Origin of the sequence: Streptomyces sp. NPDC001530 (genome assembly GCF_042894545.1) — a bacterium.
GTDB lineage: Bacteria > Actinomycetota > Actinomycetes > Streptomycetales > Streptomycetaceae > Streptomyces.
Window position 1 is genome coordinate 1 of record NZ_JBIAVS010000036.1, and the last position, 56806, is coordinate 56806.

Consider the following 56806-nt stretch of genomic DNA (forward strand, 5'->3'; position numbering starts at 1 on the left):
ACCACGCCACGAGCCCGGGAAGACCGTGAAACGAGTCGAAACCCTCACCGAGCATGTCCGCTTGAAACAACAGCGAGGTTAAACATCAAGCTGAGGCATCCGCTTCACCCAGATGCGTGATGACGTAATTGCGGATCGCGTCCCGCAGCCGGTCGGCGTCCCACACTGATCCGTTGAGCAGCCACTGCATCCGGTCCGCGGTCACATGCCCGGCACGCTCCGACAGTGTCCAGCCGTTCTTCTTCGGCAGCTCCGCCAGCAGCCCCTCGATGAACTGCGCGAACACCACCCGAGGCTCGGGCCGGTTGAACAAAGAACCCCAACGAACCGGTCAACGCGGACAGTTCGGCATCCCACTCGGCTATCTGCTCAGCCGTCACACCCAGCATCATGCCCGGTCAACGACACCACACAGGCTCCGTCACAAGATCTCCGGCTGTAGTACGTGGGCCTCGGCTGACGTAGGCGGCGGTTCCGGCGGCGGTGAGTACCGCTGCGACCACGGCCGCGGGTCGGCTGCCGGAGGCCTGTGTCTGCCAGGTCAGTGCCTCCCCCGCGGTGCCCATGCCCAGGAACGCCGCCGCGCCGAGCGTCCACCCGAGAGGCAGGAACCACGACCGAGCGGTGCCGACCGTGGCCGTCCCCAGGGCGGTCAGGCCCAGCAGGCCGGCCGCGTCGCGGACGACACATCCGAACGGCCCGAACCGCGTGCCGGTGAGCAGTGTGGCCAGCAGCAGCATGAGTACGCATCCCAGGGCCGTGGCCAGGTGGGACATCCGCAGCCATCCCCACGGCCTCGCCGCCGTGCGGTCCAGGGTGTCGTCGGGGCCTCCGAGCGTGGTGGTGGCGACGGCTACCAGGAGCAGGACCGTCAGGGCGAGTACGGTGCTGCTCACCTCGCCCTTAACGCTGAAGGCCGTCGCCAGCAGCCACGCGATGGCAGTGCCCGCGACGGCCGCGCCGAGCGCCGCCGGCACCTGGCGCGAGCGGACGTAGAGCGTCAGTCCTGTCATCGGGCGCCTCGGCTCAGGAGGTCGGTGGTGTCCTGGCACTTCTGGGCGGCCTGATAGACGGCGATAACCCGGGCTTCGGCCTCGGCTCGCGACAGTGCCTGCAGTCCCTTCCAGAGCTTGACGGCGTCCGGGTCATCGAATTCGAGGCCATCGGGACCGGCGGTCGGCTCCCGGTCGAGCAGCCAGTAGGCCGCAGCGGTGGCGACTGTGAAGTTCCGGTTGTCTCCGCAGCTGAGAGGGCCGGTGAACACTCCGGTGAGCATCGTCGGTTCGAGCCATCTCGGGTGGGCGAGGTGACCGTGCTTGTCGACCGTGATCCTCATCAGCGCGGTGTCGGCCCGCGACCTCGGTGACGTAGGAGGAGAGAACGTGGAGGTGTCCTCATGTGCCTCGACGATTGATGTTTTCGTCAGGAGTTCCAATGCGTGCCGGGCCTTGGGGGTTACCTCGGGCAGCAACCCTTCGTGCGCCCGGCTGACGCAGACCCGCGGCGTGTCGTCGGTGCACACCAGTTCCTGGGCGACCGGGTCGAGCGTCCCTTGGTCGTAGGCATCGCCGGTCGGCACCACCAGGGCCGTGGCCGTGGCCCCGATGGCCAGCGGCAGCAGCGCGGCGAACGCGAACTTACGGTTTTGGACGGCGAAGAGCACGACGCCGGCCACCGCAACCGCGGCCATCCAGAGTGCCTGGGCGGCGCTGACTTCGCCGTCGACGGTGTCGTAGTCGCTGAACATGCTCATCCCCATGGCCGGGGAGAACGCCGCCGTGAATCCGCCGTCCGGCAGGGCGTGGGGCGCGAGGATCAGTAGCGCGAAGCCGATCACGGCCAGCGCGGGTGCGGTGGCGAGCGCCGGCACCAGGCGTCCGACGGCCAACCCGAGCCAGACCGAGGCGATCATCGCGACCGGCCCGACGGCCACGACGACAAACGCGGCCGGCGGCAGGTAGCGCGCCGTGTCGGCGATCCGTGGTGCCGCCGCGAGGAGCGTGACCAGGTAGGCGACGAGCACCGCCAGGGCCGTCGTGGCCAGGATCGGCACCATGCGCTGCGGTCTCGGGCGGGGCACGGCGGCGAGCAGTTCGGCGACGTTCGCCCGGTGCTCGCGATAGGACTGCCAGGCGCCGGCGGCCATCGCAAGGGGCGAGAGAACCGCGAGGTATTCGCGCTGCGTCATGGCCAGCGCCATCCACCCCGTGAACCATCGCCCCGCGGTGGCGTGGAGGACGATCGTGCCGGCGACGGCGATCAGGAGCGCGGCGCCGAGGGCGGCCGAGCGCCGGAGCTCGATGCCGAGGATGCGGTTCATGCGTTGCTCCGGTGCTGGCGCAGGAGTGCGGAGTAGCCGCGCTCCGCCGGGCTGTCGCCCGCGTCGCCCTGCCCACCGCGGGCGATCAGGTCGTCGGGGGTGCCCTGGAAGAGGAGTCGTCCTTCGTTCATGAGGATGACGTCGGTGCAGGCAGCGACGACGTCCTCGACGAGGTGGGTGGAGACCAGCACACAGCTGTCGGCGCCGAGGTCACGCAGCAGGTCGCGGAAGTCGAGACGTTGTTCGGGGTCGAGTCCGACGGTGGGCTCGTCGAGCAGCAGCAGTTCGGGGTCGTTCACGATGGCCTGGGCGATGCCGGCCCGGCGCAGCATGCCGCCGGACAGCGTCTTCATCTTGGCGTCGGCCTTGGTGGTGAGACCTACCCGATCGATCGCGCGTTGTACGGCGTCGGGTATCGCGGTTTTGGGCATTTCCTTGAGCCAGGCCATGTACGCGACGAACTCGCGGACGGTGAACCGCGGGTAGAAGCCGAACTGCTGCGGCAGATACCCCAGTTTGCGACGCACCTCGCGCAGGTCGGCACGGCCGTCCACCTGCGCGCCGAGCAGCGTCAATGAGCCGCTGGCGGGCTTGACGACGGTGGACAGCGCGCGCATCAGCGTGGTCTTGCCGGCGCCGTTCGGGCCGAGCACACCGAGCACGCCAGCAGTCAGCGTCAAGTCGAGTCCGTCGACGGCCAGGTGCCGGCCGGCCCGGACACGCAGTTCTTTTGCGTGGACGAGCCAGGGATGAAGGGTGGGAGCCGTTTCGGCAGCACGCACCGCTCGCATGGGTCTCTCCTGTTGATCCTGTTGATGGGGGGTCAGTTGCCACTGGTCAGGCGACGGAAGTGCGTGGCGGCGAGCGGTGTGATCGCGGCAAGGGCCACGGTGGCCACCACCCAGTCGGCGGTGCTGCCCGGCTGCAGTACCGGGGACAGGGACTGGGCCGCCACACTCGGCAGCAGGACTGCCGCGGACCAGACCACCGCGAGTCCGATCGCCGCGCGCCGTACGCCGATGAGGGCGCCGAGCACGAGGGTGGCCCCCGTGAACGCCAGGCACGGCAGCAGGGTGAGGGCCAGCGAGGTTCCGGTGCTCACACCCGCCACCAGCAATGCCGGAAGCACGACGACGAGCACCGCGAGCGTCCGCCGCAGCACCATGGCCAGGCCGGCTGCCGGTGTGGTGGCGATCAGTTCCCAGGCGGGGTCGATCCGCCGGCTCCAGGCCACCGCGACGCCGGGCAGCGGAGCCACCGGGGCCAGCAGCAGCACGAGCGACGGCAGGCTCGGCTCGGCGGAGTCCAGGAGTACGCCACAGCCCAGCACCGCGACGGTCACCGCGAGCCAGGGCAGCAGCGTCCACGCGAGCCAGCGTCGGTGCACGGCCGCTGCTGGTGTGCGTTGCCGGGTCGGCGACGGGCTCGCTTCGATCGCCTGGCCGAGCGAGACGGCGACACGGTCGAGCAGATCCGTCGTGGCAGGGGTGGCCTTGGCGGCCAGTGACTCACGGCAGTTGGCGCACGCGTCGAGATGGACCTCGATCGACCAGAGCGCGGCGTCGTCGAGTCCGTGCCCGCCGTCCGCGTAGCGGGCCAGGATCGTGGTGGTGGGATGAGTCATGAGAGCGCCTTCCGCAACGCGATCCGAGCCCGCCGCGCGCGGGTTTTCACCGTGCCCTCCGGCATACCGAGCAGCACCGCTGTCTGACGGACCGACAGGTCGTCGAGCACCATCGCCTGCAGCACCTGCCGCAACTCCGGTGGCAGCCGCAGCAGCGCCTGTTCGAAGTTCTGGTCGACGCGGTTCGCCATCACCTCGTCCTCGGCGGCCGGCGCGGTCGTATCGAGCAGGGCAACGGTCGGCACCCGCTCCTGCCGGGCGCGTCGGCGGAACGCGTCGACGAGACGGTTCGCGGCGATCGCCCAGAGCCAGCCGACCGCACTGCCCTCGGTCACGGAGCCCGCATAGCTGCCGGCCGCACGCCAGACCGCCAGGTAGGTCTCCTGGAGCACGTCGGCGACGACGTCGTCGTCGGCGCAGCGGCGGCGGAGCCGCACCGCCAACCAGGGCGAAGTACGCCGATACAACTCGTCGAACGCTGCCCGGTCACCACCGGCGACGCGACGCACGAGTTCTGCCTCGTCGAGGTCTGCCATGCCTTTCACGATCAGGGAGACGAAACGACCGTCCATTCAGGTTCTCGGACGCTTCGGCGGCTACCGAAAGCAACAGCGCCTTACGCCGAGCGCGAGGTCGTCCAAATCGCCGACCGGCCCGAATCGCACCGTGGGCAGCTGCCCTGGATCGCCTCGCGTACGCGGGCCCCGCGCTCGCTGGCGTCGTTACGGTGAAGGAGACGGCATCAAGCTTTGTGCGCATTGTGTGTGGGGGGGAACTTCACGGTGAATGGACGGACTCGACGAGACGTGTGAACTCGACGCGCAATGTGAGTCCCTGCTGAGAGCACGACGCCGTCACGGCACTACAACGCGACCCTGTGATCAGTGGTTCAACCCCTGAGCACGACCCGTGAACTGATCTGGTTTCACCGGCTGCGGGCTGGCAGATTCCACCCGTACACACACCGTCAGGCAGTACCGGACCCACTCAGCGGGTTACGAACCGCTCTCTGGCTGTGCCCTGCCTGCCGGGGGTTGGGACCGGAGCGCCGGCTTGGCCGAGAAGGTGCAGGGCTGCCTGGGAGCCCGAACCGGCCTCGGCTGTCGCCACGACGACGCGCTGCCCCGGCTCCTGAGGGATTGTCAGAGTCTGCAGGTTGAGGTGCATCTGGCCGACGAGAGGATGACGCATGCGATAGGCCGCGATCTCCCAGTTCCTGACCCGGTTCTCGGACCAGAGGGCGGCGAATTCCGTGCTCTTCATGGCCAGTTCGCCGATCAGCGTGGCCAGCGCCGGATCGTCCGGATACTGACCGACGGCAAGTCGCAGCTTCCCTACTACCGTCCTGGCCTTCTTCCGCCAGTCCACGAACAGGTCCCGGGTGTGGGCGTCCAGGAAGACCATCCGCGCCATGTTCGGGCGCCGGTCCGGCTGATCGGGTATGCGCCGGTCCAGATGCCCGGCGAACAAGGAGTGTCCCGTACGGTTCCACGCCAGCACGTCGCTGCGGCGCCCCAGCACGATCGCGGGTGCGTCACCGAACGCTTCGAGCAACTGCGTGGTCGTCTCACCCGCGTGCTCGGGCGCCGGCCTGCGGCGCTTGCCGCTGCGACGCGTGGCGCGAGCCAGATCGTGCAGGTGAGTTCGCTCCACCTCGTCCAGACCGAGGGCCCGGGCAAGAGCGTCCAGCACCTCCGGTGAAGCGTTGAGCGACACCCCCTGCTCCAGCCGGGTGTAATAGGAAAGGCCGATCCCCGCCAACTGGGCCAGTTCATCCCGTCGCAGCCCCGGCACGCGCCGCCGTTCCCCGAAATCCGGCAGCCCCACGTCAGCCGGCCGCAACTGCGCCCGGCGCGTCTGCAGGAACTCGCCAAGACCCGATCTCTTGTTCATGCGGCCGAGTATGGACGCCCCGGCGCCGCGCAGCCTGCCCCTCCCAGGGCTACCCGGGCCACGGTCACGGACCCGCTTCGCCGGGAGACGACCTGCCCCGGTATGCGGTGTCGAACGGCGCGGCGCCGTGGTAGACGAGCACCAGGGTCGGGTGATCGTCCAGAGGGTGCCCTGCCAGGTCTTCTCCGCCTGCCTGTGCAGGGTTGTGTCGGGACGCGAGGTGTCGGGGTGTCGTAGGCCAGGCGCGGGTATCGGCCGGCGTCTGATGTTCCGGCCACGCGTCGGTGGATTCGCCGGTCGTCGGCCGTGGTTGGGGGGCATACGGGTAGGGCGGGTAGGGCGGCGCTCCTCTGGGGTGTCGGCCTTCCCGCGCCACGGCCGGTTCCCCGTCCTGCACTGCGGCCGGTTCCCCACTGCCGCTCGTCACCACGACCGTGACGCCGACGATGATCAGCAGGAGTCCGGGCACGGTCGCGAGGTCGATGCCCTGCCCCAGCAGCCACCAGGCGGCGAGTGCTGCCACGGGGGTCTCCAGCAGGAGGACGACACTCAACGTCGTCGCCGAAATCCTGCCAAGGGCGAAATTCAGCGAGCCCAGCCCCAGGAGCTGGGGGAGGATGAGCAGCCCGAGCAGCGACAGTTGGGTGGATCTGTCGAAGCCGGTGAGCGGGGTGTGGGTCAGCAGGCAGACGGCGAGGAGTTCCAGAGCGCAGACGAGCGCACAGACCGCTGAATACAGCGGTGTGCTCACATCTGTGCGCGCCTTTTGGCTCAGGGCGGTGTACCCGGCCTGAGCCACGGCCCCGGCGAGCGCGAGCAGATCGCCCAGTAGTGCCGTACCGCCCGACCGTAAGTCCAGACCGCCGGCCGCGGCCGCGCCCACGATGGAGACCGCGAGACCGGCCCATGTCCGGCGAGATGCCCGGACGCCCTGCCCTGCGGCGATGAGGGCCTGCCAGACGGGCTGAGTGGCGACGAGCGCTGTGGACATGGCCACCGAGGTCAACCGGGTGCTCGTCATGAAGGCCGCGAAATGGAGGGACAGCGAGGTGGCCGCGAGGAAGCCGAAGACCATGGGTCGCCACTGCTCCCGGCGCAGAATGCCGCGCTCACCGCGGAGCACGCGCGTGAACTCACCACGGCGCAACACCAGGAGGAACGGCCCGAGTGTGGCGAAGCCCAAGGCATTGCGCCAGAAGGCCATGGCGAGCGGCGCGGCCGAGGCTGAGGCTGTGAGAGGAGCGGTGGCCGATATGGAGACAACGGTGACGACCATCGCCGCGACGGACAGCGGATCGATTCTGGACTTCACGCGGAGCTGCCGCCGTCCACGGTGGGCCGGGCCGTGGCAGGTGCCGAGAGCGTCGGCTCGTCACGCCGAAGTCCCGGCACTCGCCGCCCGGCTCCCCACACCCGCAACCCATCATCTTCCGGATGCGGTCGCAAACGGCATGTTTGCGAGAACTCCCCCAGCTTCGGGTTTCTGATCATGCAGGGGAGTATCCATACGCCGTCGCTGTCCAGCCTGCCCCTGCGGGGGGCAGGCTGGACGCAGCCCACAGAGGCACACTCGGACCCGCGAAGCAGATAGGTGGCCAGGTCCTTCGCGGCGATGTAACCCTGGTTGCTCATCTCCATCCTGAAGATGTCGTCGACCGTGGCCTTGCGGTACTTCGGCTCAAGGACGGAGGCCGGCTTCCCGGTGTCCTCACGGATGTGCCGTACGTCGACACCGTGCTGCTGCGCCTCGGCCCGGTACCCCTCCATGAGCTCGTTCGCGCGCAGCCGCCCGGTCTCCCCCGGAGTGTGCCGGGGCATCGCCACCAGTTCTCGCTTCGAGTTGGGGATCCGCCGGCTCAGCGCCTGGAGGCCCGCCTTCGCGTTGTCGCTCAGCTCCTCGCCGAACCAGATGAACTGAACCCTCTCCGGCTCCTTGGCCGGATCTCGATCGGGCATGTGCGTTCCCTTCCTGCCCGGCGACCGAGCGCCGCCGGCTGTCACGCACAACGGACCACGCACGCCCGGAGGTTCAGCACCCCACTGAACCAGCGGCCGCTTCGCACCGTGGTGGTGGCGACCACCACAACCGAGCGGACGGAGTACCGAAATGACCATCCTTGCGCCGGATCCGGCGGAACAGGGCACCCGGAGCCGACGGAAGAGCAGCCGCAGGGGCCCGCCTTCGTCCTCCACCCGGACGACCCCGAGTACGACGACGCCCTGAACCGGCTGGCCCTGTGGGTGCGCCACCTGTTGCTGCCGGTGTACGGCAGGGAGGTCACCTCCGCGGCACCCTGGCGCCCGAGTTGGTGGAAACACCCGGAGGCGGTGGCGCAGCCGTACGGGCTGTGGACGGCGTGGCAGGAGCTGACCGGCCCCACGTCCGGATCGACCGGGCCGGCCACCTGACACCGCGACCACCTCAGCCACGTCATGGCCTCACTGCGGGACCCCTCGGGCCCGTTCGCGGGCTGCAAGGCCGGCACCCACCGGGCCAAGGAGGCGCCGGGGATGGACCCGTACCGGGGCTGATCACCGGCTCCCGAAATCACCCGGAGCGAGTGAACCGTTCGGGCACGCGGCCCGTTGCGGTTCGACGAGACACAGCCCCTCACCGCATGTCGGGAAGGACATCATGACGGCCGACACCACGGGCAGGAAATGGGCCCGGGCACCGCAGAGCGCGGCCCGGGTTCCTCAGGAGGCCCAGACGCCGCAGGAGGCCCCGCTGCCACCGCCTCCGCCATCCCCCGCACCGCGGTTCATCCTCTACTTGGACGGGCGCGAGTACGCGCAGACGATGCGGCAGCTGACCCTGTGGACGCACCATGTGCTGCTACCGGTCTACGGCCGGGAGGTCACCTCCGCGGCCCCCTGGTGCCCCCTGTGGTGGGAGCACCCGGAAGCGGTCGCCCAGGTCCACGGTCTGTGGCTTGCCTGGGGGGAGTTGACCGGCCCCGGCTCCGAGCCGAGCGGGCCCGCCGGCTGGCACCGTGACTACCTGGGCCCTGTGATGCTCTCCCTCCGCGACCCGGCAGGCCCGTTCGCCGGATGCAAGCCGGGCAACCACCGCCCGAAGGAGAGTCCTCCCGTCGACATCGTCGACCCGTTCGCCCCGCCGCCCGGCCCCCCGCCCCCTCCACCGCCCGCCGCGGCCTGAACGTCCGGCGGCTCACCATCCCACCACCACCCCCTCAGTGAGGACAATCCATGAGTACACCTCAGGAATACGGCGCCGCATCGCAGGTGCGCAGCATGGCGTTCGAATCGGTCACGGACCCGAACGACACCAGGCCTCGCCTTATTGCCGCTGTCTACGTCAACAACCAGCTGCACGCAACGTCAGATCCCTTCTACCCCGGCGTCCAGGCGGGCCCGAACAGCAGGTACACGCTCCCGAACGGCGGCCAGGAAATGCGGATGTCCCGGAACGACATGGAGGTGCGCGCTCTCGACTGGTCCTACAACCTGGCGCAGGAGCTGCGTCGGGAGGGGAAACAGGTGTGGTCGTACCAGACGGACCTCATTCTGCCTTTCGGGACATGCAACGGCTGCAAGGTGCGGCAGGGCATGCACGCGACGGACATCTCCGAGATCTTCCCGGGCACCTATGACGCGCGCGACCAGAAATGGAAGATCGCAGTCAAGCCGAACTACGACCAGCAGTACGACCATCCCGCGACCGCTGGCAGGTCGGACCGGAGGACGGGGGAGGTCCTGACGACGTACGGCTACGAGGAAGGAGTCGAGCTGAAATCAAACGCGTACACGCAGGACCACTACCCCGGCGTCCGTGACACCTACTGGCAGTACAGCCACACTCCGGACGGCCCGATTGGTACGGTCAACCCCCAGGACAACACCATGAACGCGTACACAGGCCCCATCGTGTCGGACCGGAACTCGCCGGACTACTCCTCTCCCAGCAACAGCACCGGAGGGACCCCGCCGAAGTCGAACACCCCGCCGAACGGCGATCCGGGAGGCGACAACACTCAGGGCGACAACACTCAGTCCGAAGGACACGAGCCCTATTACGACAAGGACGCGGGCACGTACGTCGTCGAACACAACGGGCAGACGCTGTATCACAACCCCCGGACAGGTGAATGGGAGAGCGGCCAGCAAGGAAGTTCCACGTCCGCCTCCCAGTCCCAGAAGTCCTTCGCCAGTGCGGTGAAGTCCACCCAGCCCGCACAGCAGGAGTCCTCCGGCAGGACGTCCGGCCAGCGCTCCTCCAGGCACGGCAGCAGCAAGGACTCGCAGTCGCACGGCAGCAGCTCCAGGAGGAAGAGCAAGCGGTAGCAGTGACAAGGAAGAGCCAGGGCACGGCGCGGACTGCCGCACCGGGCAAGTACGACCGTCCGCTCAGCGTCTCCGGCGTGCCGGGGACGCGGGGCGGGCGAGGGGGACGGGGCGGGCCGGGGGCGTCATCGGGGACACCGGAGGGGACTCGGGGCGGGCGAGAGGGACGGGCCGGGCCGGGGGCGTCATCGGGGACACCGGAGGGGACTCGGACTGGGAGTCGCCACTGCCGTCGAGGCCCTGACGAGTAGTCGTATGCGGCGGCGTAGGGCTGTTCTGCCTCGTGAAGTCGCGGGCCGACCGGAGTGCGTCCTGACCGGGAGGCGCCGGCCGAGGCACGGAGAAGGAGGTCGCGCGGCTCGCCTCCGTCAGGGGATGTTCTGGGGACGGCAGGACCGGCGAGGGTGCGCGTCGGTCGCGGCCGTCTTCGGCAGGTGGTGGCGGTACCACCGCTTCCCGGGTCCAGCGCTCTCGCGCGGTGGGCTGGTTCTCCGGGGCGAACCTGGTGAGAAGCGTCTCGAGCATCGGCAACCGGTTGTTCTCATACGCCCTTTGGAGCCGAGGGCTCTCGGTGATCTGCTCCAACATGTAGTGCGTGAGCTTCTCGACCTCTTCCCGCGTGAGCTCGCTTGTCTTCTGTTGGGCCGGCGATGCCGAGGATGCCGAAGACTCGGGACTCCCCGCGGGGGGTGCACCGTTGGCGGCCGTGAACGGGTGGCCGTAGTCCCCCTGGGATGGCTCCGCACGGCCTGCACCGCCCCCGCCGCCCCCACCACCAGCAGCACCGCCCGCGGGGCCCGCGGTGCCCCCGCCGTTCCGCGACAGCAGTCGCCACAGTCGCGCCATGAGCTCCGACAGGGATCGCCGGGTCGAACTCGCCCGGAGGTCGTCGTCGATCAGCTCACGTGCCAGGCCCTTCAGCTTCACGTCCTCCTGGGAGAGAGGGCGCTCCTTGATCAGCCGCTGCCGCTGTGGTTGTCGGGCACGCGGGGTGGTGTCGGCCATGGCGAATCTCTCCCGTCGTATCCCCCTCGGGCCGGATCCCCGGGACCGGGCCCACTGGCACGAGGCATGACGGGCAGCCACAGCGAACGGTTCAATGGTTCCGTCGACTGAACCATCCACCGCGCCCATCCGTCGTGCCCGCGCAGGCGACAACTGATCGCCGAACCCCGAACCCCCGCAAGCCCGATGGAGAGGCACGCTCTATGCGCACCATGCGCAGACGCACATCATTTCTGCTGGCTCTGTTACTGGTCATAGCCGGTGTGACAGGCACCGCCGTGGCGATCCAGGTCCACCGCTCCGACAGCGCGGGCATCAACGGAACGCCGGCCGCCGACGTCGGCACCGCCGAGCACACCGTCACTTTCCAGAACAGGACGGACAGCCGTATCTGGATCGGCAGCACGGTCAACGCGGACGGCTCGGCCTCGCTCACCGGGATGCCGACGCTGGACCCCGGCCAGTCCGCCACCATCACCATTCCCGAGCGCGAGGGCGCCGGGCACTGGCGCGGCAAGTTCTTCGCCCGCCAGGGGTGCAGCGGTGACGACGGCAGTACGTTCCACTGTGCCGTGGGCGACTGCGGTCCGTACGCCGACCACTGCTCGCTCGGCGAACAGCCCACCGGACTCGCCGAGTTCAACTTCGACCCGGCCGACAACCTGGCGCCCTGGTACGACGTCAGCTACGTCAACGCCGTCTCGGCGCCCGTCACCATCACCCCGAACGATGTGGCGGTGCCCGAGAGCGGCGAGTGCGCGGCGGCGGGCTGCGCCGAGGATCTGCTGTCCGCCTGCCCGGCGGACAACCTGGTCAAGGACCAGGGCACGGGCCAGTCGCTGGTGTGCGTCAATCCCAACCGGGACGCGAAGACCCCCTACAGCGACATGATCAACCAGACGTGCCCCACCGCGTACGCCTGGTCCAAGCAGGACGCCGAGCCGGGCAACAAGGTCATGTACCAGTGCACCAAGTGCAGCGGCCTGACCGTCGCGTTCGGCACCGGCAGCGCCGCCGCAGCGACGGACCCTGCCACGACGACCACGACCGGCACAGTCACCCCGGCCTCGACCCGCAAGGGCATCAGCCTCAACCCCGTCGACGGAGCCTCCCAGGCGCTGGCCGAGTCCGGTGCGTCCTGGTACTTCAACTGGGCCTCGTCCACCGGTCCGGTCGCCAAGCCGGACGGTGTCGAGTTCGTCCCGATGATCTGGGGTCCCGGCTCGGTGACCGACGCCGAACTCGGCCAGGCCGCCCAGCAGGGCACGGAGTTGCTCAGCTTCAACGAGCCCGACTCGGGCACCCAGTCCAACATGACCCCCGAACAGGCTCTTGATCTGTGGCCCCGGCTCCAGGCGACCGGCCTGCGCCTGGGGGCCCCGGCGGTCTCCACGGGCGCCGACGTCGCCGGGGGCTGGCTGGACCGTTTCATGACGGGAACCGCCGAGCGCGGCCTGAAGGTCGACTTCATCCCCCTGCACTGGTACGGCGCCGACTTCGGCCCCGACGCCGCGAATCAGCTGCGCGGCTATCTCCAAGCCGTCCACGACCGCTACCACAAGCCGATCTGGCTGACCGAGTACGGCCTCATCGACTTCTCCCAGGGCACCCCCCGCTATCCCAGCCAGCAGGAGGAGACCGACTTCATCAAGTCGTCGACGACGATGCTGAACGGCCTGGACTTCGTGGAGCGTTACGCGTGGTTCACGCTGTCCACCCAGACCAGCCCGACCGGCCTCTACGACGGCACGACCGCGAACGCCGCCGGCCAGGCCTATCGAGACGTGGGCTGACGACCCGGCGGTCCCGGTCGGCCCGAATGCTGAACCGTTCTCACCCGCCGTCCGTTGTGCGGGTACGACCTCGCCGTGCCCCACCCCCCTGGGGCGCGGCGAGGTCCTGATCCGACCAGGGCCACACGGCTGGAAGACGTAGGGAAGGAATGGTCATGAGCCGGGGTGAAGAGACGGACGAGCCGATCACCGGGGACGAGCACCTCGTACCTGGGGAGCCGGTGGATCTCAGCAGGCCGGAACCCGCCGGGAACGCGCCCGAGCCGTCCCCGTTCCTCGCGGTGGTCATCTCGGGCGACGGCTCCGCCGCCATCGATGGCGTACCCGTGCCGACGGCGGAGGGAGAGGCGGTCGACGCCGCGGTCCTCGACACGCTGCACGGATACGCACGCGACCGGAACGCCACCGTGACGGCGGCCATCTCCGATCCCGCTTCGGGTTACGTGGCCTTCGTCGAAGTCGCCCCCGACGGTTCGAGCACGCTTTTGGAGCAGCACGGGGAGCAGCCGCCCGAGCAGGGCGAACCCGCAGTACCCACAGGGCCGTACGGACACGAGACGGGAACCGGGCCTTCCGGCGTCGACGACGACGTCGACGAGGGCCTCCACGACGACCCCGAAGACGAACTCGAAGTCGAAGTCGAAGTCGATGAAGCGGCGTACGCCCTGCCGCAGCCCTCAGGCTCCCCGTCCCCGCCCCCCGCCTTCAGTTCGACCCGGGCCTCGGCCTCGCCCGCGAACCCGAGCCGGAGCCCGATCCCGCGCCCGGAGATCGGCCGCCGGGGCGAACTGCGCCAGTCGGACGCCGAGTTCGAGGAACCCGGGCTGCTCCACCGGCCCCTCGTGGTCGGCCCGGCCGCACTCGGCGTGGCCGCTCTCGTCATCGTTCCGCTGGTGATGCTGGGCAGCGGCGGGTCGGGCGGAGGAGGGGACGAGACGCAGGCCGCCCGTGCGACCAGCGAGGCGAGCAAGAGCCCTTCGGCCGAGGAGCCTGCACCGACCGTGTCCGTGACCCCCAGCATGATGCCGTCACCGCCCAGCGCGACGCCCACGAAGCCGAAGGACACACAGGGCTCAAAAGGCTCAAAGGGCTCGAAGGGCGGCGGAAGTGTCACCGTCACCGTGACCGCGAGGCCGCCGCGGACCACCGTGACCGCGAAGCCCCCGCAGGACACCGCCGCCACCGCCGTGAGGCGCCTCGCCAGGAGCGACCCGGGCGGGCGGCACATCTGCTACCGCGTGTACCTGTCCGGACAGGGCTGGCAGAAGCCCGTGTGCGACGGCACGCTGGCCGGTACGACCGGCCAGAACAAGCCGATCAAGTCCATCAACATCGCGGTGACCGGCAGCGGCGGCTCGGCCGCCAACGCCTTCGTCCACGACGCCAAGTCGACCAGCGGCCAGGGCAGGTGGGAACCGCAGTGGACAGCCATCGTCGGGAACGGCAAGAACAACTACATCGGCAGCACCAGCAAGTCCGCCCCGTACATGACGGGCTTCGCCATCAACATCGGGAGCGGCCAGGTCTGCGAGATCGCCAAGGTCCACGGCTACGCCTGGGGCGGCCAGGGCTGCGCGGACGCGCGCCCCGACTTCGTCTTCGGCGGCACCCTCGAAAACACGCGCTGGCTCGAAGCGGTCAAGTTCACGGTGTGACCCGTGCGGCCGGTCCCGCTGGCTCGGCATCACCCGGATGGCGCCAACGGCCCCGGGCGAGCCGGTGGCGACGCCCGCACGGAGCGCGGGTACCGGTGTGCGGGGTGCGGATGCGACTCGTCGTCCCGGCGCTGAACGCCCTGTTCGACCGCGCACCTGCGCCCGAAGCCGAGGCTGCAAACGACTGACGGGCACTTCTGAGATCCGGGACTGGTACAGGCGTGCTGGGTGGGGGCATGGAGGCTTCGGCCCCTAAGCCGAAGTCCATGCCGTGCATACGCGCTCAGGCCCTGGGGCTGATGTTGCTCCAACCGCGTTCGAGGATGTCGAAGGCACGGGTGACCGTCTCGTAGCCGTCGGTACGTCCGCGGGCGGTGCGGGGCGCTTCCAGGACGAAGTGGGCCAGTGCCGCGCAGTCAGGATCGTCGGCAGGAACTCCGGTTGCCTCGGCGATGGCGTGCGTGAGCGCGGTTTCGTGGCGCAGCCACATGCGCTGGGCGTAGTCGCGCAGTGCCGGGGTGCTCTCCACGAGTTCGACGAAGGCGGCGAAGTTCGCGTCGGCGCCCCCGGCGTCGACCCGGTGGCGCAGGGCGTGCTCGCGCAGGGCCGCGAGGACGGACTGGCCTTGGGGCCTCTCGCGCACGGCGGCCAGCAGCCGGGCTTCCTGGTCGGTGTCCTCGTCGAAGACGAGTGCCTCTTTCACGGGGAAGTGCTTGAACAGGGTGGTGGTGGACACGTCCGCCGCGTCGGCGATGTCCCGGATACCGACCTGGTCGTAGCCGCGTTCGAGGAAGAGGCGCAGGGCGGCATCGGCCAGGGCCTGCCTGGTGGCGGCCTTCTTGCGTTCGCGGCGCCCCCGCGGTGCGTGATCCGCAATCGTCTCGCTCATGCCTCAACCCTACCCCTTGGTTGCACAACTTCAAAAGTTGTCTTGTTGCACTTTTAGGGTCGACTGTGCTCTTCTGGAACCGTCGGCCGCGGGGCACTGCCCGGCCGCAGCCTTCTTTTTCTCCTGCCTGCCGAGCACTCCCATGGACGGAGCACCACCATGAACGCCTCCACCGCACCCCGCATCGCGATCATCGGCGCCGGCCCCGGCGGCCTGACCTGCGCCCGCATCCTCCAGCGGTACGGCATCACCGCCACCGTCTACGACCTCGACGCCTCCCCCACCGCCCGCAACCAGGGCGGCACCCTCGACATGCACCCCGACTCCGGCCAGAACGCCCTGCGTGAAGCCGGACTGCTGGAAGACTTCCTGGCACTCGCCCGCCCCGAAGGTCAGCAGATGCGCCTGGTGAGCCGTGACGGACGCGTCCTGTTCGACGCCGTCCCGCCCGAGGCCGACACCAAGGACGGCAACCCGGAAATCGACCGCGGCCAGCTGCGCGACCTCCTGCTGGACTCTCTCAAGCCCGACACTGTGCGCTGGAGCCACAAGCTCACCCGCGCCGAACCCCTCACCGGCGGCGTCCACCGCCTGCACTTCGCCGACGGCACCACCACCGAGCACGACCTCGTCATCGGAGCCGACGGCGCGTGGTCGCAGGTTCGCCGCCTGCTCTCCGACGCAATACCCGTCTACACCGGTGTCACCTTCGTCGAAACCGGTCTCGACAACGCCGACACCCGCCACCCCACACTCGCCGCGCTCACCGGCGACGGCACCATGATGGCCCTCGACAACAACCAGGGCTTCGTCGCCCAGCGCAACAGCCACCAGCACATCCGCATTTACATCGGCATGCGCACCGACGAACACTGGCACCAGAAGGCCGGCCTCAACCTGACCCACACCGCCGCGGTACGCGAAGCACTGCTCAAGGAGTTCACCGGCTGGCACCCCGACCTGCTCGGCTTCATCGCCGACACCGACACCGGGTACATCAACCGGCCGCTCTACGCCCTGCCCGTCCCCCACACGTGGCAGCACACCGCCGGCCTCACCCTCCTTGGCGACGCCGCCCACCTCATGTCGCCGTTCTCCGGCATGGGCGCCAACCTCGCCATGCTCGACGGCGCCGACCTCGCCCGCGCCCTCATCGACAACCCCGCCGTCGACGACGCCACCCGCGCCTACGAGAACCTCCTGCTGCCCCGCTCCATCGAAGCAGCCGAAGGCGCCGCCGAGGGAATCGACAGCGCCTTCGCGCCCGACAGCGCCGCCCAGACCCTCGCCCACCTGACCCAAAACCACTGACACCAAACGACACGCGTTCGTCTAATCCGGACGCGGGCCCGCCCCTCCCGCGACCGTGCGCAACAGCGGGCGGCTCGCCGCGCTCGCGCCGGCCAGGCCCGCGAAGCCCAGCGCCAGGCAGCCGGCGAGAAGCATGGCGCTGCGGCCGTCGAACTGCGGGGCACCGCCGGCAAGTGTCAGCGGCGCGGCGCAGAACAGCCCCGTGAGCACCGCGCCGACCGCGAGCACCGCAGCGGGCAGCACCGACTCCGTACGCCTGGCCGCGTCCAGGATCCGCAGCGGGGTGCCCGCGAGATGCAGCAGGCCGTACGTGCGGCGGCGGTCCAGGACGGACGAGGCGGCCGTGATGCCCGTAGAGGCGATGGCGATGGCGAAGCTCACGCCGAGCACGGCCAGCGTCACGTGGTGGAAGTCGCGGTTGAACTGGCGCGACTGCCAGTCCGCGTCCGGGCCGGTGATCGGGTACTGGCCGGGCACGAGGCCGGTGAGCACACCGCGCGCCGTGTCCAGGCGGCCCGGGTCCGCGACGGTCGCGGTGACCTGACGCTCGCCCCCTCCGCCCACACCGGTGGCGACCCAGTCGTCGTCCGCGCCGACGGTGGCGTCGATGCCCGCGCGCTCCAGGCGTACGGCCGCCTCATGCCGTACGGCGGCGACGCGTTCCTTCGGCACGGACAGCGCGAGCCGGTCCGCGCTGCCCCAGGGCGAGTCGCCGCCGAGGCTGAACAGCGCGAAGAAACCGGCCACGAACGCCGCCAGCGTCAGCGCCGACACCGCACGCCACACGGACTTGGGGTCGTCGAGCAGCCGGCGCCCCGCCAGCAGCGTCGCCGGACGCCGCGCATGCTGGGCGACGAGGCCGCCGAGCACGCCGACCACCCACGGGCCGATGACGCTCAGTGCGGCGAAGACGGCGGCGCAGCAGTACACCACCGCGTTGATGTCCATCGACCTGCCCTTGGACAGCTGCCAGTAGCCGAGCAGTACGACGACGAACAACAGCGCGCGCACGGCCTTCAGACGGGGAGTGCGGGAGCGGCGGACGACCCCGAGCGGGCCCACGACCACCTGCCGCAGCCCCGCCAGTGCGCTGCCCGCCACCATCAGCACCACGCCGGCGAGCACGGCGAGCAGCACGGGCGCGCCGACCCACAGGTCGGAGACATACCAACTACCACCTGCCACAGGCACCTTGGCCGCGAGCGGCAGCAGCACCGCATATCCCAGCGTGCCCGCGACGGCCCCCGCCGTGCCGGTCAGCGTCGCCTCGGCCACCGCGATCCCCGCAATCCGGCCCGGCGCGGCGCCCAGCAGCCGCAGCGTGGCCAGCCGCGTGTCGCGCCGCGAGACGGACAGCCGGGCCGAGGAGGCGCCGAGCACGAGCAGCGGCACGATCAGCAGTACCGTGGCGATCTTCATCAGGTCCTGGTACTGCGAACCGAGGCCGTCCGCCGTCCGCTTCCCCGCGAAGTCCGCGACGGGCGTGGGCGTGACGATGTCCCCCGGACGGCGCGGGTCGCTGCCGCGCTTCACCGTCATCGCCGGGTCATCGGCGCGGTGCCCGACGATGGCCACCTTCTCGCCCGGCCTGACCAGCGCGGTGCGGCCGAGCGTGCCGGTGGTGTCCTTGCCGGGTAGCCTGCCGAGCGCGGGCGACGTCCATACCTCGCCCGGCTCAGGGAAGTGCGGCATGCCGGGAGGCGCGGGTGCCTCGCCGCTCATGCCCGGCAACGCGGCGACATCGACGACGGTCACGGGCTCGCCGCCGACGAAGGTGGTGCCCACCGCCTCGACGGCCACCGCGCGCGAGAGCCCGGCCTTGGCGGGGGTGCGCCAGTCGGCGTGCGCGGCGCGTTCGCCGAAGCCGAGGTTGGCGCCGACGCACAGGAGCAGCAGTGTCGTGCAGATCGCCGAGGCGGCGACGGACAGTCCGGCACCGAGCCGGCCGTGCCTGCCGCCGCCCCGCAGCAGCCGCCAGGTCAGCGTCCAGGTGGTGCGGTCCAGCGCCCTCATCGTTCTCATCGCGCGACTCCGGTACCTTCGCCGGTCCAGGCCCCGGCCCCTGCGGATGCCGAGCCGACCGGTGCTGAGTCTTCGGGTGCTGAGCCGGACGCATCCGTCTCGCGTACGGTCCGCCCGTCCCGCACGTGCACCGTGCGGTCGCACCAGTGGGCCACCGACTGATCGTGGGTGACCACGACCAACGCCGTGTTCTGCAGCCTGGTGACCTTCGTCAGCAGCCGGATCACCTCCTGCCCCGTGGCCTGGTCGAGCGCGCCCGTCGGCTCGTCGGCGAAGACGACCTGAGCGCCCCCGACCAGCGCACGTGCGAGCGCTACTCGTTGTGCCTGTCCGCCGGACAACTGGCCGGGGCGGCTGTCCTCCTTGCCCTCCAGGCCCAGCGGCGCGAACCACTGGCGCGCGCGCCGCTCCGCCTCGCGGCGCGCGACACCGCCGAGCATCAGCGGGAGCGCCACGTTCTCCACCGCCGGCAGTTCGGGCAGCAACTGGCCGAACTGGAAGACGAAGCCGAAGCGGGTACGGCGCAGCTCACTGCGGTCCGGTTCGCGCAACTGGTCGATGCGCTCGCCGTCCAGCAGCACTTGGCCGCTGTCCGGGCGCTCGATGTTCGCGAGACAGTGCAGCAACGTCGACTTGCCGGACCCGGAGGGGCCCATCACGGCCAGCGACTCACCTGGCCGCACGGCGACGTCCACGCCGTCGAGCGCCCGGGTGGATCCGAAGGACTTGGACAGTCCGATGCCGCTCAGCACGGGCGGCGGCCAGGAGGTGTTGTTGTTCATGTGCTCCAACATCCGCCCCTGGCACGGACCTTCGCCTCGGCCGACCGACCGGTTCACAGCCGCCGCGTCGTCCTTTCGGCCGAGGCCGCACGGCGAGGGCCGCCCCTACGCTGCGGTACGTGAGAGATGCGAGAGACACAGCCGATCATCCGCGGAATCCCCGGCTGCCCCGCCGCACGGCCCTCACCGCTCTGGGGGTGATCATGGCGCTGTTGTGGGTGGTCGACGTGTCCGGCGTCGCCGCCGCCTCCGAACTCGAAGGCGGCGGCGTATGGGGGAGGCTGGCCCCGGGCCTCGTGGCGGGCGTCGCACTGCTGTTGCCTGACGGACGTCTTGCGCCGGCCTGGGGCGCGGGTGCCGCGGTGCTCGTCTCCTGGACGGTGACGCTGGTCTTCTTCACGTCCGTGACGCCGCCGTTCGCCGGCTGGGGCATGCTGGAGACGCTGTGCCTGTTGCTCCTGCTGGTACGCACCGCGAGGGACGTATCGCAACCTTGGCTGGCCGCCACGCTGGGCACGGCGCTCGGCTCCGCCGTGATCTCGGCACCGATGCGGCTGGATGTGAGCGGCAACATCTACTTCTCCTTCCTCCTGATCTTCCTCACGGGCGGCGCGGTCGGCCTGGGCTCGTATCTGCGCAGCCTCGACCACCGCAGAAGTCGCGCTGTCGCCGACACGCGCCAGAGCGAACGTCTGGAACTCGCCCGCGAATTGCACGACTTCGTCGCCCACCACGTCACGGGCATCGTCGTCCAGGCCCAGGCAGCCCGTACGATCCGCGAGATCGCGCCCGAGCAGGTGGACCCGCTGCTGCACGGCATCGAGCAGGCCGGGGCCGAGACCCTGCAGTCGATGCGCAAGCTGGTGCGCGTGCTGCGCGACGACACCACACGGGCGGTGCGGCCGGGGGAGCTGTACGCCGAACTGGGCGAGCTGGTCGCCACGTTCTCCGAACGTGACGTCCCCGCCACCCTCCAGGTCGCGGCCGAAGCCCGGCAGACGAGGCCCGCCCCGGAGGTGGAGACCTCCGTACGGAACGTCGTGCGCGAGGCGCTGACGAACGTACGCCGCCACGCGCCGGGATCACCGTCCGTCTCCGTACGGGTCGCCCTGTCGGACCATGACGCCAAGGACGCGGCTGCCCGGCGGCTTCGGGTCGAGGTGCACAACGCACCACCACCGCAGCAGGCGGCGCCGAACGACAAACCTCTCGGCGGGCGCGGCGGCCTCGGCCTGATCGGGCTGACCGAACGCGCCGAGGCGGTCGGCGGCACGCTGCACGCGAGCCGGGCCGAGGACGGCGGCTGGAGGCTGACGGCGGAATTCCCGGTACGCGGCGCTGTGACAGGATCACCCGCATGACCAACGCCAGCGGATCAAGCGCCAGCGGATCGGCGGTCCGGGTCCTGATCGCCGACGACCAGGAGATGGTGCGCACGGGCTTCCGGCTGATTCTCCAGACACAGCCCGGTATCGAGGTCGTGGGCGAGGCGGCCGACGGCGCGGAGTGCGTGGAGATGGCCAGAAAACTGCGCCCCGACGTGTGCCTCGTCGACATCAGGATGCCGAAACTCGACGGGCTGGATGTGACCCGACTGCTCGCGGGGCCGAAGGTCGTCGACCCGCTGCGCGTCGTGGTCGTGACCACCTTCGACCAGGACGACTACCTCTACGGGGCGCTGAACGGCGGCGCCTGCGGGTTCCTGCTGAAGGACGCGGGCCCAGGACTGCTGGTGGAGGCCGTACGCGCGGCGGCGCGCGGCGACGCGCTGATCTCCCCTGCCGTGACCGTACGGCTCTTGGCGCGGATCGGCGAGCAGCGCCCCGCTTCTCGAGGCGAGGTGTCCTCCGGTCCGCTGACGGAACGGGAGTTGGATGTGGCCCGGCTGGTCGCCGACGGGCGGACCAACCAGGAGATCTGCGCCGACCTTGTCGTCTCGCTCTCGACCGTCAAGTCCCATCTGACCAACATTCAGGCCAAGTTGGGGTTGCGGAACCGCGTGGAGATCGCCGCCTGGGCATGGCGCTGCGGCGTGGTCGGCGACCACTGACCCCGTCGCCGCACCACGCCGCCCGGCGAGCGGTGGGCTGCTGCTCGCCCTTCCCCGCCGCCCGCCCCGTCCGGTCTCCGATTCGTCCTCGCCCTACTTCGACAGGCCATAGTCGAAGCTCACCCGGTCGCCGTTCACTCCGGTCACGGAGATCAGCATCGTCTTCTTCTCGCCCTTGAAGACGGCGGTGCACGCCACGGTGTCGTCCATCTTCGCGTGCAGCCCGCTCGGGCAGCTCACGGACTGCGGGCCGTCCTGGACGAAGGGGATCCCGTAGTTCTCCTTGGCCAGCTTCTCGACCTCCGTACGGGAAACCGTGTGATCAGCTCCGCCCACGGTCGCGACCGACGAGTTGTCGAACACGTTCCACGCCGTCACCACACCCCCCGCCAACACGGCAGCCACGGCCAGGGCAATGACAATGCGCTTCATGAGGTACTCCTCCGGTTCCCGCGACGGCCGATCCCTACCGGCCGTTCTCCGCAGAGCTTCCTCCCCCGCCCGCCCCCGCCGCCTCGGCACAACGGCCGGTTGTGACCCCCGAGCCCCGGCCGAAAGAACGACGACCATTCGCACGTATGCACCCACGCACCCCTATCCACCTGGACGGCCTGGAGGAGGCAGGGGCGCTGACCGAGGCGGCCGTGCGGGCGGCCGAGGAGTCCGCGCAACCGCGGTGGGCAGCTGTGGCCCGACGCGTGATGGCCAAGGTGGCGGCCCTGACGGCGATCACGACCGGTTCGCGGCCCTGATCGACCAGACTGAGGCCCCGCTGAGAGCCACGAGAGCCGGGACGCTGCTGGGTGATACCACGGCCGTGCTGTACGCCGGCTGCGACCGGCCTGCAGCATGTGGCCCCGTCGGCAGCGGCGACGAGGACGAGCCCGACTGTGTGCCGGACTCGCCGCCCGCCTGGGCGCGAACGGTCGACATCGGATCGGCTCCCGGTGCCCGATGAGCTCTCTCACCGAGCGGGAGCCTCCGTCATGAAACGGGCCTGGGCGGCCCGGAGAACCTCAGACCGTGGCCTTGAGCGTCACTTCGATGTTCCCCCGGGTGGCGTTGGAGTACGGGCACACCTCGTGCGTGGTCTTCACCAGCTGATCGGCGGTGGACTGCTCCAGGCCGGGCAGGTACGCCGTCAGCGTGACAGCCAGGGTGAATCCGCCGTTGTCCAGAGCGAGCAGGCTCACCGCGGACCGGACCGTCGACTCGCCCAGCTTGAGTTTCTGCTGACCCGCGATCAGCCGAAGTCCGTTGTGGAAGCACGCGGCGTACCCGGCGGCGAACAGCTGCTCGGGGTTCGTCTTGTCGCCGCCGGGGCCGCCCATCTCCTTCGGGACCGCGAGCACCTCGTCGAGTACGCCGTCGAGGGAACGGACCTCCCCGTTTCGGCCGTCACCGGTCGAGAGGGCCTCAGTGGTGTAGAGCGCAGACATGTTGTGTCCTTTTCGTTTCGTATTCGTAGGTGCCACAGTTCGTGGGCAGGCAAGGGTTCGGAAATGACGAGTGGAATGACGAGTAGTCAGCACGGTGGAGTGGGGGCCGCCGCAGAAATCACCCGACGTCGACGGGGCGCAGGGTGAATCCGTCGTTGGGCCGGCCCATCAGCAGGGCGGCCAGCCCACCGCTGAGGGCATACGTCGAGCCTCGGGGGCCGGCTGTGACGGCGCTGGTGACCGGGTCGGCGACGCTGTCGGTAACGGTCACGGTGGCAGCCTTCCAGTGGTCGCAGGGGCGCACCCGTTGCACTACGGCGGCCTTTCCGGTGAGCAGGCCGCTGCTGACCGCGGCGATCGAGCCGTCCGGCAGGACCCGGATACCCGCGGTGAGAGCGGAGAGCCGGGCGGAAAGCCGTACCGCACTGGCCTGTTCGGGGTGGCGGGTCGGCACACGCACCAGGCTGCCGTCGGCCTTGGCGACGATCAGGAAGTCCCCTGGCATCCACGCCACGGCGGTCATGCCCACGCCGGTCAGGAAGTCCGGGATGTCCACCGTGCCGGCCAGGAGATCGTCGTTCAGAAGGACGGAGGCCCGCCCGTAGCGGTCGATCCGGAACACCGTCGGGGTCAGCTGGTCGACGGCGTATGCCGTTCCGTCCGGAGCCACCGTCACGTCGGCCAGCAGGTGCTGCTTGCCGTCGCCCGCGACCTTGTTGAGATCGGCATACCACTGCCGGCGCCCACTGGTCGCGTCGTAGCTCGCGACACCGGCGACGCTCAGTTTCGTGGAGGGCGACGAGCGGTCGGCGAGTCCGTAGTCCACATTCGTGGCCAGCACCCGGTTCCGCCTGGAGTCGACGCGGACTCCCTGAACGGACACCAGCCGCTTGTCGTCGACCAGGGTACGCACCGTACCGTCCGGGCTGACGGTGGAGATGGTGCTGTGCGCCAGCGAACCCACCACGAACCTCCACGAGTGCGGGTCGTAGTCCACCGAGTGGGGGAAGACCCCCGGCCCCCGGGCGTCAATGGCCTGCGCCTGGTGCGGCCGGCTGTAGGCAGCGGCACTGACGTGCCGGCCGGGCGTGGCATGGACGGCAGTGGTGGTCAGCGCCGTGCCGGCTGTCGCCAGCGCGGCAAGGACCACGGCGGCTGCGGAAAGCCTCAGTCTCATCGGTATCAGTGTCTTTCTTTCTCAACACGGCCATGGTGAAGTGCTGTTGACGCGTCACGCTCGCGACTTGAGCGGCAGTGTCGTGCGGCGACGGCTACTGAACGGTCAGACGGCCGGCTCCCCTCAGTGAGGGGGCGGGTGGTGCTCGCCGTTCGTGGATCCGAGTCTGCCTCCGCGGCCCGCGGGCAGCCTGCCCCCGTCAGGGGCAGGCTGCACAGCGACGGCACGCGGATACTCCCCCGCGTGATCAGAAAGCTTGGGCCGCAGGAGATCTCGCAACCACGCCGTTTGCGACCGCATCCGCTCTCTGCCGCGGCCCAGGCGACGATGGACGGCGACGGCCACGGAACGGTCGGTCCACATCACGGTCCCGGCCCACCGGAGTTTGGGCTACTGCCGCAGGTCCCCCCTGAATGATGGAGGCCCGTGGTGCATCCCGTGCGGGCCAACGAGACCGGCCTGAGCCTGGACCTGTCGCACCACCACATGACGGCCGCGGAGTGGGACGCGGTTCAGCGCGACCCACGGTTCTCCCCCGAAGTGGCGGCGCCGTTCGACTTCTCCACCGCCGAGCTGAAGGTCGTCGACCTCTCGCACGGCGAGGACGCCAACATGCGCAACGTCCTGAACGCGGGCTTCGAGCCGATGACGTAACAGCACGGCCACGCGAACATCGAACCCCAGATGATGCGGCACCTCGACGTCTTCGCCATGCACACGCCTGAAGGTACCCGCGGGCAGGAAGTGGCCAAGACAGCCGCGAACATGCACATCGGCTATCTCGCCAAGATGGCCCAGGACCAGGTGCTCAACGGCAATGTCACCTTCAACCCGAACGACTACGACAAGCGGTTCCGGCCCGACACCATCAGTCTCGCGGCCGACAACGATCTGGGCGCCAAGTACAACCTGCAGGACGCGAGGCGCCACGACATCATCGGCCGCATGGCCATCAGCGCCCTCGCCGACGGCATGCACGCCGTCTCCGGCACGCCAATGACGCCGCCCGGCGGGACCAAGCAGGACATGCCGGTGCTGCAGATCGACCAGGCGGCCATGGACGCCGCCACCATGCGGGCCTTCCAGGTCGGCACTGTGCGGGTGCTGCCGCAGCTGAGCCTGGGCAAGGACAACCAAGACGCCTGGCGTAAGGAACCCACACAGAATCCGAGCGACCTGACGAATCTCAAGGGCGAGGGGGTCACCCTCACTGAGGCCAGCAACATCGGCGTCAGCCAGGCGGCCGCGGCGGGCATACCAGGGCTGGACAAGCCGGCCCACCTTCCCTACACGGAGCACTACTCCAAGTCGGGCGGCAACTCCCCCGCCCGCACACCGAGTCCGGACTCCTCGAACGAAAGCGTGGGGACCCTCACCAGGCAGGTGGCCGGGCTGACAATGCCCCGGACCCCGTCCCCTGAGGGGCCGGACGCCCCTGCCTCCGCCGCCGTCCCCCCGCCGCCGAGGCCGGGGGCGAAGGGGTCGGGCACCACCGGGCCGGGGAAATAGCGGCTGAACCGCCGACCGTGCCCCGTCCGTTGTGCCCCTGGAACCGGTGATGGCGGCCGATGGGTGCGCCGCAGCCGACAGGTCAGGGAGGAATTCACATGGCCGAACGGAATCCGGCCGGTCGATTCGCGTCACGCGGGCTGCTGGCGCGGCGCCGCGCCGCGGAAGGCCAGGCAGGTCAGACAGGCCGTGCAGGGCAGGCAGCCCCAGAAGGGCCCTACTCCCGGCCGGCCCCGCCGCAGTTGGCCGGCGGTGCGCCGCGGCTTCCCGCGTCCCCGCTGCCCGCGTGTCTGCTCCCGCTGCCGCCGGGGTTCGAGTTGTCGCCCGCGGCTGCCGTGCGGCCGGCGGACTCCGGGCACGAGCAGTTCGCGGAGCGGTACGCCGGCTGACCGGGCTTGCGACGCCCTGAGAGGGCCCCGGAGCGAGGGGCGGTCCGTCCATGGCATCCATGGACGGACCGCCCCTCGGCTGTCTCCCGTCTCAGGCGTCCGGCCGCACCACCCCGAGGATCTCCATCGACCCCGCCGGCGACACGTACACCACTCGCCCGGGACGGGGAGCGGAGATGATCTTGCCGTCGCCGATGTAGAGGGCGACGTGGCTGGCGTCGGAGAAGTAGATGATGAGGTCGCCGGGGCGCATGGCCGCGACGGGGACGTGCTGCAACTGCGCCCACTGCAGTTCGGACGTACGGGGGATGGTGACCCCCGCCGCCAGCCAGGCCTGGGAGGTCAGGCCCGAGCAGTCGAAGGAGTCGGGGCCCTCGGCGCCCCAGACGTAGGGCTTGCCGAGCTGGCGGGTGGCGTAGGCGATGGCCTTCTTGCCCGCGGCGGTCGCATCGGTGCCGACCTTCTCGAGGATGCCCGTGCCGACCCACTTCGCCTGTGCGTCCTTGGCGGCCTTGGCTTCGAGCGCGGCCAGTTGCCGACGTTGCTTCTTCGCCAGGCTCGACTCCAGCTTCTTCGCGGTGGCGATGTGCTCTTCGATCGTCTTGCGTCCGGCGTCCATGGTGCGGCGGTTCTTCTTCAGGCGCGTCAGGACGCCGGACGCGTCGGCGGTGCGGGTGCGCAGGTCCTTGCGGGTCGCCGTCAGGGCGGTCAGCACGTTCTGCGTGGAGTGTTGGGCCCGCCGGGCCAAGGAGGCGTTGTCCAGGGCGTGTTCGGGGTCGGAGGCGAGGGCGAACTGCACCTCGGCGGGCAGGCCGCCGCTGCGGTACTGGGCCCGGGCCGCCGCCCCCGCCAGCGAGGTGAGGCCGGTCAGTTTCGTCTCGGCCGTCTTGACCTGGGCATTGAGCGTGCGGACACGTTTCTCCTGCTGGGTCACCTGCACATCGACGGTGTTGTACTTCTCCGTGGCGACCTCGGAGTCGTGGTAGAGGCGCTCGAGTTCGGCGCGTACCTCGGTGAGGGTCATGGGGTCGGCTCGGGCGACCTGCTGGGTCGCCGCCGTCAGGGCGCAGGCCAGCGCGACGGCTGCCGCCGTCCGACAGCCGTCTGCACGCGGGGGCCGTCTCATGTGGGCCGAAGCTCCCTTCGTCCGCGTCGGCCGGGTCGATGCCCGGAGGGTCCGCCCTCACAACGGGGGGATGCCGTCCTGTGGTTCAAGGGGGTGTGAACCAGGTGGTGCCCGGCATCCGTTGTGCGCGGGAAGGACATGCGTCAGATGAAGGAGTCTTTATGGGCGCGGAGTTGGTGCTGCCGGGGCTGTGCGCGGGGTTCGGGATCGGGTTTCTGGTGCTCGCCGTGCGGACGGCTGTGGCGGCGCTGCGGCTGCGCGTGCGCGGACTGCGGGTGATGGGTGTCGTGACGGCGCGGGTGGCGGCCGACCGGCGGAGTGGCGGGCTCGTGGTGTTCTCCGATCACCTGGGGCGGGCCGTCGTCCTGGATCCGGGGATCTACGGGCCGCTGTGCGGGCTGCCGCCGGTCGGCGGGAGCGTGCCCGTGGTCTACGCACGGAACCGGCCCGCCGCGGCCCGGTTGTGGAATTCGCGGCATCTGCTGGCACCGTCGTTCGGATGGTTCCTGTCGTCGACGGTGGCGTTCGGTGCCGCGGTCGTGGTGTCGCCGTGAGGTGGGGCCAGGGCCTGTCCCGCGGATCAAAGTGCAGACGCGGGGCCTCGCACGCACTCCCCCACTGCCTGAACGGGGTGGGGGTGCCCCGGCGGCATTGTCGTCGGGTGCCGGGTCCGGGTCGGCACCGCGCTCCCCTTCGCCGGATACGTGGCGTTGTACGCGGTCCAACTCGCCCTCGGCGTACACCTGATGGGGCGAGTGCGGTACGGGCCGGTCGAGCTGCTGCTGCGTGCGGTCATGCCGACGCGGTATCCCGGCCGGCGGGTGGCTACTTCTCCAGCGTCAAGCCTGGCAGACGGCGTGCGGCCCGTTCGGTGATGGCCGCCGTCTCCGCCTTCGCCGCCGCCGAGATGGCGCCGGCGCCGGGCTCCTTGTACCAGGGGCGCAGCCGGATCAGGGCCGGCCGGACGCCGGTGGCGAGCAGGAGAGCGGTGCCCTTGGGCAGGGCGCGGATCTTGTCGGGGGGCAGGACGGCCTCCTGACGATAGGAGTAGGAGCGCGAAGTGCCATCCTTGCTACGGGAGATGCTGGGCGTACGGACGTCGTGCTGGCCGACGAGGGTGGAGATCTTCTGCACGAAGTCGGCGTCGTCCAGGCCCGCGCCGAGCAGCTTGACGGTCGCCGCGCTCCACAGGGCGTCCATGCCCACCTCGCCCCACACCCGGGCGCCCTGCCGGTAACTCTGCAGCAGTGTCACGACGTTGATGCCGCGGGAGCCGAAGTGCGAGTACAGGTCGGGCAGGTCGGAGATGCGGCAGACGTTGGCGGCCTCGTCGAGAACCGCTGTCAGCGGCGGGTCGAGGCGGCCGCCCATGCGTTCGGCGGCGACCACGCCCGCCCGCATCGTCGCGTCGGCGATGCCCGCAATGACGCCCGCCGCGGAGCCGCCGCCGTCCTTGGACAGGAGGTAGAGGGTGTCCTGGCCGAGGACATGCTCGTGGGGACGGAACTCCGGCATCTCGGGGTCGGGTGTGACCCAGGCGAGGATCTCGGGGTCCAGAAGGCAGGACACGGTCTGGCGGGCGGTCTCGTAGATGCCGTCCCGGGTCTCCACCGCGCCGCGGACCGTGCCCTGCAACTGCTCGGCCATCGCGACGAGTCCGGCCGCGCGGAGCAGGTCGACGGGAGTGCGGTCGGCGGGGTCGGCGAGCCAGCCGAGGAGGTCGACGACCGGGGCCTTGCCGCGGGCGGCGGCGAGGAAGAGGGCGGTGAGGGTGTTCTGGGCGGCCGAGATCCAGAAGTCCTTCTTCGCGGTGTCGTCGTTGACGGACGCCACGAAGTGGCCGGCCAGGCGGCGGGCGCCCTCGATGGTGTGGCACTCGCCGAGCAGGTTCCACCACATGGCACGCGGGGTGTGGGCGATGCCCTGCGGGTCGAACGTCCAGACCCAGCCCACCTTTTCGCGTTCGGCGCGGGTGACGGCGTACACGTCGGCCTTGTTGGAGGTGAGCAGCACGGCGCCCTGGGCGCGCAGCACCCGGGGGACGGCGATGCCGGTGGACTTGCCGGCCCGGGGTGCCATGAGGTCGAGTTCCACGTCCTCGTAACTGCTGCGCAGCTCGGGGCCCTTGGGGTCGAGGTCGCCGAGGAGGTTGCCGGTCTCGTCCGGGTGCAGCCGCTCGCGGCCCTTGAGGGTGGGGCGCAGTTCGCGGGCCCGGGTCTCGATGCCCTTGGGGCACATGGCGGCGAGTTCGCGCCGTCCGGCGAGGCCCTTGGTGCGGCCGGCACGGTCCATGAGGAGGCGCACGCCGAGCGCGACGGGCACCGCGATGAGCAGCAGCAGGCCGAGCATGCCCGCGTAGACGGCGGCGGGCGGCGCCGTGGGCCACAGCGGGGCCGGTCCGTCAGTGGTCAGGCGCGAGACGGTGGACAGGGCGAAGGGCGGGGCGTCGAAGCCGTGGCCGGAGAGTCCGGCGCCGAGGGTGCCGCCGGCCCAGACGGCGGTGAACAGGGTGAGGCCGGTGCCGGCGATCCCGACGATGGCCCACGGCAGCTGGTCGGACAGGTCGCCGCCGGTGCGCGTGCCGCTCATGCGGTCCACCTCCTCGCCGCTGCTTCCGTGCCGGGTGCCGGTGGCAGCCCGGGGGTGCTGGGCATCCCGTAGGCCTCCTCCTGGGCGGCGCGTGCCACCTGCTCGGCGGCGCGGGCGGCGGCCTGCTCGATGGCCTCCTCGTTGGTCGTCCAGCGCTGGTTGGTGTTGTGCAGACGGCGTTCCGCGTCGGTGATGGCGACCTTGATGGGGATGCCGGGGCGGCCGCCGACCTTGATGAGGAAGCGGCCGCGGCCCGGCGGTTCCTCGTTCTCGCCGTTGACGCCCCAGCCGGGGGGTGAGGACCAGGACGACACGAGTTCGATCTCGCGCCGGGACAGTCCCACCACCTTGCCCAGGTCCTCCATCTCGGCCTTCGGCAGACCGGCGCACACCACCATCCCGGCCCGTTCGACGAAGCCGCGGGCCTTGGCACGGTCGGCGTCCGTACCGAGTGCCTCGGCGTCCTTGAGGGTGTGGGTGATCTTCGCGTCGCCGAGGCCGAGGGAGCGGTTGAGGCGGGTGAGCGCGTCGATGCGGTCGACGATGCCGGTGGCGGCGCGCAGCGGGCGCCACAGCTCGTCGAGCACGGTGAAGAACCATCGCCGGGGTGCGAGTCCGGCGTCCGCGAGGGCGTGCGAGGCGGCCACCGTGCCGAGCCCGTCGGACCAGGCGGCGAGCATCGCGGCGGCGGTCAGCTGGGTGTCGGCCTCGCCGATGCCGGAGATGTCGATGCACACGGCGGGCGCGTCGGGGTTGATACGGGTGGACGTCTCGGAGGCGAAGGTGTCGCCGAGCGGGCCGTCCAGGATGCCGAGCAGGGAGCGGTGCAGCGGGTCCACGGCGTCGCGGTAGCGGGTGTCGTCGCCGCGGTCCAGAGTGACCGCGCGGACCCGGTCAGGGCCCTCGGTGAGCACGCGCAGCAGGTCGGGCAGCAGGACCGTACCGCCCTCCGGGGTGCGTTCGCGCAGATGGTGCAGGCAGGCGCTCAGCACCGACTGCTCGTGGTCGTCCATCGGACGGCCGCGCACGATGGTGATGAGGGCGGCGACCATGTTCAGTACCCGGCCGTGGGCCTCGGCCTTCAGGACCTCGCCGGCCTCGCCGCCGATCTTCGCGGCGGCGGCGCCCATGGCGCCCGGGTCGAGGACGTTGATGCCGCCCCGGCCGCGGCCGATGGAGATCACCTGGCCGCCGAGCGCGCGGATGGTGTCGGCGTAGTCGGGCTTGAGGTCGCCGAGGACCAGCGGGACGACGCCGGTCGCGGCGAGCCCGATCAGCATCCGGTTGACGAGGGTGGACTTGCCGAGGCCCGGCATGCCGAGCATGAACAGGGAGGGGTTGGAGATGTAGCGGGCGCGGGTGAACCAGTTGAGGGGGTCGCCGCAGACCGTGGCGCCGGTGAACAGGTGCTGTCCGAGCGGTACTCCGGTCATGGGCGAGCCGGAACCGGCGGCGAACGGCCACATGCCGCAGGCCTGCACGGTGGTGGCGCGCCACATGGTCGGCGGGTCTATGTAGCCGACGCGTCCGCCGCCCACGCCGTACCAGCCGCGGGGCGGGACGAACAGCTCCTTGGGGCGGGCCGGGGCTTTCTGCTTGCCGCTCTGCCGCGCGCCGGACTTCGACCTGCCGGACTTCTTCCGCCCGGACTTCTCCGTCCAGGACGCCTCCGTCCAGGGCTCTTCCTGCCCGGGCTGCTCCGCGCCCGGCGCCTCGCGCGCCTGCTCTTCAGCCAGCCGGTCGGCCCGTTCGGCCTTCTTCTCCTCGCTACGGCGGCTCACAGCGCCTCCTGCAGTTCGTGCGGGATGAGGGTCTGTTCCCACGGGAGGATTCCGGCGGGCAGCGTGCAGCTGAACGCGGCCGCCTGCATCCGGTCCGCGGGCCGCATCAGCACCCGGGAGGCCGCGGTCAGGTTGCGGACGGTGACGCTGGCGTCGGCCAGCTCCGCGATGTCGTCGACGGTGACCGTCAGCATCAGCGAGAACTCCACGAGCCCCGCGCCTGACGCCTCTTCCGCCGCGGTCTGTTCCGCCGCCCGCACCTCGGAGGCCGCACGGGCCTGCACCATGCCCTTTCCGGACGTCGCCATGAACTGGGCGCTGCGCCGGTCCGCCTCGACGATCCGGGCCGAGGTGGCCGGGTCGATGGGCCGGTAGACCAGGGCGACCCGCTTGCGGCGGGTGCCGGGGGCCGCCTCCAGCATGCCCCTCAGCACCGAGGACCGGATGGTGCCGCGCGGTGCCAGGGTCATCAGCCAGGTCCGGGACACGCCGGAGTCGTGGTGGTAGCTGCCCACGGTCTCGACGGCGGCGGCGGGGCCCGCGTCGGCCCACTCCAGGCCCGTTCCCCCGTGCGTGGCGCGGGCGTCGAGGACATCGGCGGCGACGCCGGGGTCGTAGGCGACCCGGATCACCTCGGCGATCCGCTCGGCCGACAGGGGGTAGGCGGCACCGCCGCCGGCCGCGACGAGCCCGCTGAGCAGGCCCGGGATACGGATGGCGAGGTCGGTGATCACGTCGTCCTTCTTGCGCCGCTGGCCCGGCGGGACGCCGTAAGTGAGCGTGATGTAGGTGTGCATCTCGGAGGAGGCGCTCGGGTAGCGGTCGACGACCTCCTCCATGACGGCACGGGCGGCGGGCGGCGCGTCCGGGTGGATGCGGGGCAGCACCTCGTGGGCGAGCCGGGTGCCCGGGTCGGGGGCGGTCTCCACGATCACGGAGGCGCCGCGCAGGCCGGGTTCGTGGGCCAGCCGGGCCAGCCACTCGCCCCACAGCGCGACCCAGACGTCGACCTGGTCCGGGTCGATGAGGGAACCGCCGTCGGGGTCGCAGCCCAGGACGATCGTGTACAGGTTGCGGTCCGGGTGGTGCAGGACGCCGAAGGGGCGGTCGTAGGCGTCCCGGCCCTCGGTCGCGGTGACCTTGTTCAGCAGACCCGGCGGACGGAAACGGCCGCCGGGCCGGGCGGACAACGGGCCGGAGACATAGAGGTGCGCGCCCTTCGCCTTCCGGCGCCACCAGCTGATGCGCAGCGTGATCAGCTGGTAGACGTTGCGCCCGTCCTGGGTGCGGATGGCGAGCGGTATCAGGAAGACGAGGACCGGGAGGGCCACGACGATCGCGGCGTACAGCGAGATCAGCGACGCCAGCAGGGTGGCGATGAGTCCGCCGAAGATCCCGAAGGTGCCGACTAGCCCGAGCGGCCCGAGCCCCGGCCGCCGTGGCCTGCGCCAGTTTCCGTAGGTCGGATGGGTGGCGGCTTCCGTGGACATGAGGATCCGGTTTCCCTTCGTGAAGTGGTCGGGCTACGCGTCGCAGACACGGCGGCGGCGGTGGGACGGAGGCGGGGCGGGAGGACCGCCGAGCTCCCTCGGGGAAAGGAGCTCGGCGGCCGTTCGTCAGGGCCGGCGACGACCGGACGTACGGATGTACGGTCCGGGCGTCGTCGCCCTCCTGGGGATCACTTGTTGTTGCCCAACTCGCCGTCGGCGCCTTCGACGGCGCCCGAGACGGCGGAGCTTGCGGTCTGCGCAGCGGCCACCGCCGCGAGCACGGCGACACCTGCCGGGCCGCCGGCAGCCGCGCCCGCCGCACCGGCACCACCGGCACCGGCACCGCCCGCACCGGCACCCGCGGCCTTACCCGCTCCGGCACCGTGCGCGCCGCCCGCTCCGGTCGAACCTGCTTCCCCGCCCGCACCGGAGGAGCCGCCCGCACCGGACGAACCCCCTGTTCCGGACGCGCCGCTCGGACCCATCTGTGCACCGGAGCCGCCGCTGCTGCCGCCGCTGGCGCCGAGCTGGACCGCGCCGCTTGCCAGTTGGCTTCCCGCCTGCCCCATGCTGGACATGGGGTTGCCGGTGCCCATGGCGGCGGCGGCGGGCACGATGAGCTTCAACAGCGCGGGCAGGGCGATGGCGGAGAGCAGCATCACGCCGATACCGGCGATACGTGTGTTGATGGCGACGTCGTCGTTGCTGGAGCCGTCGCCCCTGGTCTGGCCCGCGTTGATCATCGCCATACCCGCGTTCAGCACGAGGGCGACCGCGGGTTTGTAGAGCAGCCAGGAGACCATCCAACCGATGTGCTTCCGCCACCAGCCGGCGCCCCAGTCCGTCATGGAGGCTGCGGCGGCCAACGGGAGGGTGCCCAGCATCAGCATCATGACGCCGAGCCGGATGTACATCAGGACCGTGTGGATGATCCCGGCGATCAGCAGCAGGAAGGCGAGGATCAGCAGCAGGAAGGACTCCTCGATCCCGCTGCCGTCCGAACAGGCGCCGACGTTCTGCAGCGCCTCCTTCACGGCGTTGTTGAACAAGTAGTCGGAGTAGTCGTCCGCGACTTTGGCGGCGGCCATGACGACGGTGGTGGCTGCGCCCGAGACGAGAACCACCCGCAAGATGCCCTTCAGCGCGGTCTTGCCCGCGTCGCCCCTCCGCTCGATGGCCATGCGGGCGGCGGCGAAGAGCAACGAGCCGACCGCGAGGTAGACCACGATCCACTGGGTGTCGCTGCTGATGCCCTTCGACGTGTCCGTCTGCTGCAGGGTCGGCACATGGGTGGCCAGCGCCCCGAACACTGCGACCGCCGCCGCGAGGATGGTCTTCGCGATCAGCTCGACGATCGTCCCGACGGGGTCTCCGAGAAAGCTGAAGAAACCCTTGATCAGGTCGAGTGCCGGATTACCGGAATCGCAGTCCACGTCAAACCCCCCAGAGAACGAAGCTGTTGGTGTCCGAAACGGACGACACCGGGGTGTGCAGGGAACCGTCGCCGTCGGGCAGGACCTTCCAGTCACCGCCGTTCCAGCGCAGATCGATGGTGGTCGCCGCGAACCCCTGGGAGCTCTTGAGGAGCAGTTTCACGCTCGCCGCCGTGCGCTTGTACGAGGTCACCTCGAAACCGACGTACGAGGAGGGGGTCACATCGGTGTTCTCGCTGTCGATGTCCTTGACGGTGGCGCGCTTGAACTCCCACATCTCGCGTCCCGACCCGGCGACGACCTGCCGTTCGGTGACGGTGCGCCAGTTGGATCCACTCATCTGCGAGGGGATGACGGTGGCGGCCAGCGCGGCGCCGGTGGGTGTGTGCGCGAAGCACCACCACAGGTCGCCGCTGATCCGGGTGGGCCCGGCCGAGGCGGAGACGGGCAACCGCGAGACACCGAGCTTGTGTCGTTCGACGTCCTTGGGCGCAGCCGTGGGCAGCGCGGCGCCCGCGCTGTCGTCGGTACGGCAGCCGTGCGGCCGGCTGTCCTTCGCGCCGGAGCTGCCGGAGCTGTCGGAGTCGTCGGACAACGGGCCGTCCGACGCCACCGCGTTCGCGCGGGCGGTGGTGGTGTCGGGGCCGCCGGACACCGCTGTGACGATCACGCCCACCACGAGCGCGACGCCGAGGAATCCCGCCGACAACTGCCAGTTGCGCTGCTTGTAGTACGGCCCGGACTCCTCGACCCGCCGCTTCCTGCGTTTGAACATCTCGACCGCCCGCCCGGCCTATCCGAAGACGAAGTTGACGAGCGGGCCCGCGGTGGCCACGAGGACACAGCCGCCGAGCACCATGCCGAGTCGGCTCATGTGCTCCGAACTCTCGCCCCGCTTCACGGAGATGGCCATCATCGCGCCGGTGATCAGCACCCCGGCGACACCGGCGGCGGTGCCGGCCCAGGCGGCTATGCCGAGGACCTTGTTGACCTTGCCGGTGAGTTCGCCCGGGGCGTTGCTCACCGGCTGGGGCACATTGCCGTCGGCCAGGAGGTGGGAGGCTGCGAGAAGAAGGGACATGAGGATCTCCGAGGAGTCGTCGCCCGGCATGAGCGGCGGGCGAGAGGGTGACTGGGTGATGGATGGATGGGGTGCCTGACAGCGCTGGAAGGTGTGTTGGGGACTGGAGGGTGCGATGGGGCTACGGGCCGCCGAGGAGCCTCAGATCGCCCAGAACGATGACGAGCGGTTGGGCGGACGTGGCGAGCAGGCAGGCGAGGGTGACGTAGAAGACCCCACGGAAGTGCTCGCCGCCTTCGCCCGGTTCGCCACGGCGCAGCTGGAGCGCCATCAGGGTGCCGACGGTGATGAGCCCGAAGACGCCGGCGGCCGTGACGCACCAGGCGAGCAGGTTGATGATCGTGTGGGCACCCACGGGCGGGGCGTAGTCGGCCAGGAGCCGGGCATCCGGCAGGGGACGGGTCACGACACGGCTCCCTCGCCGTAGTGCTCGCTTCCCACCAACGTGCCGAGCGTGGCGAGTTGCCTGGGCAGGGACTTCGGGCGGTCACCCGTACGCCATGCCGGGATCCACGGCACCCGGTGCACGCGGGCGACGGAGCGCAGCACGCGGATACGGCGCAGCAGACTGAGCGGCAGCCGCCCGGGGGCGTCGGCGACGAGGACCACGCCCAGCAGATCGAGCCCCTGCGGGGCGCTGCCCTCCTTGAGCGCGCCCAACGCCCGGGAGACGGACCGCAGTCCGCGCGCGCTGGTCCTGCCGACCAGTACGATCCGGTGCGGTTCACCCCGCGCGGGCTCCGGCCAGCGGGCCCCTAAGTCCACTCCGCCGAGCGTCTCGACCAGCGAGGTCACCCCGGCTCCGCCGTGCGCCTTGACCCACCCGACGTCGTCACGCGACCTGCCCCGGGCCGCCTTGGGCCGTTTCGGCCGAGCCGGGCCCGGCTCCGGGACCCGAGCCGGGAAGGGACGGCGCGCGGGGGCGACCTGCGGGGAGACCCGGGCCGCGGGCCGGGGTGCGGTCCGCGGGGCGGCTTGGCCGTGGGGTACCGCATCCGCCCGCCGCCGGACGGGGGCCTGCGGGAACGCCTGTTGCCCGGCGGGAGCCGGGTGGCCGCCGGGTACTGCCGGGGCCGGGCCGGCGGTCCTCCCCGGCGGGACGGCCCGACCGCCGCCCGTTCCCGCTGTTGGACCGGTCGCTTCGCCGTCGGGAGCGGGCCGCGTTTGCGGGGGTGTCGGGCGTGGGGTCTTCGGTCCCCGTTCCCATGACTGCGGGCCCGACGGCGTTGCCGAAGGTATGCCCATGTGTGCCCTGCCCCCTCTTCGCTCGAAACTTCCACTGCTCTGGCTCATCTGGATTCGACTGGTTTGAACTTATTTGCGCCGAGGCCCGTTTCGATCTGTCGAGCCCGGCGGACAGCACAACGGGCCGTGCGGCCACCGCGGTTCAAGGCGAGGGGAAGAAGGCAGGCGCTCATGAGTTCAGCCATGGGAGGGGGCGGAGGCGGAGAGAGCGGCATCTCGACCGCGCTCAAGGCCCTCATCGGCGCCGGCACCGGCTGCGGCTGCCTGCTGGCCGGGGTGCTCACGCTGCCCATCGTGATCGTCGTCGTGATCATCTACGGCGGGTTCGGGGTCCTGCTGGCCCCGCTCATCGCGCTGTACCTGCTCTTCCACGGCGGCAGCGGGGACCCGCCCAGCCAGGACGACGCGAACCAGACGCTCCAGATCTTCCAGGGCGACGGCAAGGGCGAGCTGGACACCTCGACCGTCCCCGAAGACCTGGCGGACCCCATTCAGAAGGCCGGCGCTCTGTGCGACGCCATCGGCCCGATCGTCATCGCCTCTCAGATCGAGAAGGAGTCCGGCTTCAACGCGGACCTGGTCGGCCCGAACGGCGAGCAGGGCCTCTCCCAGCTGCCGCCCGACATCTTCAAGCAGTACGGCAAGGACGACGACGACAACGGCAAGGTGTCCGCCCTGGACGCCAAGGACTCGATCATGGCGCAGGGCCGCTACCTGTGCGATCTGGCCGACCAGGGCCAGAAGCTGCTCGACAGCGGCGAGGTCCGGGAAACGGACGACGACGACGGGACCACCAACAGCGTCCTGGACCTCGCCCTGGCCGGCTACGACGTCGGGATGGACGCCGTCCGCGCGGCCAAGGGGGTGCCGCAGACGAACGAGGCCCAGGGCTACGTCCTCGCCATCCGCGCCCAGTTCGCCAAGTACCAGGGCATCGGCGCCCCGCCCTCGGGCGCCACCCCCGGCGTCACACCCAGCCCCACCGACTCACCGTCGGTCACTGCTTCGCCCACCGCATGAGCATGAGGAGGACAGCCATGGCCCACTTCGAGGTGCACATCTCCGACGAAGGGCTCGCCGAGATCGACGGGGACCCCCTCGTCCCCGAGCCGGGTCAGTCCGTGCACGAGGCCGTACTCGACCAGTTGCAGCGGTACGCGCAGGAGCGCGGCGCCGCCGTCGAGGCGACGGTGAACGATGGCCCCGGCGCCGCCCACTTCACCCTTGAGATGTCGCCGGACGGTTCCAGCCGCATCCTCGTACCGGAGGAGCCACCGGCCCCGGAACCCGAACCGGTCCTCGTGGCCTCCGTGACCGCCCCCGCCCTCGCCGAGGCTCCTGCCCCCTCCGCCATCGCCACCGCGATTGCCCGTGCCCGCGCCACGGCCGCTGACCGTGTCGCCGCCGCCCCGGCCCAGCTCTCTGCCAGGACCATCGACCTCCCCGCCGAACTCGCCGAACCGATCGGCTGTATCAACGCGTTGGCGGGCGTTGGCCGGCTCGACGAGGCGTTCGCCGACGCGACCGCGCTGCGCGAGAGGCTGACCGGATCGATGGGTGCCGAGCATCCGCACGCGCTGGAGGCGCGGGCCGTGGAGGCGTACCTCGCGCACCTGCGCGGCGACGCCCGCGAGGCCACCGTGCTGGCCCTGGCCGTGGCCCGGATCAGGTGCGGGGCGGGGGACGACCGGGCGCCGGAGGAGGTGGCGCGGGCGGCGGCCGCCTGGCAGCGGCTCGACGACGACCAGGCCGCACTCACCCACGGGCGCGAACTGCTTCACATGTGGGCCAAGTTGGAGCACCGCGGACTGCTGCCACCCGGCCACTCGGAACTCGCCGAACAGGTCCGCAGACATGTGGAGGCACTGATGGCGTACGCCTGACCCACCCACGGGCAGGTCCCTCCGGGCACAACCGCCCCACCCTCCCCGACCTGCTCGTCCATCGACTCGTACACCGAGCGTCAAACGAACGTGGAACTCGCCTCGGAACACTCCGTTCCCCCGGAGGCTCCGGTTCTCAGTCCCCGGACTGGGGGCCGGTCATCCCAAGGAGCAGGAGCACACCATGAACGTGACGGTCATCGGATCGGCCGGCGCTGAATCCGTCGAGGAACGAGCGCTGCGCGACCTCTACTTGGAACACGGCCCGGCGCTCTACGCGTACGTGCTGCGCATGCTGGGCGGGGACACGCACCGCGCGGAGGACGTCGTCCAGGAGACGCTGCTGCGGTGCTGGAACAAGCAGAATCTGGTCGACGGCGAGGGGATGGCCGTACGCCCGTGGATGTTCCGGGTGGCCCGCAACCTCGTCGTCGACGGGCATCGTACGAGGATGGCGCGGCCGTTGGAGATCGGCGGCGCCACCTGGCTGACCGAGCTGGGCGCCGAAGTGGACGACATCGAGCGGATGTTGTCGTCCATGGTGGTGCGGGACGCCTTGGAGGCACTGACCCCCGCGCACCGCGAGGTGATCAGGGTGACCTACTTCGCCGACCGTACGACCCAACAGGCCGCCGACGCCCTGGGCGTCCCGCAGGGCACCGTGAAGTCCCGCGTGTACTACGCCCTGCGCTGCCTGAGGACGGCGTTGGAGGAGCGAGGGGTGCGGTGAGGGCAGGGAGGAGCCGGGCGGAGGAAAGCTGAAACGTTGCCGCGGCTGGTGGGTCAGCGGTGCGGTCCGCCTTCGTCGCCCTCGTCGCCCTGTGCCAGCTCGCGCAGGGACTGCCGGACCTCGTCCGCCTCCGTGTGGCCGCCCTCCTCCAGCAGGGCGAGCGCCGCGGCCCAGGCTGTGCGGGCCGAACCGTGGTCGCCGGCGGCACGATGGGAGTCCCCGAGGTGCCGCAGGGTGTCGGCCTCCAGGTAACCGTTGCCGAGTTCCTGGTACAGCTCTACGGCGAGTTCGAACCGTCTGACGGCCGCGTCGTACCGGCCGAGATGGTGGTGGGCGTAGCCGACGCTGTCCTGCGCGGAGGCCTCGCCGTTGAGGTCGGCGGCCTCCTGGTGCAGGGAGACGGACTTCTCGCAGTGTTCCAGCGCACGTTCGGCGTCGCCGAGCAGGATGTACGTCCAGCCGATCTCGTTCAGGACGCTGGCCTCGCCGCCGTGGTGGCCGAGGGACCGGTACAGCTCGCCGGCCTGATCGTAGTGGTCGAGCGAGTCGTCGTAGCGTCCCGTCTCGTTGGCCAGATAGGCGAGGCAGCGGTGGGTGCGGGCCTGGCCGAAGGCGTCGCCGGCCTGCTGGAAGAGGCCCAGTGCCCGGCTCAGCAGCCGTAGCGCCTCGTCCGTGTGCCCGAAACGGGTGTGGCCGAAGCCCAGGCTGCGCAGGGCGTGCGCCTGGCCGACGGGGTCGCCCAGGGCGCGGGCGGCACGCAGCGCGGCCTTGTTGATCTCCATCAGGTCATGCCGGTAACCGAGGCGGTCGAAGTACAGGTCCAGTGCGTAGGCGGTGCGCCAGGCGTGGTTGTGGTGGCCGTCGTCGGCCGCGTACTCGACGAGCGAGCGCAGCACGTGGCGCTCGGCGCGCAGCCAGGCGGTCGCCTGCTTGCCGTCGTTGAACCGCAGCGGCACGCTGTCCGATCTGCCCGGCGACAGGGAGATGGTCTCCCGGAACGGGTCGAGGACGGCGGACGCCTGGTGGGCGGTGTGCAGATAGTGGTCGAACAACCGCAGCACTGTCGTGTCCCGTTCGTACATGCTGTGTTGGTTCGTGATGAGTTCGTGGGCGTAGGCGCGCAGCAGGTCGTGGAAGACGAACCGGCCGGGGACGCGTTCCATGAGCAGGCTCGCCCCGGTGAGCTCCGTCAGCAGGGCGCGGACCTGACGCCGGGGCATGCCGGCCAGCGCGACCGCCACCGCGGTGCTGACGTCCGGGCCAGGGTGCACGGAGAGCCGGCGGAAGAGCCCGGCGGCCTCCGGCGACAGGGCGTTGTACGACCAGGAGAAGACGGCGCGGGCGTCGGAGCCGGCCTCCTGGCCGGCGGCGAACGCGTCGAGGCTGCCGTGGTCGCTGCGCAGTTCTGCGGCGATGTCGGCGAGCCGGAAGCCGGGGTGGTGCGCGGCGCGTGCCGCCACGATGGCCAGGGCCAGCGGCAGCCGGGCGCACAGGTCGACGATGGCGTCGGCCGCCTCCGGCTCGGCGTCGACACGGGCGCTGCCCAGCCGCCGGGTCAGCAACTCCCGCGATTCCTCGGCGCTCAGCAGCCCCAGGGTGAGCGGATGCGCCCCGTGCCTGGCGACCAGGCCGCTGAGCCGGCTGCGGCTGGTGACGATGACGAGACAGCCGGACGCTCCGGGCAGCAGAGGCTGGATGTGCTCGGTGTCACGGGCGTTGTCCAGCACGATCAGCATCCGGCGGTCGGACAGGACGCTGCGGTACAGGGCGGCCTGTGCGTCGAGCCCCTCGGGGACGGCATGCGGGGCCACCCCGAGCGCCACGAGGAACCTTTCGAGCGCCTCGCCGGAGTTCATCCGGGAGGCGCCGGGGTCCCAGCCGCGGAGGTTGACGTAGAGGCTGCCGTCGGGGAAGCGGTGGGCGATCCGGTGGGCCCAGTGCACGGCGAGGGTGGTCTTGCCGGCCCCGGCCATTCCGTCGATGACGGCGATGGCGGTGCTGGTGGCGGTGGTTGCGGCATTTTCGGTGTCGGCGGTGGTCGCCGGGGCGGGGTCGTCGTCGGGCAGCAGGGCGGCGACACGGACGAGTTCGCTACGACGGCCGGTGAACGTGACAAGATCTGCGGGGAGTTGGGAGGGGCGGACCTTGTCCCCGCGGCGGGCCGGCGAACCAGGACCGTCCGGCTCCGGGCGGGGAGTGGCATCGGAGGTGTCCAGGGTGTCAGGCGTGCCAGGTGTGTCGCCGTCCTCGTCGCCGCCCGCCCGTGCGCTCGGGATCGGCTGCGCCAGGGCAGGGTCCCCGGCCAGCAGGCGGGCGTGCAGGGCGCGCAAGGACGGCCCCGGTTCTATCCCCAGTTCGTCGACCAGCGTGCGGCGGGTTCTCGCGTAGGCTTCCAGCGCCTCTGCCTGCCGTCCGCACCGGTACAGGGCGACGAGCAGCAGCTCGCTCACGGACTCGCGCAGCGGATGCGCGTCGCGCAGCGCGAGCAGTTCCGCCACCACGGCCTCGTGCCCGCCGAGCTCCAGCTCGACGCGCAGCTTCAACTCCATGGTCCCCAGGCGCCGTTCGGCCAGGTCCGTCCGCGCGGATTCGGCGTACGGGCCGGGCACTCCGGCCAGTGCGGGGGTCCCCCAGGTGGCCATCGCGGTGTTCAGCAGCCGGAGGGCGAGCTCGCCTTCGCCGGCGGCCAGGTGGTGCTTGGCCTGCGCCACCGCCGCGTCATTTGCGGTGACGTCGCAGGCAACCGTGTCGGAAGCCATGACGTATCCGTCGCCGATGGAGAGCAGAATCCCGGGCGACTGCCCCGGCGGCCGCACCGGCTCCAACAGCTTGCGCAGCCGGGAGACATACGTGCGCACCACCGAGACCGCGCCCTGCGGTGGCTCCGTCCCCCAGACCCCGTCGACGAGATCGGCCACGCCCACCGTGTGTCCCCGGCGCAGCAACAGCATCGCGAGAACGGCCCGCTGCTGAGGTGAGCCGAGCGCCACTTCCTCGGTACCGCGCCAGGCGCGCAGCGGACCGAGCAGGGAGAACTTGTAGGCCTTGAGTTCATTTTCCGCCACGGTCCGTGACATTAGTGTCCGATCTTCCGAACGTCAGCTCGAACGACAATTTCCCGCCATGCGTCCACCGGGAAATGACACCCGGAAACGCGCAGGCCGGAGGGGGTAGGAGAGAGGGGGCCCTGACCCAAGGCCGGGTAGTTAAGCCTGCGGAGAAACAAGTCGTTGCCTTCTGTCGGTGCACGTCGTTTTTGTGCCAAAGGGATGTCGGAGGGGGTCGAGGCGGGGCTGGCGGCGAAGTTCGAGGTGTTGTTGCCTCATCTGTATGAGCGTCAGCGCCGGTTGGCCATAGGGGCGGAGGCCCCGGTCGCTGGGGCATGGCGGGATCAGGAAGGTGGCCCGGGCGGCGGGGTGCGTGAGGGCACCGTGTCTCCTGGGGTCGCTGAACTGGAGGCCGCTGCGGCTCCGTTGGGCCAGGCCCGCCGGGAGGGCTGATAGACGCGCCGGCCAGGGCGCTGCCGTCCAGCGCAGTGGCCGGGTGGCGTGAGCGGGGTTCATCAGCGGCCGTTGTTCGGGCCTGCGGACTCGGACTCCACCGCCCCGCACTGCACCGCTCCCACGCGTCCGTGGAGGAGCGAGTACGCACCAACAAGGCGATGGGCCTGGACAACCTCCCTGGCAGATGTGGGAGGCCAACCGCGGATGGATGCCAGCCGCGAACCTCGACGCCGATCTCGACGCCTGGGTACGGCCGCTGACCTGCACGACATCGACGGCCTGGCCGCCGCCGAGCCGGACACCATGCGCTTCTGCCTGTGCCACCTGCCCGCCCGCCTCACCGACCACGTCCGCCGCCGCTTCCCGCGCATCGAGCGGGCCTGGACCTGGGCTCAAGCGTTCACCACCTGCTGGAACAGACTCAACCCCTCCGGCCACCGCCTGACGGCCGATCACACACCCCGACGACAACCGGACAGGAGGACAACCCGCAGTCCCGGGCCTGTGAACCCGGCGCACCCGTGGCGTCATGCCCGTTCTCCACCGGCGAAGGACATTACGGGCGAACCCCCGGACCGGTCAGCGGCTCTCAGGGGCCGCTCGCCCAACACGACTCGCACTCACTGCTCGCCCACTGCTTTTCCCGGAGTGATACCGCCTCACCGAAGGGCGCGCACGACACTGTCCAGATATCCCGGTACCGACTGGAGAAAGGCGTCGTGTCCGGCCGGCGACGTTTCATCGTGGTGATGTGACACCGGGAAGCCGAGCTCGGCGATCTTTCCCGCCATGGCGACGCTGTGTGCCAGACCGAACAGGCGGTCCGACGCGAAACTGAAGAGGCTGACGGCGGGGTGTCCGCGTGGCGCGGCTCGAATGCGGTCGAACCCGTCGAATCGATCCATCGCGCCGATCATGCGGAGGTAGCTCTCGGCGTCGAAGCGTTCGACAAACTTGGTCGCCTGGTAGTCCAGATAACGTCCGACTCTGTCGGCATCTCCCCGGAATTTCGCCTCCATTCCCTGCTCCGACATGTACGTGAGGTGGGCGACCATCCGAGCGACGCCCAAGCCTCGCATCGAGTCGGCCCGAATTGGCTGAGCCGTACGACCAGGGGCCGGTGGTGCCCGAACAATCGCCGAGGACGTTGGCGCAGACAACGTGAAATCTTTCGGTGTCGATCGGTAGCCCAGGACCGACCATGGTTTCCCACCAGCCAGGACGATCGTCGTCCCCATGCCTGGTGGGATGGCTGTCTCCGGTCAGGGCATGACAGATGAATACTGTGCTGCCGTCGACGACATCACGATGGCCGTATGTCTCGAACGCGACCTTGACATTGGTCAATACGTCGCCATGTTCCATCACCAAGGGCTCGTCGCCGGTGAACAGTTCGACGGTGCTGACAGCCTCGCTCAGCGGACCGGGGAAAGGTGCGTAGACAGATGTCATTTCGCTCCTTTGGCCCGGGGTGAGGCATCGGACGGGTTCACCCGGCTCGGCGGCTTCGGCTCGGCGGAGGTCCCGCCTTCCGCTATGGTCCTGCTCTCGACCATGTAGTCGATGATCACCGAGATGGCACTCGGCTGGCCTTCGGCGCCCTTGGTGAAGAGGCCACCGAACTGCCGGTCCACAGCGGCGTATCCGGCATCCCTCATGCGGACTTCGCGCGCCTTGGGCCGCAGGTAGAACGGCGTCCTCGGGTCGAGGTGGTGTTCGAGGTGGTAGCTGTCGCCGTGTACACCGGTCAGCAGCTTTTCCCACCACGGCCCTTTGCGGTTGCGGGACATGTATAGGTCGATGTTGGAATCCCGGATCATCGGAGTATGCTCCGACAGCTCGATGTACCAACTGATGATCTGGAAGGTCGTCAGGTAGGGAACGATCCAGAACAACACCAGGCCCAGCAGCCAACCGCCGCTCCACGCCAGTGCGATGACCACTGCCCAGAAGGCGAAGAAGCCGCAGGCGTCGAGCCTGCGCTTGCCGCGCCGCACAGTTGACGCACCCGGCACGGGCGTCGCTTTGCCCGAGAGCACCCGAGAGCGGTTACGCACCAGGTAATGCAGGTAGGCGTAAGTCTGCCGACCGGTCAGGGGCATCAGGACGACCCGCCGGACGTAGTCTCTGCGCGTCGATTTTCTGTAGACGCCCTGCTCAATGAAGAAACGCAGGTCAGGATCTTCTTCAGGATTGCCGAGTTTCGGGTGGTGAGTATAGACGTGAGACACTTTGTAGGCGTAATGCAGCTGAAAGATGGGATACGCGGACATGACCGTGCCTGCCATCATCTGCAACCGCCGATCGGAGATGCCGATGCCATGCGCGCAGTCGTGCAGAATTCCGGCAATACCACGCTGCCTTGCCCCGATGATCACAACCGCGAGTGGATACAACCACGGAGAGACAAGGACGCACCCCAGCACCATGCCCGCGATCCAGATGACATCGGCCGCCCAGGCCAGGAACACATGCCAGTTGTCGGGCCGGTTGAGTACCTTCAAGTCCCGTTGAATCTCTTCGGGGAACGAGTACATCTTGTATCGACGACCGGCGTAGGCCCATTCGGCAGTGTCCAACCGATCGGCGGCGTCATCGGTTCTCATAGCACGTGCTTCCTCTCTCGTGGACCCGGTCAGGGCTTTCCGCTGGAATCGGCGGTACTACGGCGCGCAGGCAGCGACGGCGTCAGCGAGGATCTCGCAGGCGGCGTCGACGACCTCGGCGGTCACATTGAGCGGCGGCAGCATGCGCACCACGCTGTCGTTGCGGCCGCCGAGCTCGACGATCAGGCCGTGGCGGAGCGCGTGGGCCTGGACGTCGCGCGCGATATGCCCGGCCGGCGAGCCGTCGGCGGGATCGGCCAGCTCGACGCCCCACATGAGGCCGAGTCCGCGGACGTCGTGCACCCACGGGTTCCGGCGCAGCTGCTCCAGCAGCCCCCTGACCTGATCGCCGCGCTCCATGACGTTGCGAAGCACGTCGTCCCGGCGGAAGAGGCGGATCGCCTCGGTACCCGTAGCGAATGCCACCTGGTTTCCCCGGAATGTTCCGGTGTGCGCGCCGGGCGACCATGTGTCGAGCTTCTCGTCGTAGAGAATGAGCGCAACGGGAAGACCCAGTCCGCTCAGGCCTTTGGACGCGACGACGACGTCGGGCTCGATGTCGTACTGCTCGAATGCGAACCAGGTGCCGGTCCTCCCGCAGCCGGTCTGAACTTCATCGAGAACGAGGGGGATTTCGAGCTCACGGGTGACGGCCCTGAGGCGTTGCATGAACTCGACCGTCGCGGGAATGACGCCGCCCTCACCTTGGACGACTTCGACGATGATGGCAGCCGGCAGCGGTATCCCCCCGTTGGGATCCTTCAATGACCTCTCGAGGTACTCCATGCAGTTGGTGTCGCACATCGCGGGGTTCAAGCCGAGCGGGCACCTGGCACAGTAGGAATACGGAAAGAAGTGGACGCCAGGCATCCCGTTCGAGATCGGCCGCTTCTGGGCGACGAGCCCCGTGGTTGCCATGGCAGCGTGCGAACTGCCGTGGAAGCCACCCTGGAAGGAAAGTACGCCACCGCGGCCTGTGGCGGTCTTGCACAGTTTCAGGGCGGCGTCGACGGCGTTCGCGCCGGTCGGCCCGCAGAAATGGATCTTCATCCGGTCCCGGAGGGCCTTGGGCAGCATGGTCAGCTGCGCCTCGATGAAGTCGTCCTTGGCTTGCGTCGGGAAATCCAGGCCATGCGTCAGGTTTTGGAGCTGACTCGTCGCGACCCTCACCAGGTCTGGGTGGCTGTAGCCGAAGGACAACACGCCGGCGCCGGCGAGAAAGTCGATGAAGATGTTGTCGTCCACATCACGGACAAAGCTGCCGAATCCCTCCGCCAACGCTATGGGGAGATTCCTCGGGTACGTCCGCGCATTGGATTCGCGCCGATCTTGACGGCTCAGAAAACGGGCCGAATTCGGTCCAGGAAGATCACCGTGCACGACGGGACGAATCCAGCTGGCCGAATCCTGTGAAATAGTCATTCATTTCCTTCCAGTCAGGTGCATGACGTGATCTTTTCCTATGTCCATGCACGGTCACGCGGTTCCTCGGGCGACCGGACGGCCATCAGCGGCAGGAAGAACTGGGTCAACGGGCCGATCGCGACGGCGTAGAGGACCGTACCGATGCCCACTGTCCCGCCCAGCATCCAGCCGATGGCCAGCACCGCCACTTCCAAGCCGGTGCGCACCAGCCGAATTGATCCCTCAAACCGCTCCGAGAGACCGGTCATCAGGCCGTCCCGGGGCCCGGGGCCCAACCGCGCTCCCACGTAGATCGCGATTGACAAGCCGTTCGCGGCGATTCCCCCAAGGAGCAACGTCCAGGTGTAAACGGCGTTTTCACTCACCGGCAGAACGGCCAGCGCGAAATCGGAGCCGACGGCCACGAGAAATACGTTGGCGATGGTCCCGACCCCTGGCCGCTGGCGCAGCGGAATCCACATCAGAAGTACCAGAAGGCTGATGATCAGTCCGATTGTGCCGAAACTGAGATCCGTCGCATACCGCCCCACCCCCTCGTACAGGACGCTCCACGGATTGACGCCCAGGCCCGCACGGACCATGACGCCGAGGCTGATACCGAAGAGCAACAGCCCTACAGCAAGCTGCGGCAGGCGCCTCGAGGGCTGAAAACCTATAGGGAGGGGGGTGAGCAGTGGAGGCGACGCGTCACGACTCTCGCCGCCGTTGTCATGCCCTGCTCCTGGTGCCATGTGGGTCTCCACGCGTATTCCGTAGAATTTCAACGCTAACGATCACACGCCGTCCTTGTACGATGCTGGACGTCTCGCTGTCACCGGCTTCCGCACATCTGCAAGCGTCGGGCAAGACATCCGCAAGCGTCGGGCAAGGCGGCCACGGCACAGTTCGTTCCCATGAACCAGAAACCCTTTGGGATTTCGCCGATATGCGCAGGGCCGTATCACCTGGGTGGCGAGGACGTTTTTCGAGACTCCATGTATCCGTGTGGGAAGGAAAAGAAGGAGCTGGGAGACGTCGATGATGAAGGTACGCGATGAGCGCGAACCGGGACCTGCGGAGGGCTGTTGACCACTACTTCCCCCAGCGGCCCGAAGGCTATTTCGACCATGCCGCCATCGGTATGGTGCCCACCACCGTCCCGGCAGCGGTCGCCGACTGCTACCAGATGCAGGCGGGCGGCAGCACCGATACCTCCGCGTGGGACGCCGTGGTCGATCGCGCCCGGCGGGAACTGGCGGCGGAGTTCGGCGCCGAGGCGCCGGACGTGGACTTCATGGCGCACACGGCCGAAGCCATGAGTTCCCTCGCCCACGCCGTTCCGTGGCAGGACGGCGACGAAGTGCTTGTCGCCGCTGGGGAGTACCACACAGTCCAGCTCAGCTGGGAGAACCTGAGCACACCCGGTCATCACGTCCGCGTGGTGGCCGTCGACCCCTTCTCCGGGGACAACCGTACCGACGCCTTGATCGCCGCGATCGGACCGCGCACCCGCGTCATGTGCGTCTCCCACGTCAACTACAGCACCGGCACCGTCGTCGACCTGACGGCGCTAGGCGCGGCCTGCCGCACGGCGGGTGTGCTGCTCGTCGTCGACGGCTCCCAGGCCGCGGGCCTTCTCCCGGTGTATCTGGCCGACGTCGACTTCTATGTCGCCACCAGCTACAAGTGGTTGATGGCCGGCTTCGGCTCGGCTCTGGTGCTGTCGCGGCCGGCGGCGCGCGAGCAGCTTCAGCCCCCCACTGCCCTGCGTGGTACCGCACCCGCGCTCCGGCTCACGTTCGGCCACGTCAATCTCGCCGGCATCTTCGCCCTCGGCGCCGCAGCCCGGGTCCGCCGCGACATCGGGCCGGAGCTGATCCGGTCCCGGGTGACGGAGCTGGTGGGACGCCTGCATGCCGAGGCCACCGCCCTGGGCCTGGAGCCAGTCGCCGCGTTGGAGCGCAGCGCCGGGATCGTGGGCTTCGGTGCGATCAGCGATCCGGCCGCCGCGGTCACCCAGCTGAGTGATCAGGGCATCCGCGCCAACGTACGTGGCGGTCGGCTGCGGCTTTCCCCGTCCTTCCAGAACACGGACGCCGAGCTCGACACACTGTTCCGAGCCCTCAAGAGCCTGCGCTGACCACGACCTTCACGCACGCACCTGTCGACACCGCTGCCCGAGGAACCCGAAGGAGGACTCTTGTGACCTGAAGGACCATCACCAAGGCTACGAATATGGTGCGCCCGCAGTCTCGTTGGCCAGCGCCTGGGCGACACTGTGCCGCAGCTGCGCCCTGAGCCGAGTGTCCACACGGGCCAGCAGCAGATCGCGCACCAGGCCGTGGGAGAACCGCAGGTCGTTGGGGTCCGCGGGATTCGACACCAGCAACCCGGTCTGGAGCGCGTCGTTCACCGAACCGGTGGTTCCTCGAAGAACGAGCACAGAGGCGAGCAGGCGGCGATCGATGACTGGGCCGATGACGGCACAGATCTCAAGGATGGTGATGACCTCGGCCGGAGGCTCGGCGAGGCGGCACTCCAGGACCACCTGCATGTCGAAGGGCAGGCTGTCCAGGAGGTCTTCCTGGTCGTCGGCGACGTCCCGAGACCTGAGCAGCCCGGTGAGCAGGTACGGGTTGCCTCCGGTCGCTCGGTGCAGCCGTAATACCAGGTCCCCGGAGACCGGCGCCTCGTCCCTCCACTGGACGAGCGTGCGGGTGTCGGCCGGCGACAGGGCGGTGAGATGCATGCTCTCCACCGCGTCTGCGCAGAGCAGGGCGGCCACCGCGTGTTTGAGCTGCGGACGCGACCGGACGCAGTGCTCCCGCACTGTTCCGATCACCACCAGTTGTGCGGTGTACACCTCTTTGGCAAGCAGATGAAGTAGCTCAAGGGTGTGGATGTCGGCGTAGTGGAGGTCCTCTATGAAGAGCGCCAGGGGTTCTTCGGCGGCGGCGAGCAGCAACTGGCAGACAGCGTCCTGGAAGCCAAGGTGCTCAACGAGTGTGCGCTCGCCGCTGTCCACCATGGGGCGCTCCTGATTCGGCACGCTCAAGTTCACTCGTACCTCGCTGGACAATGAATCCAGCTGCCGTCCTCGCGTCCGCAGTAACTTGCTGACGATGCGATGCCACACTTGATAGTCCGGCGCTCCAGGAGCTTCGGTGCAGTGAGCCCAGACCACCGCCGTTCCGGCTGAAGTCAGTTCTTTCTCGAACTCCTTGAGCAAGCGGGTCTTGCCGACGCCCTGCTCGCCGATCATCAACAGAGTCCGCATTCGGTCGCCCTCCCCGACAAAGCTGCCCAACTGCGCCATCTCGCTTTCGCGTCCTACCAGTTGAGTGGCCCAGGGCGGTGGCTCCGCCCTTCCGGGTCCGGGGCCACGGTCCTGCTCGGCGGGTCGAGGTGAGCCGAGCGGCTGTGGTCGCCCTCGTGGCCCGTCCATGGGATCGGGCGCCGTGTGAGGTGGCGTCAAGTCCTGCCGCATGACGGCTTGGTGGAGAATCCGGAGTTCCTTGCTGGCGTCAGCGCCCAGTTCCGTGGCGAGATGAGAACGGATCCGCTCGTAGGTCAGGAGTGCTTGCGCAGGCTGACCGGTGTGGTACTGAGCGAGCATCAGCCGGATGCCCAGCTGCTCCAGCATCGGATTTCGGCGGACCTCCTTGTCCAGTTCTCGGATCACCTCGTCGTACTGACCGAGTCCGAGACATGCGTCTGCCCATATGCGGACCCCCTGGAGTCGTAGTTGCTCCAGACGCTCCGACTCCTGCGCCGCGAACTCGTACGAGGCCAGTTCGCCGTAGGGAGTGCCGGTCCACAGATCCATGGCGGCGCGCGCCGTATCGCGCGCCACCGCCAAGTCGCCTTCGGCGAGGCGTAGTCGTCCGTTCTCGACCGCCGTCTCGAATGCGTCGACGTCCGTCTGGTGCGGGGCGATGTCCAGGACGTATCCAGGAGTCACGGAGCGCACGGTGAGCAGGTTTTCACGGCGCCCTGCGGTGGTGTCCCCGATACTCTTCCGCAGCCGGGAAACGTACGAGTGCAGCGTGGCCATGACCGAGTTGGGCGGCGACGATCCCCAGATGGAATTGACGATCCTGTGCACCGGCACCACACTGCCCGCGTTGATCAGCAGCAGAGCGAACAAGGCCTGCTGTCTCAGAGGGCCCAAAGAAACGGGTCGTTGGCCAACGCGCACTGTCATCGTTCCGAAGACCGTGACGGGCGTGGCAGTTCGCTCGATGGGGTCGACTACAGCGTTGTCCTCTGTGCGCAATTCATTTCCTGTGTCGCTCGAAAATACGGTTCGGCGCTGTGATCTGTGGAGATGCCGCTTGGTCAGGTGGCATGGTGGTACTGCTCATGGGCACGAGGGCGTAGAGACGCCTGGGTGAGACGACGCCGAGGCGGATGAGTCGGCGGCGATGAGGAATTGGCGCCAAGCCGCGCTTGGGCGTCGGCACTGTGCGTACCCACTGCCGGGTGACCAACTGCCGGTGCCAGGTCAGCAAGGTAGAGAGGCCGCGAACACCAGTCGCCGGCGCTCGATCAGGTTACGAACCGGCGCAGTGACGATGGACGCGCGAGGCTCAACAGTGCCGGTTCATGGCGGGAGTTGCCGCTCCGGCCCCTCGCGTCTCAACCTCGGCCCCCGACAGCGGTCGCCGCACGTCGGCAACTCGCCTCTCGGGAGCTGCAGTTGCTGTCCGTGTCCTTTCATGGGCCCGAGTATTCATCGCCTCCGCGCAAGGAGCCTGCCCCGGTCAGGGGCAGGCGAAGCAGCGACCCGTTGCCCCCATCCGTCTCTCCTCAGCCCAGCCGGGAGGATCAGTCCCGGCTATTCGGCGGAAACGGGTGAACTGATGCCCTGACAGCAGAAAGGTGCCCCTGAGCTGCACGGATGCGAGAGTCACCTGCTTGCCGGTGGCCTGGTCGAGCGCGCCCGTCGGCTCGTCGGCGAAGACGACCTGAGCGCCCCCGACCAGCGCACGTGCGAGCGCCACCCGTTGTGCCTGTCCGCCGGACAACTGGCCGGGGCGGCTGTCCTCCTTGCCCTCCAGGCCCAGCGGCGCGAACCACTGGCGCGCGCGCCGCTCCGCCTCGCGGCGCGCGACACCGCCGAGCATCAGCGGGAGCGCCACGTTCTCCACCGCCGGCAGTTCGGGCAGCAACTGCCCGAACTGGAAGAGGAAGCCGAAGCGGGTACGGCGCAGCTCACTGCGGTCCGGTTCGCGCAACTGGTCGATGCGCTCGCCGTCTAGCAGCACTTGGCCGCTGTCCGGGCGCTCTGTGTTCGCGAGACAGTGCAGCAACGTCGACTTGCCGGACCCGGAGGGGCCCATCACGGCCAGCGACTCGCCCGCTCGCACGGAGATGTCCACGCCGTCCAGCGCATGGGTGGATCCGAAGGACTTGGACAGTCCGATGCCGCTCAGCACGGGCGGTGGAGAAGAAGGAGCAGAGGTGTTGTTCATGTGCTCCAACATCCGCCTCCGCAACGGCCCGTCGCCTCGGCCGGCCGACCGGTTCAGAGCCGCCGCGTCGTCCTTCCGGCCGAGACCGCACGACGGGGCCGCCCCTACGCTGCGATACGTGCCAGACATAGACGATCACACCCGGAATTCCTCCGAAGTGGAGACCGCCGTACGGAAGGTCGTGCGCGAGGCGCTGACGAAGGCACGCCGCCACGCGCCGGGATCACCGTCCGTCTCCGTACGGATCGCCCTGACCGACGACGACGGCCATCACGGCGATCGCCGCTGATGCGGCTGCCTGGCGGCTTCGGGTCGAGGTGCACAACGCACCACCACCCCGGCCCGCGGCGCCGAACCCCTCGGCGGCCTCGGCCTCATCGGACTGACGGCCCATGGTCCTCGGCTTCCTGGCGGCCACGTCGCTGTCCCGCCACTTCGCGGCCTTCATGACGAGCACCCGGCTGACCTCGGTGGCCATGTCCACGACGCTCGTCGCCACCCAGCCTGAGCTGAACCGGATTTTGTAGCGGCCCTGAAGCCAGGCATGATCGCCTCGGCAGATGGGACAACACAGGTCCGATGCCTGCACCACGGAAGTACCCCAAGGTCCGTAGTTAAGGCGAGTTCGCGGTTGTCAAGCGGGCAGGGCGGATCGAGGCATGTCCCGTATATGGGACGGGACTCCTGGTAGAGCGAGGAAGCCGACCAAGGTCTTCCGGCTCGAAGGAGTCCCGTTGCCCAACCAGTGTCCCACCACCATGCTCACGCATACCGTCACACCCGCCGAGGGCTTGTACGCGCCCGGACACCTGGGTGAGCTGACCCGGCACTTCCCGTTTGAACTCATTGATGACGTCCTGGCGGAGACGCGCACCGTTCAAACGAGACTACGGAGGCTGCCGTCGCGGGTAGGCGTGTACTTCGTCTTGGCCTTGGTGCTCTTCCCCGGCCTGGGATACACGCGGGTGTGGGACAAACTCACCGCCGGCCTGCGGCAGTTGTGCCCGCGGCGCCCCTCGGAGAAGTCCCTGCGAGACCTGCGCCGCCGTCTGGGGGTGGCCCCGCTGGAGCAGCTGTTCACCGTTCTGGCCGGGCCCGCGGCCCGGCCCCGGACCCCGGGCGTGTACTACCGGCGCTGGCGGACCGTCGCTTTCGACGGATGCAGCTCCGCCAAGGCCCCCGACCGGCCGCGGGTGTGCGCCTGGCTCGGCAAGCACAAGCACCGCTACGGGCAGGAGGGCTATCCGATGCTGAAGCTCATGGTGCTGTGCGAGACCGGGACCCGAGCTCTGCTCGGCGCGGTCTTCGGACGGGTGCCACAGAAGGAGACCGCGTACGCCGAGCAGCTCCTGCCGCTGCTGGACGACGGCATGCTGCTGTTGAACGACCGGGGCTTCGATACCGACGATTTTCTGGCCAAGGCAGCGGCCACTGGTGCCCAGCTGCTGGTCCGGCTCAAGGGCGCCCGCACCCCGGCCCGCTGGGCGCCGCTGCCCGACGGAACGTATCTGACGCGGATCAACGGGGTCCGGCTGCGGATCATCGATGCGCACATCGCCGTGACCACCGCCAAAGGGCTGCGGCTGCAGGGACACTACCGGTTGGCCACCACCCTTCTCAATCACCGCCGCCATCCCGCCGCCGAACTGGTCGCGCTCTACCACGAACGCTGGGAGATCGAGTCGGCGTTCTACTCCCTGCGTCATACGCTGCAGACCGGGCTGGTGCTGCGCTCCCAGGACTCCGTCGGTGTCCAGCAGGAACTGTGGGCGCACCTGGCCGTCTACCAGGCACTGCGTCGGACCATGGCGGAGGCTGCCGAATCGAGGCCCGGCACCGACCCGGACCGCACCTCGTTCACCGTCGCCCTGGAAACCGCCAAGGACCAGGTCATCGCCGCTGCCGGCGTGCTGCCTGCCGAAGGACCGGGCCGGATCCGACAGGCTGTGCTGCAGAACCTGCTGCCGCCGCGTCGGCCGCGTGTCGCGCCGCGCCGCGTCAAGTGCCCGATCTCCCGGTACGCGTCACCACCGGACCAGGCCCAGGTCCTCGGCGCGGCCCGCATCAGCAGGGTGAGTATCACGCTACGGCGGCGCGGTCCGCGCCCGCGGCCGCGAAGCAGGCCACAACGAAGGCAGCTGCACCGCGTGGGTCAGGCCCGCGCCGACCAGGGCGCGCGCCGCGGCGGACGCGCTGATGACCTCGTAGGACCCTTACAACGGCTGGTGGCCCAGCAGTTGGTGGAACTCCGCCGCCACCCTCACCTCCCTCATCGACTTTGCGAGGACTACCGGCAGGCACGACTACGACTGGGCCATCGCGCGCACCTTCGACCAGAACAAGGGCGTCTTCCCCGCCGGTGTACGCAGTTCGGACGCGATCGAGGGCCACTTCATCAGCCGGGCCATCGACGGCGCGGCCTGGTGGGCCATCGCGTGGCTCGACGCGTACGACTACACCGGCGAGGCCCGCTATCTCGACGAGGCCGTGACCATCGCCAACTACGTCCAGCAGTACTGGGATCCCAGCTCCTGCGGCGGTGGCGTGTGGTGGGACCAGGAGCGGACGTACAAGAACGCGGTGACGAACGGGCAGTACCTCTGGCTGACCACCGCCCTGCATCAGCGCATCCCGGGCGACACGGCGTGGCTCCAGCGGGCCAGGACGTCCGCCGCCTGGTACAAGGCCAGCGGGGTGATCAACTCCTCGGGTCCGGTGAACGACGGGCTGGACTCGGCCTGCGCCAACAACGACAGCATCGTGTGGAGTTACAACCAGGGACTGGCCATCGGCGGCTTCACCGAGCTGTGGAAGGTGACCGGGCACAGCTCGCTGCTGACCCTCGCACGCACCCTGGCCGACGCCGCGATCAGCAGCCCGGCGCTGACCCGGGACGGAGTGCTCACCGAGTCCTGTGACATCGGCTCGGCGTCCTGCGACGACAACCAGAAGCAGTTCAAGGGCATCTTCATGCGGCACTTCGCCGACCTCGCGAAGGTCACCGGTTCCAGCACCTACCAGGCCTACATCCAGAAGCAGGCGGACACGCTGTGGGCGCGGGACCGCACCTCCCTCAACCTGCTCGGGCAGCGCTGGGCCGGCACCAGTACCAACCAGACCGACTGGCGCACACACGCGAGTGCCCTCGGAGCGCTCACCGCCGCGTCGGGCTGAACGCAGGGTGGGTGCCGTGCACCTGGGGAAACGGCGGCCTGGTTGCGCTCTCCGGACGCGACCAGGCTGACGGTGAAGCAGTTGCAAGGAACCCACCTGAGGAGCAGGCGATGAGCGCCACCCACACGGACACCGTGAACTGGAACAGCAAGGCCTTCAACGAGATCGTCGCGAACGACGCGGGACGTCCCGTCCTGTTCACCAACGCCCGGGTCCTGACGATGGACCCGCTGATCGGCACCATGACCGGCGCGGACGTCCTGCTCGTGGGCGCCCTGATCGTCGGCGTCGGCCCCGGCATCGTCACCGCGGCGCAGGACGACAACGCCATCGTCGTCGACTGCACGGGCATGACCGTCGTACCGGCCGTCGTGGACACCGTCGCCCTGGTCGGCGGGCGCGGCCACCGCTCCGAGTACGTCGCGACACTGACGCCGGGGAACACCGGCGACCTGCTCGTCGTACCCGACGAGTTCGCCCCCGACGTGGCGAGCGCACAGACCACGCTGCTGACCCGCCCGGAGCAGGTCCGCGCCCTGGTCGCGGGCGGCACGCCCGTCCTCTGGGCCGGCATCGACGCCCCCGGCCCCCCCACCGCGCCCGAGGCGGGCATCCCGGCCGCCCAGGACCTGACCGGCAGCGCGCGGGTCGGCGTCTGGATCGACAAGAACGACTTCCTGCACCAGGAACTCACCGCCGACGGCCGCTACGACGAGACGCGGGGCGGCCGCCCGCACGCCTACGAGGGCCGCTACTGGATCGACGGCGACCGGATCGACTACCTGGACGACCTCGGCTTCTGGGCCTTCGGCGAGTTCCAGCGCGAGGAACTGCACCACGCGGGGTACGTCATGCGGCTGGGCTGACCCCTTCGCCGTACCGGCCATGATCCCTTGATCACACCAGTGAGCTCCGGCCCACCCGCCATGAGGCGGGGGGCCGGAGCTCTTGTCTGTCCGGCGCCGCCGGGTCTCACCGGTTGTGCCGACGGCCCACCAGAGCGGGCAGCGAAAGCAGCGTGCCCAGGACGAGCAGTACGGCGACAACGCGGAGGATCCCGCCGAAGCCCTGTCCGAAGAGGGCGCCCGCCAGCTGTGGGCCCAGGCTTGCGCCGAGGAACATGC

53 protein-coding genes and 2 pseudogenes (1 of these 55 cut by a window edge) are annotated in these 56806 nt (G+C 69.7%); 23 read left to right on the forward strand and 32 right to left on the reverse strand.

What is annotated here, in order from left to right:
• Window positions 1–85: 85 nt before the first annotated feature.
• The 9 genes from ACFY0T_RS45505 to ACFY0T_RS45545 all read right to left on the reverse strand — a co-directional run bounded on the left by ACFY0T_RS45505 (window position 86) and on the right by ACFY0T_RS45545 (window position 7793).
• Entirely contained in the window at window positions 86–286 is a 201-nt protein-coding gene (locus ACFY0T_RS45505; protein WP_388884437.1) for a hypothetical protein, read from the reverse strand.
• A gap of 112 nt (window positions 287–398) precedes the next feature.
• Window positions 399–1013: a hypothetical protein gene (locus ACFY0T_RS45510; RefSeq protein ID WP_388884438.1), complete on the reverse strand. Its 615-nt coding sequence runs from the start codon at window positions 1011–1013 to the stop codon at window positions 399–401.
• Entirely contained in the window at window positions 1010–2320 is a 1311-nt protein-coding gene (locus ACFY0T_RS45515; protein ID WP_388884439.1) for a hypothetical protein, read from the reverse strand. Before ACFY0T_RS45515 ends, ACFY0T_RS45510 begins: the two co-directional genes overlap by 4 nt.
• Window positions 2317–3111 (reverse strand): ABC transporter ATP-binding protein, encoded by a 795-nt coding sequence (locus ACFY0T_RS45520; RefSeq protein WP_388884440.1) that lies wholly within the window; start codon window positions 3109–3111, stop codon window positions 2317–2319. The genes ACFY0T_RS45515 and ACFY0T_RS45520 overlap by 4 nt, the downstream gene beginning before the upstream one ends.
• A 32-nt stretch (window positions 3112–3143) precedes the next feature.
• Window positions 3144–3944, reverse strand: coding sequence for a hypothetical protein (locus tag ACFY0T_RS45525; RefSeq protein WP_388884441.1), 801 nt, complete (start codon window positions 3942–3944; stop codon window positions 3144–3146).
• Entirely contained in the window at window positions 3941–4480 is a 540-nt protein-coding gene (locus tag ACFY0T_RS45530) for an RNA polymerase sigma factor (RefSeq protein ID WP_356098770.1), read from the reverse strand. Before ACFY0T_RS45530 ends, ACFY0T_RS45525 begins: the two co-directional genes overlap by 4 nt.
• Window positions 4481–4931: 451 nt before the next feature.
• Window positions 4932–5837, reverse strand: a complete 906-nt coding sequence (locus tag ACFY0T_RS45535; protein WP_388884442.1) for a helix-turn-helix domain-containing protein — start codon at window positions 5835–5837, stop codon at window positions 4932–4934.
• A gap of 64 nt (window positions 5838–5901) precedes the next feature.
• On the reverse strand, window positions 5902–7149 hold the full coding sequence (locus tag ACFY0T_RS45540; protein WP_388884443.1) for a DMT family transporter: 1248 nt from the start codon (window positions 7147–7149) through the stop codon (window positions 5902–5904).
• Window positions 7146–7793: a hypothetical protein gene (locus ACFY0T_RS45545; protein ID WP_388884444.1), complete on the reverse strand. Its 648-nt coding sequence runs from the start codon at window positions 7791–7793 to the stop codon at window positions 7146–7148. Before ACFY0T_RS45545 ends, ACFY0T_RS45540 begins: the two co-directional genes overlap by 4 nt.
• Before the next feature lie 114 nt (window positions 7794–7907).
• On the opposite strand from ACFY0T_RS45545, the gene ACFY0T_RS45550 reads away from it, so the two are divergent.
• From ACFY0T_RS45550 to ACFY0T_RS45570, 5 genes are all read left to right on the forward strand, one after another.
• Window positions 7908–8246: a DUF4913 domain-containing protein gene (locus ACFY0T_RS45550; protein WP_388884445.1), complete on the forward strand. Its 339-nt coding sequence runs from the start codon at window positions 7908–7910 to the stop codon at window positions 8244–8246.
• Between the two features lie 226 nt (window positions 8247–8472).
• Entirely contained in the window at window positions 8473–8997 is a 525-nt protein-coding gene (locus ACFY0T_RS45555; protein WP_388884446.1) for a DUF4913 domain-containing protein, read from the forward strand.
• A 50-nt stretch (window positions 8998–9047) separates the two neighbouring features.
• Window positions 9048–10142 carry a hypothetical protein gene (locus tag ACFY0T_RS45560; protein ID WP_388884447.1) on the forward strand — a complete coding sequence of 365 codons (1095 nt, stop codon included), beginning with the start codon at window positions 9048–9050 and terminating at the stop codon, window positions 10140–10142.
• A 1217-nt stretch (window positions 10143–11359) separates the two neighbouring features.
• Window positions 11360–12940 carry a glycosyl hydrolase gene (locus tag ACFY0T_RS45565; protein ID WP_388884448.1) on the forward strand — a complete coding sequence of 527 codons (1581 nt, stop codon included), beginning with the start codon at window positions 11360–11362 and terminating at the stop codon, window positions 12938–12940.
• 155 nt (window positions 12941–13095) lie between these two features.
• Window positions 13096–14595, forward strand: a complete 1500-nt coding sequence (locus tag ACFY0T_RS45570; protein ID WP_388884449.1) for a hypothetical protein — start codon at window positions 13096–13098, stop codon at window positions 14593–14595.
• A 283-nt stretch (window positions 14596–14878) separates the two neighbouring features.
• Here ACFY0T_RS45570 and ACFY0T_RS45575 read toward each other — a convergent pair whose 3' ends face one another.
• Window positions 14879–15484, reverse strand: a complete 606-nt coding sequence (locus ACFY0T_RS45575) for a TetR/AcrR family transcriptional regulator (protein WP_388884450.1) — start codon at window positions 15482–15484, stop codon at window positions 14879–14881.
• Window positions 15485–15643: 159 nt separating this feature from the next.
• Between ACFY0T_RS45575 and ACFY0T_RS45580 the strand changes: the two genes are divergently transcribed.
• Window positions 15644–16795: an FAD-dependent oxidoreductase gene (locus ACFY0T_RS45580; RefSeq protein ID WP_388884451.1), complete on the forward strand. Its 1152-nt coding sequence runs from the start codon at window positions 15644–15646 to the stop codon at window positions 16793–16795.
• A gap of 21 nt (window positions 16796–16816) precedes the next feature.
• On the opposite strand, the gene ACFY0T_RS45585 is transcribed toward ACFY0T_RS45580, so the two are convergent.
• The gene (locus ACFY0T_RS45585) at window positions 16817–18817 is read right to left on the reverse strand and encodes an FtsX-like permease family protein (protein ID WP_388884452.1); all 2001 of its coding nucleotides are present in this window, start codon (window positions 18815–18817) and stop codon (window positions 16817–16819) included.
• The gene (locus ACFY0T_RS45590) at window positions 18814–19599 is read right to left on the reverse strand and encodes an ABC transporter ATP-binding protein (RefSeq protein ID WP_388884453.1); all 786 of its coding nucleotides are present in this window, start codon (window positions 19597–19599) and stop codon (window positions 18814–18816) included. The genes ACFY0T_RS45585 and ACFY0T_RS45590 overlap by 4 nt, the downstream gene beginning before the upstream one ends.
• A gap of 119 nt (window positions 19600–19718) precedes the next feature.
• Between ACFY0T_RS45590 and ACFY0T_RS45595 the strand changes: the two genes are divergently transcribed.
• Together ACFY0T_RS45595 and ACFY0T_RS45600 are read left to right on the forward strand one after the other, a co-directional pair.
• Window positions 19719–20960: a sensor histidine kinase gene (locus tag ACFY0T_RS45595; RefSeq protein WP_388884454.1), complete on the forward strand. Its 1242-nt coding sequence runs from the start codon at window positions 19719–19721 to the stop codon at window positions 20958–20960.
• Window positions 20957–21649 carry a response regulator gene (locus ACFY0T_RS45600; protein WP_388884455.1) on the forward strand — a complete coding sequence of 231 codons (693 nt, stop codon included), beginning with the start codon at window positions 20957–20959 and terminating at the stop codon, window positions 21647–21649. Before ACFY0T_RS45595 ends, ACFY0T_RS45600 begins: the two co-directional genes overlap by 4 nt.
• Before the next feature lie 93 nt (window positions 21650–21742).
• Here the strand turns inward: ACFY0T_RS45600 and ACFY0T_RS45605 are convergent, their stop codons facing one another.
• Window positions 21743–22081, reverse strand: coding sequence for a DUF4333 domain-containing protein (locus ACFY0T_RS45605; RefSeq protein WP_388884456.1), 339 nt, complete (start codon window positions 22079–22081; stop codon window positions 21743–21745).
• Window positions 22082–22227: 146 nt separating this feature from the next.
• Between ACFY0T_RS45605 and ACFY0T_RS45610 the strand changes: the two genes are divergently transcribed.
• Complete coding sequence (locus tag ACFY0T_RS45610; RefSeq protein WP_388884457.1) at window positions 22228–22401, forward strand: hypothetical protein; 174 nt, start codon at window positions 22228–22230, stop codon at window positions 22399–22401.
• Window positions 22402–22665: 264 nt separating this feature from the next.
• Here ACFY0T_RS45610 and ACFY0T_RS45615 read toward each other — a convergent pair whose 3' ends face one another.
• Together ACFY0T_RS45615 and ACFY0T_RS45620 are read right to left on the reverse strand one after the other, a co-directional pair.
• Window positions 22666–23088 (reverse strand): organic hydroperoxide resistance protein, encoded by a 423-nt coding sequence (locus tag ACFY0T_RS45615; RefSeq protein WP_275778283.1) that lies wholly within the window; start codon window positions 23086–23088, stop codon window positions 22666–22668.
• A gap of 118 nt (window positions 23089–23206) precedes the next feature.
• Window positions 23207–24265, reverse strand: coding sequence for a hypothetical protein (locus ACFY0T_RS45620; RefSeq protein WP_388884458.1), 1059 nt, complete (start codon window positions 24263–24265; stop codon window positions 23207–23209).
• Between the two features lie 426 nt (window positions 24266–24691).
• Here ACFY0T_RS45620 and ACFY0T_RS45625 point away from each other — a divergent pair, with 426 nt between their 5' ends.
• The 3 genes from ACFY0T_RS45625 (at window position 24692) to ACFY0T_RS45635 (ending at window position 26163) form a co-directional block, all read left to right on the forward strand.
• Window positions 24692–24919, forward strand: a complete 228-nt coding sequence (locus ACFY0T_RS45625) for a hypothetical protein (RefSeq protein WP_388884459.1) — start codon at window positions 24692–24694, stop codon at window positions 24917–24919.
• Window positions 24920–25009: 90 nt separating this feature from the next.
• A complete protein-coding gene (locus tag ACFY0T_RS45630) occupies window positions 25010–25774 on the forward strand; it encodes a hypothetical protein (protein ID WP_388884460.1) in 765 nt (254 codons plus the stop codon).
• Window positions 25775–25872: 98 nt separating this feature from the next.
• Window positions 25873–26163: a hypothetical protein gene (locus tag ACFY0T_RS45635; protein WP_388884461.1), complete on the forward strand. Its 291-nt coding sequence runs from the start codon at window positions 25873–25875 to the stop codon at window positions 26161–26163.
• Between the two features lie 91 nt (window positions 26164–26254).
• On the opposite strand, the gene ACFY0T_RS45640 is transcribed toward ACFY0T_RS45635, so the two are convergent.
• On the reverse strand, window positions 26255–27289 hold the full coding sequence (locus ACFY0T_RS45640; RefSeq protein WP_388884462.1) for an NlpC/P60 family protein: 1035 nt from the start codon (window positions 27287–27289) through the stop codon (window positions 26255–26257).
• Window positions 27290–27450: 161 nt separating this feature from the next.
• Here ACFY0T_RS45640 and ACFY0T_RS45645 point away from each other — a divergent pair, with 161 nt between their 5' ends.
• On the forward strand, window positions 27451–27843 hold the full coding sequence (locus ACFY0T_RS45645) for a hypothetical protein (protein WP_388884463.1): 393 nt from the start codon (window positions 27451–27453) through the stop codon (window positions 27841–27843).
• A gap of 271 nt (window positions 27844–28114) precedes the next feature.
• Here ACFY0T_RS45645 and ACFY0T_RS45650 read toward each other — a convergent pair whose 3' ends face one another.
• The 8 genes from ACFY0T_RS45650 to ACFY0T_RS45685 all read right to left on the reverse strand — a co-directional run bounded on the left by ACFY0T_RS45650 (window position 28115) and on the right by ACFY0T_RS45685 (window position 36458).
• Complete coding sequence (locus ACFY0T_RS45650; RefSeq protein WP_388884464.1) at window positions 28115–29878, reverse strand: type IV secretory system conjugative DNA transfer family protein; 1764 nt, start codon at window positions 29876–29878, stop codon at window positions 28115–28117.
• Window positions 29875–31446, reverse strand: a complete 1572-nt coding sequence (locus tag ACFY0T_RS45655) for an ATP/GTP-binding protein (protein ID WP_388884506.1) — start codon at window positions 31444–31446, stop codon at window positions 29875–29877. Before ACFY0T_RS45655 ends, ACFY0T_RS45650 begins: the two co-directional genes overlap by 4 nt.
• Before the next feature lie 209 nt (window positions 31447–31655).
• Window positions 31656–33149, reverse strand: a complete 1494-nt coding sequence (locus ACFY0T_RS45660) for an SCO6880 family protein (RefSeq protein ID WP_388884465.1) — start codon at window positions 33147–33149, stop codon at window positions 31656–31658.
• 188 nt (window positions 33150–33337) lie between these two features.
• Window positions 33338–34582 carry a hypothetical protein gene (locus ACFY0T_RS45665; protein WP_388884466.1) on the reverse strand — a complete coding sequence of 415 codons (1245 nt, stop codon included), beginning with the start codon at window positions 34580–34582 and terminating at the stop codon, window positions 33338–33340.
• A 1-nt stretch (window position 34583) separates the two neighbouring features.
• A complete protein-coding gene (locus ACFY0T_RS45670) occupies window positions 34584–35357 on the reverse strand; it encodes a hypothetical protein (protein ID WP_388884467.1) in 774 nt (257 codons plus the stop codon).
• An 18-nt stretch (window positions 35358–35375) separates the two neighbouring features.
• On the reverse strand, window positions 35376–35663 hold the full coding sequence (locus ACFY0T_RS45675) for a hypothetical protein (protein WP_388884468.1): 288 nt from the start codon (window positions 35661–35663) through the stop codon (window positions 35376–35378).
• Window positions 35664–35784: 121 nt separating this feature from the next.
• Window positions 35785–36069 carry a hypothetical protein gene (locus ACFY0T_RS45680; RefSeq protein WP_388884469.1) on the reverse strand — a complete coding sequence of 95 codons (285 nt, stop codon included), beginning with the start codon at window positions 36067–36069 and terminating at the stop codon, window positions 35785–35787.
• Window positions 36066–36458: a hypothetical protein gene (locus ACFY0T_RS45685; RefSeq protein WP_388884470.1), complete on the reverse strand. Its 393-nt coding sequence runs from the start codon at window positions 36456–36458 to the stop codon at window positions 36066–36068. Before ACFY0T_RS45685 ends, ACFY0T_RS45680 begins: the two co-directional genes overlap by 4 nt.
• A 621-nt stretch (window positions 36459–37079) precedes the next feature.
• On the opposite strand from ACFY0T_RS45685, the gene ACFY0T_RS45690 reads away from it, so the two are divergent.
• From ACFY0T_RS45690 to ACFY0T_RS45700, 3 genes are all read left to right on the forward strand, one after another.
• A complete protein-coding gene (locus tag ACFY0T_RS45690; protein ID WP_388884471.1) occupies window positions 37080–37928 on the forward strand; it encodes a lytic transglycosylase domain-containing protein in 849 nt (282 codons plus the stop codon).
• A 17-nt stretch (window positions 37929–37945) separates the two neighbouring features.
• Window positions 37946–38791, forward strand: coding sequence for a hypothetical protein (locus ACFY0T_RS45695; protein WP_388884472.1), 846 nt, complete (start codon window positions 37946–37948; stop codon window positions 38789–38791).
• A 184-nt stretch (window positions 38792–38975) separates the two neighbouring features.
• Complete coding sequence (locus ACFY0T_RS45700) at window positions 38976–39521, forward strand: sigma-70 family RNA polymerase sigma factor (RefSeq protein ID WP_388884473.1); 546 nt, start codon at window positions 38976–38978, stop codon at window positions 39519–39521.
• Between the two features lie 53 nt (window positions 39522–39574).
• Here the strand turns inward: ACFY0T_RS45700 and ACFY0T_RS45705 are convergent, their stop codons facing one another.
• On the reverse strand, window positions 39575–42586 hold the full coding sequence (locus ACFY0T_RS45705) for a BTAD domain-containing putative transcriptional regulator (RefSeq protein ID WP_388884474.1): 3012 nt from the start codon (window positions 42584–42586) through the stop codon (window positions 39575–39577).
• Window positions 42587–42790: 204 nt separating this feature from the next.
• On the opposite strand from ACFY0T_RS45705, the pseudogene ACFY0T_RS45710 reads away from it, so the two are divergent.
• Window positions 42791–43018: pseudogene (locus tag ACFY0T_RS45710) on the forward strand (ISAzo13 family transposase); the annotation flags it as partial.
• 665 nt (window positions 43019–43683) lie between these two features.
• Here the strand turns inward: ACFY0T_RS45710 and ACFY0T_RS45715 are convergent.
• The 4 genes from ACFY0T_RS45715 to ACFY0T_RS45730 form a co-directional block, all read right to left on the reverse strand.
• Complete coding sequence (locus tag ACFY0T_RS45715) at window positions 43684–44058, reverse strand: hypothetical protein (RefSeq protein ID WP_388884475.1); 375 nt, start codon at window positions 44056–44058, stop codon at window positions 43684–43686.
• Between the two features lie 414 nt (window positions 44059–44472).
• The gene (locus ACFY0T_RS45720; RefSeq protein WP_388884476.1) at window positions 44473–45630 is read right to left on the reverse strand and encodes a fatty acid desaturase family protein; all 1158 of its coding nucleotides are present in this window, start codon (window positions 45628–45630) and stop codon (window positions 44473–44475) included.
• Between the two features lie 57 nt (window positions 45631–45687).
• On the reverse strand, window positions 45688–47052 hold the full coding sequence (locus ACFY0T_RS45725; RefSeq protein ID WP_388884477.1) for a diaminobutyrate--2-oxoglutarate transaminase family protein: 1365 nt from the start codon (window positions 47050–47052) through the stop codon (window positions 45688–45690).
• A 38-nt stretch (window positions 47053–47090) separates the two neighbouring features.
• Window positions 47091–47663: a YitT family protein gene (locus ACFY0T_RS45730; RefSeq protein WP_388884478.1), complete on the reverse strand. Its 573-nt coding sequence runs from the start codon at window positions 47661–47663 to the stop codon at window positions 47091–47093.
• Between the two features lie 425 nt (window positions 47664–48088).
• Between ACFY0T_RS45730 and ACFY0T_RS45735 the strand changes: the two genes are divergently transcribed.
• Window positions 48089–49174: an aminotransferase class V-fold PLP-dependent enzyme gene (locus ACFY0T_RS45735; protein WP_388884479.1), complete on the forward strand. Its 1086-nt coding sequence runs from the start codon at window positions 48089–48091 to the stop codon at window positions 49172–49174.
• An 87-nt stretch (window positions 49175–49261) separates the two neighbouring features.
• Here ACFY0T_RS45735 and ACFY0T_RS45740 read toward each other — a convergent pair whose 3' ends face one another.
• Entirely contained in the window at window positions 49262–51181 is a 1920-nt protein-coding gene (locus ACFY0T_RS45740) for a BTAD domain-containing putative transcriptional regulator (RefSeq protein WP_388884480.1), read from the reverse strand.
• Window positions 51182–51797: 616 nt separating this feature from the next.
• A complete protein-coding gene (locus ACFY0T_RS45745; RefSeq protein WP_388884481.1) occupies window positions 51798–52508 on the reverse strand; it encodes an ABC transporter ATP-binding protein in 711 nt (236 codons plus the stop codon).
• Window positions 52509–52626: 118 nt separating this feature from the next.
• Between ACFY0T_RS45745 and ACFY0T_RS45750 the strand changes: the two genes are divergently transcribed.
• From ACFY0T_RS45750 to ACFY0T_RS45770, 5 genes and pseudogenes are all read left to right on the forward strand, one after another.
• Window positions 52627–52797, forward strand: coding sequence for a hypothetical protein (locus ACFY0T_RS45750; protein WP_388884482.1), 171 nt, complete (start codon window positions 52627–52629; stop codon window positions 52795–52797).
• Window positions 52798–52900: 103 nt separating this feature from the next.
• Window positions 52901–53035, forward strand: coding sequence for a hypothetical protein (locus tag ACFY0T_RS45755; RefSeq protein WP_388884483.1), 135 nt, complete (start codon window positions 52901–52903; stop codon window positions 53033–53035).
• A 207-nt stretch (window positions 53036–53242) separates the two neighbouring features.
• A pseudogene (locus ACFY0T_RS45760) lies at window positions 53243–54575 on the forward strand (IS4 family transposase); the annotation flags it as partial.
• A 204-nt stretch (window positions 54576–54779) separates the two neighbouring features.
• Complete coding sequence (locus tag ACFY0T_RS45765; protein WP_388884507.1) at window positions 54780–55682, forward strand: glycoside hydrolase family 76 protein; 903 nt, start codon at window positions 54780–54782, stop codon at window positions 55680–55682.
• A gap of 110 nt (window positions 55683–55792) precedes the next feature.
• Entirely contained in the window at window positions 55793–56548 is a 756-nt protein-coding gene (locus ACFY0T_RS45770; protein WP_388884484.1) for an Atu4866 domain-containing protein, read from the forward strand.
• Between the two features lie 106 nt (window positions 56549–56654).
• Here ACFY0T_RS45770 and ACFY0T_RS45775 read toward each other — a convergent pair whose 3' ends face one another.
• Window positions 56655–56806, reverse strand: partial view of an MFS transporter gene (locus ACFY0T_RS45775; protein ID WP_388884485.1) — the 3' end only. It continues 1081 nt past the right edge of the window; only the last 152 of its 1233 coding nucleotides appear in the window; its start codon lies off the right edge, out of view; its stop codon occupies window positions 56655–56657.

Coding starts and splice junctions, on each gene's coding strand:
- ACFY0T_RS45510 (WP_388884438.1), bottom strand. CDS start 1,013: ATGACAGGACTGACGCTCTACGTCCGCTCGCGCCAGGTGCCGGCGGCG.
- ACFY0T_RS45515 (WP_388884439.1), bottom strand. CDS start 2,320: ATGAACCGCATCCTCGGCATCGAGCTCCGGCGCTCGGCCGCCCTCGGC.
- ACFY0T_RS45520 (WP_388884440.1), bottom strand. CDS start 3,111: ATGCGAGCGGTGCGTGCTGCCGAAACGGCTCCCACCCTTCATCCCTGG.
- ACFY0T_RS45525 (WP_388884441.1), bottom strand. CDS start 3,944: ATGACTCATCCCACCACCACGATCCTGGCCCGCTACGCGGACGGCGGG.
- ACFY0T_RS45530 (WP_356098770.1), bottom strand. CDS start 4,480: ATGGCAGACCTCGACGAGGCAGAACTCGTGCGTCGCGTCGCCGGTGGT.
- ACFY0T_RS45535 (WP_388884442.1), bottom strand. CDS start 5,837: ATGAACAAGAGATCGGGTCTTGGCGAGTTCCTGCAGACGCGCCGGGCG.
- ACFY0T_RS45545 (WP_388884444.1), bottom strand. CDS start 7,793: ATGCCCGATCGAGATCCGGCCAAGGAGCCGGAGAGGGTTCAGTTCATC.
- ACFY0T_RS45555 (WP_388884446.1), top strand. CDS start 8,473: ATGACGGCCGACACCACGGGCAGGAAATGGGCCCGGGCACCGCAGAGC.
- ACFY0T_RS45560 (WP_388884447.1), top strand. CDS start 9,048: ATGAGTACACCTCAGGAATACGGCGCCGCATCGCAGGTGCGCAGCATG.
- ACFY0T_RS45565 (WP_388884448.1), top strand. CDS start 11,360: ATGCGCAGACGCACATCATTTCTGCTGGCTCTGTTACTGGTCATAGCC.
- ACFY0T_RS45570 (WP_388884449.1), top strand. CDS start 13,096: ATGAGCCGGGGTGAAGAGACGGACGAGCCGATCACCGGGGACGAGCAC.
- ACFY0T_RS45575 (WP_388884450.1), bottom strand. CDS start 15,484: ATGAGCGAGACGATTGCGGATCACGCACCGCGGGGGCGCCGCGAACGC.
- ACFY0T_RS45580 (WP_388884451.1), top strand. CDS start 15,644: ATGAACGCCTCCACCGCACCCCGCATCGCGATCATCGGCGCCGGCCCC.
- ACFY0T_RS45585 (WP_388884452.1), bottom strand. CDS start 18,817: ATGAGAACGATGAGGGCGCTGGACCGCACCACCTGGACGCTGACCTGG.
- ACFY0T_RS45590 (WP_388884453.1), bottom strand. CDS start 19,599: ATGAACAACAACACCTCCTGGCCGCCGCCCGTGCTGAGCGGCATCGGA.
- ACFY0T_RS45600 (WP_388884455.1), top strand. CDS start 20,957: ATGACCAACGCCAGCGGATCAAGCGCCAGCGGATCGGCGGTCCGGGTC.
- ACFY0T_RS45605 (WP_388884456.1), bottom strand. CDS start 22,081: ATGAAGCGCATTGTCATTGCCCTGGCCGTGGCTGCCGTGTTGGCGGGG.
- ACFY0T_RS45610 (WP_388884457.1), top strand. CDS start 22,228: ATGCACCCACGCACCCCTATCCACCTGGACGGCCTGGAGGAGGCAGGG.
- ACFY0T_RS45615 (WP_275778283.1), bottom strand. CDS start 23,088: ATGTCTGCGCTCTACACCACTGAGGCCCTCTCGACCGGTGACGGCCGA.
- ACFY0T_RS45620 (WP_388884458.1), bottom strand. CDS start 24,265: ATGAGACTGAGGCTTTCCGCAGCCGCCGTGGTCCTTGCCGCGCTGGCG.
- ACFY0T_RS45635 (WP_388884461.1), top strand. CDS start 25,873: ATGGCCGAACGGAATCCGGCCGGTCGATTCGCGTCACGCGGGCTGCTG.
- ACFY0T_RS45640 (WP_388884462.1), bottom strand. CDS start 27,289: ATGAGACGGCCCCCGCGTGCAGACGGCTGTCGGACGGCGGCAGCCGTC.
- ACFY0T_RS45645 (WP_388884463.1), top strand. CDS start 27,451: ATGGGCGCGGAGTTGGTGCTGCCGGGGCTGTGCGCGGGGTTCGGGATC.
- ACFY0T_RS45650 (WP_388884464.1), bottom strand. CDS start 29,878: ATGAGCGGCACGCGCACCGGCGGCGACCTGTCCGACCAGCTGCCGTGG.
- ACFY0T_RS45660 (WP_388884465.1), bottom strand. CDS start 33,149: ATGTCCACGGAAGCCGCCACCCATCCGACCTACGGAAACTGGCGCAGG.
- ACFY0T_RS45670 (WP_388884467.1), bottom strand. CDS start 35,357: ATGTTCAAACGCAGGAAGCGGCGGGTCGAGGAGTCCGGGCCGTACTAC.
- ACFY0T_RS45675 (WP_388884468.1), bottom strand. CDS start 35,663: ATGTCCCTTCTTCTCGCAGCCTCCCACCTCCTGGCCGACGGCAATGTG.
- ACFY0T_RS45690 (WP_388884471.1), top strand. CDS start 37,080: ATGAGTTCAGCCATGGGAGGGGGCGGAGGCGGAGAGAGCGGCATCTCG.
- ACFY0T_RS45695 (WP_388884472.1), top strand. CDS start 37,946: ATGGCCCACTTCGAGGTGCACATCTCCGACGAAGGGCTCGCCGAGATC.
- ACFY0T_RS45700 (WP_388884473.1), top strand. CDS start 38,976: ATGAACGTGACGGTCATCGGATCGGCCGGCGCTGAATCCGTCGAGGAA.
- ACFY0T_RS45715 (WP_388884475.1), bottom strand. CDS start 44,058: ATGTCGGAGCAGGGAATGGAGGCGAAATTCCGGGGAGATGCCGACAGA.
- ACFY0T_RS45720 (WP_388884476.1), bottom strand. CDS start 45,630: ATGAGAACCGATGACGCCGCCGATCGGTTGGACACTGCCGAATGGGCC.
- ACFY0T_RS45725 (WP_388884477.1), bottom strand. CDS start 47,052: ATGACTATTTCACAGGATTCGGCCAGCTGGATTCGTCCCGTCGTGCAC.
- ACFY0T_RS45735 (WP_388884479.1), top strand. CDS start 48,089: ATGAGCGCGAACCGGGACCTGCGGAGGGCTGTTGACCACTACTTCCCC.
- ACFY0T_RS45745 (WP_388884481.1), bottom strand. CDS start 52,508: ATGAACAACACCTCTGCTCCTTCTTCTCCACCGCCCGTGCTGAGCGGC.
- ACFY0T_RS45755 (WP_388884483.1), top strand. CDS start 52,901: ATGGTCCTCGGCTTCCTGGCGGCCACGTCGCTGTCCCGCCACTTCGCG.
- ACFY0T_RS45770 (WP_388884484.1), top strand. CDS start 55,793: ATGAGCGCCACCCACACGGACACCGTGAACTGGAACAGCAAGGCCTTC.